Origin of the sequence: Dysgonomonas sp. 216 (genome assembly GCF_010501065.1) — a bacterium.
GTDB lineage: Bacteria > Bacteroidota > Bacteroidia > Bacteroidales > Dysgonomonadaceae > QVMM01.
On record NZ_QVMM01000007.1, the window covers coordinates 160,633 to 209,961 of the forward strand.

Genomic DNA, 49,329 nt, shown 5'->3' on the forward strand with positions numbered 1-49,329 from the left:
CAGTCAAGTTTCACAGCTTTATAGAAGTAGAAAAGCCTACCACTTCCCTCCTTTTGAGAGTCTTTTCAGAAAGAGATGATTTTTAGAAACAGAAAAGTAAAAAAACTGTCAGAACTGTCAGGTTTTGCGAAATAAAGAGCAACATATACCAGCAAGCTTCGGACTATAAAGTTATATATCAATATTAGGAGGCTAAAGTCATGGAATATTTTCTACATAATAACCTTTGTTGTTTGTATCGCCATCAACCAAAGTTTCTATTCCCATATTTTTCGCTTTATGTTCGTTATATAATTCTTCATAATCGCGTGTATAAAGGGCATTAGGTACCACATTCAGGTCGAATGTTATACTATACAAATTATTGGTCTCAAGGTTTGCATAAATGTCGATGTAATGTTTCACATATCCCACATTTTTACGGCTGTCGTATTTCAACTTTAAAAACCCATTAGCACCCGCAGGTAATACCTTAAAAGAAGATTCGTCTATCAATATGCATCCGCACGAGGTATGAATATCCGTGATAAACAGCGGATTGTTCCCCGTATTCTTTATCTCATAAAGTATTTCGAGCGATTGTCCCCTCTGAATAGGATAATAATGCCTGTTAGGATCGTCAATCTCTATTGTTGTTTTTTTATCCCTGATATTGCATGAGCTTAACAACACAACAACAAAGATTCCCAGATAAGCGCATTTAAAAAATCGTGTTTTCATATTCCTCGTTCTTTTTTAAATATTAATACAACCTGATTTCGTCGCAAGCTATTGCATTTTTGCCTTCGTTCCGAGGGCGAAGTATTTTTATCGTTATATTATCGGCATCGAACACATCGACATCGGCCTTAGCACAAACCGTATACATATTATCGTTTACTGCATATCCGTCTTGGATCTGTATCTCTTTATACAGAACATTATTCTTATATATCATTACTTTTTCGGGCGCATATAAGCGATGCTTATTGGAATTCAGAAACCTTATTTCTAATTTTTTTGCCAATTTGAGAGACTGCGACTCAAAAGTTACTTCCAGATCATCGTTGCTAATAATCATCCAACCCTGATGATAATCGTTATCGAAGCCCAAAACCCCATCGTTCAATAACCTTATATTGTCATAACCGTCATCAAGCTTCGACGAAGTTCTTAAAGGAATCCTTGTTAGAAGGTTTGTAAATGAATCGTTGTTTCTGATAGCCGCCCAATTACGCAAATAATCGTTTATAGCGCCATCAGACTCTTTGTAGTTATTCAGGTCTTTGTATTTACTATGCTGAGCCAATCTATTACAGATTAAATCGATATAGGGTTTCACAATCATTACCTTGTTACAAGAATGGGCATAGCCATATATTCCTCCTTTCTGGAAGTAAGCAACTTGCAAACGTGTATAGCTTAATGCCGTACGTAGTTTCTCAAGTTTTGCCTTCTCTTCATTTTCTGCAATACCAATAAACATATCGAGCGAATCGTACATCTCAACAAATTGGCGGATATCAAGATAAGTATCTGAGATTTCCTTAAATCCGCCATACATATTATAGGGTTTACCCCCTGCCTCGAATTTATCTTCGAGCAACAAATAATAGTCTTTCAACATTCTGCCCGACACAGGGTAGGCGCTATCAAAAAACACACTACATAAACTATCGACCGACAAATTGGTGTTCATCATCAATGCCGCCGCCACATAAGACTTCAAGTCATCGAATGGAGAATAGTCGTAACCACTTGCATTAAGAAACACCCCATCAACACCTTCCGATTTATAAAACTCCAGCTGCTTTTTCAAACCTTTTAAAACAGGTATAGGGGTTAAATAATCGTCGAAATTGGCTGCATAATCCCATATATATACTTTGGAAGTACAACGCGACCAGTTTTTCAATATCTTCAGAAACTCCTCAGTGCTTTTCCCATTTTCAAGGGCTACACCTTTAGGCAGGTCTATAGTGCTAATCATTACCCCTGTGTTGCTAGGCCATTTTACATTTGGAGGGTACTTAGTGGTTAAATATGCTGATGTGAAAAACGTATGAAATGGAAATTCCTTTGCCAACCTGATAACTAGGTCGGAAACAGCAGGGGTTGCATTATTGGACGTATTCCCTTTTTGGGCACAAAGTTCGCAATTGCATGCTATTGCATTATCGTTAGGCATAATCATAAAATGCTGCCTGTACGTTTTCGAAAACCCGAAATTATCAACAATGTATTCCTTTATACGCTTAAAAGTAACCTCGTTCGAAAAACAATATTGCGAACTTACAACATTGTTATTCTGCTTGGCATACACAGCATTGTCGTTTTCTTCTTCCTCGTTTTCTAATGCAACATTCAGGTTATGCCCCCATATTCCCCAATCAAGCTCGACGCTGTTAGTACCGTATATTACATTATTCTTCTCTTGCAAGTTGGGCCGAAAATAAGGTTCCCGATATTCGAAGTCGAATTTTACTTGCTGAGTAGAACAATTGATAACAGCCGGAGGCAAATCGTCTCCGACTATTCGTCCGTCACAATTGGCCATTAGTTTAACAATCTGCATCGCTAACCAAAGCATAGTTTTTTTACTGCTTGCATTTAGCTTTACATAATCTTTTTTGTGCTCAACACTATAATCGTATGGCAAGTTCTCATCTACATTTATTTCTATCGACTTATAGCCATCAGAAATTTCAGACCTTTGTACTATATTTTCCCCCTTAGTCCTTGTGTTTAGTTCCCTAAACATATAATCGGCACACTCGATGCTTTGCCTGTTTTCGATGTTCAGGATACAGTACCCATCCGACTTTAAAGCAGAATTGCCTACACCTCCGGAACAGCCTAAAGACACTACACTAAACAGAAACAGTAGCTTAATATAGTTTTTAGAAGTTAACATATAGCTGAAAATGTATATTATATAGGCTTCGGTAACTTTTACCATTATTGTTCTCATCTTTTGTGCTTTCGTAGTTATGGCAAGTGCCCAATATTCCGGCTGTTACTCTATCATTTATCATATAACGTCCTCCGGCACCCAACATAACATTAGTAACCGAAAACCCTCGATATAGATCGTAGTTGATAACATCGACATCGGGAGCCGAACCAAAACTACCCATTGCATAAATAACACCGTTGTCTATTGCTTCAAATCTTGCCTGTCCCAGCAAACTGTAATAATAATTCGATTTGATGAGAAAAGAGTTGAAGCGAACATTCAACCACCACGGATCAAGTTCTTTCGCAATACCTCCCACTATGTTTATCAGGTTATTTTTATCGGTCATACGCCTGTACCCCGCACCAAGTTCAGCCTCCCAACCTGTTCCAATAGATTTATATACCGAACCACTTGCTATAAACGAGGCAAAATATTTGCTGGCCATAGCCACATCTATTCTCGAATATAAACCGTTACTCCAATCACGAGTCCATTCAACTTGCCCTTGCACACCTTTTCCCTCTTGCCTGCCCGCATAGTTGAACCTACCAGTATAAGCGTTTTTCTTCTCCTTCCGGGTATATTCAATAGTTTCGACAGAGGTATGTTCGTAGCTATCGCCAAAATTACTATGCAGATAACTCAAGCCTATCTGATTTTTGTAGGTCTTACTTTTTAAGAATTTAAGATGTCTCGAAAATGCATCTACTTCCAACAAACCAGGTTCGTAAAGCTGTAAATAGGCATATGCTAAATCGTACTGCTTATTTTTTTCATAAGCAATAGCTTTCCAATAATTCAGGGTTCTATTTTTCGGATCATAAAGCAGAGCATTGTCAATAACTGCTAAACCTTCGATCAGTTTCGAATCGTTTATCATCCATTTGGCATAATCTGCACTAACCTGCGAATGTGCATTAATCAAATCTTTATGATAAGGATTTTCCTTAATAGCGGGCGATAATATATCGAGAGCTTCTTCATATTCAGCCTTTAAATTATGAGCCTCAGCCATTTTTATCCGGAAAAAAATATCATCCGGATTTTGAGTTAAGGCCTGTGTTGCATATTTTGTCATATCCTCGGCATTCTTTATATGTGCCGATACATTTATTGCATATCTGAGAGCTTGTTTACTCTGTGGATTTGTTTTCAGCCACCGTTCGGTCAATATTTTAGCCTCTGCAAACGAATAATCTTCGATAAGTGTTTTTGTGCAATTGGCAACCAATTCTTCATAACCACTTACAAAACGCTCTTTGTCTATAGGATCAACATTTTGCAGTACTTTCTCATATTCGGCTAAAGCCTTCTCAAACTTATATTGCTTTAGATATACTTCCGAAGCCTTCATACACCATTCATGCTCATCGGGGTAATAGTATTTAAGCCGATCGGCAATAGACAGGGCGTTGTCAAACATTCCCAACTCGAAATAGCAGTTATATGTCGAAACCAAAGCCGCCTTTATCATTTCTTCCTCCCCAAATTCTATAACAAAATGCCAATGAGGAAGTGCCCGTTCGTAAAGTTCCTCATTCATATTCTGTTTTCCCTGTTCGAACTGGTATAAAGTATACTGATATAAAATATCTGTATCCTTAGGGTACAATTGGTACAACCGTATTATTGTTTGATTGGCTTTCGACTCTGCATTCATACGCTTATATACTTGAAGTTCTTTCATCAGCAAACCTTTATCTTCGCCCTTAGCAGTCTTCACTTTTTTTATAGCATCAAGGGCATCGTCAAACTTTCCACTTGTCGTTGCAGTATTCACTACATAGTTGAATGCTTCTTCATTTCGGGGATTCTGTTCGAAAATAATCGAATACAAAGTATACGGATCGGTAGTACGATAATGACGGGCAGCTATCTCGGTATAGTAATTATATCTTTTCGATAAATAGGCTTTATGTTCGCTTGTCTTCATACTCGATTTAATAAAGTCGAAAACCTCGCCATACCTGTTCATCGCACTCAAAATATCTGCTTTTTTATCTATTAATTTTATACTGTTTGGTATATTAAAAACACCTCGTTCGGCTACAGTCAGGGCTTTTTCGTAATCGCCCAGTTTAAGGCAATTATTTATCAGCTCTAAATAATATGCTTCGTTAAACGGAGCCTCCTCTATCATTCTGGTATTCAGCGTAACGGTTTCGTCTAAACGTCCTTGTTTTTTTTTAGAGTTAGCTTCTTCCTCAACATAATATAAATACGCTTCCTTGATTTTTATATCATTAGGATAAATCTGATTCAGACGCTTTAGTAAGCGAGTTGCTTCCACATGATTTCCCTGTAAACGGTATACTTCTATCTTTTTATTCCATAAATCCTTCCAATAAGGATTCACCTCCAACAATTCGTTTATATAACATATTGCACTGGAATAACGAGCCGATTCTATCTCTACATTTACCAGAATCTGCTTAGCATAAACATTATCTCTGTTATATTCTAAAGCTTTCACTAATTCGAAACGAGCCTTGTCATAATTTTTAATATGAAAATAATACTTACCCAGCAACATTCTGAAATCAGAATCGTTTGGGTACTCCTCTAAAGCCTCGTCCAGTATTTTTTTCCCTTTGCCCCAATTTTCAGTCTGAAAATGGTTGCTGATTGCTTTAGCATAATTATCCCTGTCATCAAGATATATGGGCTCTATTTGGGCTTTACTCTGTATACTACAAATTAGTAAGACCTGAATTAATATTATATGTGTAAATTGTTTCATTTCCAAACTTCAATTAGTAGTGTCGTCTGTTTGTGATGTGTTTTGTTTCTGATCGAATCCTTGTCGTTTCATTGCTCCCCATTCGAAGTTTTGTCTCGACAAAAAGTCTACATATCCTTTTAAACTAAAAAATACAATAAGAGGATGATACAATATGAACTCGACCAATGAAAGTCCGAATAATTTTAGATATTCCCGAAATCGCTTGTATAACTTCTTTACCGTAAGGTCGAAAACGATAGCCAATGTAGATACGGTTACTCCTAACAAATATACATATCCTAATAAAAGCAGTGCTGTTTCGAAATTAACTTGTTTTGTTAAAAGGAAATACATCAATATTAACAAGCCGACTCCCTCTATAACAGGTGCTAAAAACTCGAATAGAAAAATATAAGGCATTGTTAGAAATCCGGTCCTTCCATATTTTCTATTAAAAAGGAATTTACGATGAACTATAAATATCTGCATCAGTCCTCTTGCCCAACGTGTGCGCTGTTTATTCAGTACTGATATACTTGGAGGTCCTTCGGTCCAACAGGTGGTAACAGGTATATAAGCTATTTTATATTCTTTATTGAAATCTCGCATATAAGCAATCATGCGCAGTATCATATCCATATCTTCGGCATGCGAAATAGGATCGTAACCTCCGGCCTCAATCACAACCGATTTGTCGAACAATCCAAGCCCACCCGATACATTAGGAACTGCATTTATTAACGACCATCCCATTTTACTGACAAGATATGCCCGTAAATACTCGGTTTCCTGAAAACACGGAATTATTCTTCGAGGCGGACGCACACGAGTTATAACACCACCTTTGTCCACTTCGCAACTATTTGCCATTCGCATAGTTGCACCTACGGCAATTACCTGAACTGTAGAATTTAATACAGGCTGTATCATTTTTAGCAGAGCATCCCTCGATAAAATGCAATCGACATCGGTACAAACAAAATAAGGATAAATTGAGGCATTAATACCTGCATTCGAAGCATCGGCCTTTGTTCCTCCATTTTCTTTATCTACAACCGTTAAACGGGCATACTTGGGATTGGTCGACTTAAAAATCCGCTTAAATGGCTTGGTTTTAATTTTCTCGATATATGCAAAAGGCGTTTCAACCAGTTCGTATTGCTCAATAAGCAGATCCAGAGTCCGGTCTTTACTGCCATCGTTAACAATAACAACTTCGAATAGCGGATAATCGAGCGTAAGCATCGAGTTTACATTTGCGACAATGGTTTTTTCCTCATTATATGCCGGAGCAATAACCGAAATTCCCGGCGCAAACGGCGAATCTTTTAATAATTTGTCTTCTTTTTTTGTAAATCTCCACTTATATTTTTGAATATTTATGAAACTCATCGAAGTAAGTACAATTGTTCCAATTACAATGAGAGTAACATAAAAGAAGATTTGATAATGATAGAGGTTAAGCAAAAATTCTTTCATAAAGGTTTCGGGTTATAAAGTATTTCTTTAGTCGTTTTGTTTGTAATTTGCCTATCGTATCAATACGACACTTGTTTTATCAGCGGATTACTTACATGTTCAAATATGAGTCGGTTAAAACCTTCTTCTTCCTTCTTTAGCGTTGAGAACAGTTTTTTACCCGATTCTCCATATTCGAATATTGTATTGGCAATAAGCAGCTTGCTTTCGTCATTATGAGCACTATGGTAAGCACTACGAAGAAAATCGAGAGCTTTGCCCGAATTTAAATTCCCAACTGCATTTACTATACAGTCCTGAATATATTGAGGTTGAATAGCATAGTCCTTTATAAGATATTCTTCTGCTTCTTGGTGTTTTAGTTCTCCCAAAGCATCAATACAATGTTTCCAAAAATTAATATCTGTGGAGGTATCTAACAATTGAAGTATAAAAGGACAGCAATCCGTTTGTTTAAAATGCTTTATTTCGTCGATAAGGAAACATTTGAATGCCAAATTATCTGAATTCTTGATCCATTGAGTTAAATTAGGTAATCCTTCGTGCGAACGTCTTTGCAACATCCTGTGTATTTCTATTTTATCCCAATTATTAAATGTTTTATCAAAATCTTCATCCAAAAATTTGAAAGGAGAGTGTTTGCTGAAATACATATACGACGAACGGGCTCGTTTCCGCAAATATTGATTACGGTTATAGGTCAGAGATGTAATAATAGACCCGGGAATCTCAATATCTAAATCGTCGAGTTTACGCAAGGCCTTTTGCCTCAAAGCCAAGCTTCCGTACTTAAGTTTTCGTTCCCAAAAATTGCGCAAATCGAAAAACTCTATTACCATCCTATAATTCTTCAGGTTTACATACCGTTCCGAATCGTGTATCTTCAATATATTGTTTGTTAATATTCGTTTTTCCTTATCTTTTAAGTTATTTACCTTACAGTTAAGCTCTTCGCTTATTTCGTCAATATTATACATCCTTTCGGACACAATAATATTTCTGGCTTTTTCCAGATAGTTATTCCCATGTTTTTTTTGCAAGCGCCTTTTCTGATAGAAGTTCGTCCGAAGCTGAAGCAACTTAAAAACAGCAAATAAATAAATGGGAGTAAATATGGTTATCGCAAGTATTGCCACCCTTATAACAAAAGGGAATCCCAAATAAGAATAATATAGATAGTATAAATAATATTCTAGAAACATAAATAAATGATTTGAGGTATAAATGATTTGAGGTAAAAACGCTTTGATTGTAATATCCTTGATTGTTATTCGGCAAAAACCAAATGTATTTATATCTACATTACAATAACAAAGATATTGATTAACTATTCCTTGGGGTAAACGATATTATTCCTTTTACGAAAACCTTAAAAGCCTTTTTATCGAAACTTAAACCGAAAAACATTTCCTTTAAAAAAGTGTGTTAATTTGGGTTTTCATTTTTCGCCACCTTTTTGTAATCAGCCAATATTTTCGTCGATATTTTCGAATTTCGAAAATCGGACGATTTATAAAAATCATCAAACGTAATAGAAAAGCCCAGAGAAGGTATTACATTTTATTTACTCCATATTAAATTAGCCAACAGAATAAAGAATAAGAGGAAGTTTCGGCAAGGTGTGTTCTTTTATTATTAGAATGTTCTAATTCAAAGTAAATGATTATTTTTGTATTTCAAAAAATGTAACATAAAGTCATGGAGTACAATTTTAAAGAGATCGAAAAGTATTGGCAGAAGTTTTGGGCCGAAAACAACATCTATAAAGTAACTGAAAACAAAGATAAGCCTAAATATTATGTGCTCGATATGTTCCCTTACCCTTCGGGTGCAGGATTGCATGTGGGTCATCCTCTGGGTTATATCGCGTCCGATATATATTCGAGATTTAAACGTTTGAATGGCTTTAACGTGCTTCATCCTATGGGATACGATGCATACGGATTGCCTGCCGAGCAGTATGCGATACAAACAGGTCAGCATCCGGCAATAACAACCGAACAAAATATTAACCGCTACCGTGAGCAGTTAGATAAAATAGGCTTCTCTTTCGATTGGAGCCGCGAAATACGCACATGCGAACCCGAATATTATAAATGGACGCAATGGGCGTTTGTTAAAATGTTTAATTCGTATTATTGTTACGATGAGCAGCAAGCCCGTCCGATTGAAGAACTGATAACGGTTTTCGAAACACAGGGATCAAGCAATATGAATATTGCCTGCGGCGAAGAATTGCTATTCACTGCTAACGAATGGAAAGCTAAAACAGAAAAAGAGCAACAAGAAATACTTTTGAATTACCGCATTGCTTATCTGGGCGAAACAATGGTGAACTGGTGCCCCGGACTGGGAACTGTTCTTGCCAACGATGAGGTAATTAACGGTTTATCGGAACGCGGTGGATTTCCTGTCGAGCAAAAGAAAATGCGCCAATGGTGTTTGCGTGTATCAGCATATGCCCAACGTTTGCTTGACGGTTTAGACACAATAGACTGGAGCGAATCGTTAAAAGAAACTCAAAAGAATTGGATAGGACGATCGGAAGGTGCCGAGATGAAATTTAAGGTTAAAGACTCCGATATTGAGTTGGAAATATTTACCACCCGTGCCGATACTATTTTCGGGGTAACCTTTATGGTGCTTGCTCCCGAAAGCGAGTATGTCGACATGTTGGTAAAACCCGAACATCGCCAGTCTGTAGACAAATATCTGGCAGATACTAAAAAGAGAACCGAGCGCGACCGCATTGCCGACCGTAAGGTATCGGGAGTTGAAACAGGTTCGTTTGCTATAAATCCATTCAACGGAAAAGAAATTCCTATCTGGATTGCCGATTATGTATTGGCAGGATACGGTACAGGAGCAATTATGGCCGTACCGGCACACGATAGCCGCGACTACGCTTTTGCCAAACACTTCGGGTTACCAATTATTCCATTGATAGAGGGTTGCGATGTATCGGAAGAAAGTTTCGACGCAAAAGAAGGTATTGTTACCAACTCGGGCTTTTTAGACGGATTGACAGTGAAAGAAGCTATCGAAAAAACGAAAGAGTATGTTAAAGAAAAAGGTATTGGTCACGTAAAAGTAAATTATCGCTTACGTGATGCAACATTCTCTCGTCAACGTTATTGGGGCGAGCCATTTCCTGTATACTATAAAGACAATATGCCTTATATGTTACCTATGGAATCTTTACCATTGGAATTGCCCGAAGTAGACAGGTTTTTACCTACCGAAACCGGAGAACCTCCATTAGGAAATGCAACCAAATGGGCTTGGAATACTGTTAGTAATAAAGTAGTAGAAACATCGGAAATAGATAATAAAACTATATTCCCGCTTGAGCTGAATACTATGCCGGGTTTTGCCGGTTCTTCGGCATATTACATACGTTATATGGATCCTCATAACGATAAAGCTCTGGCTTCGGAGGAAAAAGACCAGTACTGGCGTAATGTAGATCTTTATATTGGCGGAACAGAACACGCTACAGGGCATTTGATTTACAGCCGCTTCTGGAACAAGTTTTTGTTCGACATCAACGCTTCGTGCGAGGATGAACCTTTTAAGAAACTTATTAATCAGGGAATGATACAAGGACGAAGCAACTTTGTATATCGTATAAACGGGACTAACAAATTTGTATCGCTTAACCTGAAAGATCAGTACGAAACCAGCCAATTGCACGTAGACGTAAACATTGTAGATAATGATGTTCTTGATCTGGATAAATTCCGGGCATGGCGACCTGAATTTGCGTCGGCTGAATTTGTATTGGAAGACGACAAATATATTTGCGGTTGGAGTGTCGAAAAAATGTCGAAATCGTATCATAACGTTGTAAACCCCGATGATATTGCTGATAAATACGGCGCCGACACATTGCGTTTGTACGAAATGTTCCTTGGCCCTTTGGAGCAATCTAAGCCTTGGGATACAAATGGTATTGACGGCGTATTCCGTTTCCTTCGCAAATTCTGGAATTTGTTCTACAACGGAGAAGAGCTGTCGGTATCGGACGAAGCGCCAAGCAAAGACGAATTGAAATCGCTACATAAACTAATTAAAAAGGTAACTAGCGACATTCAGAATTTTTCGTTTAATACGTCGGTTGCTGCATTTATGATATGTACCAACGAGCTAACCTCGTTGAAATGCAATAAACGAGCAATACTTCAAGAGTTTGTTGTAGTGCTTGCTCCTTTTGCGCCTCATATTGCCGAAGAATTATGGCATAAATTGGGTTACAAAACAAGTGTATGCGACGCTCAATGGCCCGTTTACAACGAAGAGTATCTGAAAGAAGATGTTATTAATTACACAATATCTTTCAACGGGAAAGCCCGTTTCAATATAGAGTTCGCTGCTGATGCCACTAACGAAGAAATAGAAAAAGCTGTTCTCGCTCACGAGAATTCGGCTAAATGGATGGAAGGCAAAACACCGAAGAAAGTGATTGTGGTTCCCCGCAAAATAGTGAATGTTGTAATATAAGTAAAAAGTATACTTTAAATAAAAAAGTCTGTAATGCTATAAAAAATTACAGACTTTTTTATTTTAGCTTGAATCATTAAATAGCTGAATTAAACATCACAAATGTAAAACATTTATTCAAATAAAATCGAGAGTCAATTTTTCTAATATCTTTGCATACTAATTAATTGTAAATTAACTGTTAAAACTAAACATATGCCTAAAAGGTATTTAAAAGATTTTTATTGGAAAGACTATCTGAATATAACTATCGGATTGGTGCTTTATGCAATAGGTTTGATTGGTTTTATCAAACCGGGAGGTATTGTAACAGGAGGCCTCACTGGTATTGCTCTTTTAATAGAATATGCTACAGAAAGCAAAATACCACTCCAAAACACTTATTTTGTAGTAAACTGCGTTTTGTTGGTTTTCGCTTTAAAGGTGTTAGGCTTTAAGTTTCTGGTAAAAACAATATACAGTGTTATTGTTCTTACGCTTTTTATAACCATTGCGCGCGCTGTTATAGACAAACCTTTTATAGCTGACGAACCCATTTTGTCGGGCGTTATAGGCGGAATGATGTGTGGCGCAGGGATAGGTCTGGTATTTAGCGCAAACGGAAGCACTGGAGGAACTGATATTATTGTTGCCCTGATAAACAAATACCGCAATCTGGCATTCGGTCGTGGTATGCTTCTATGCGATTTTGTAATAATATGCTGTTCGTACTTTGTGTTTCAGGACTATACCAAAATAGTAGTTGCTTTAATAGTTATGGGAGTGATGACATACACTATTGATATGGTTATAAACGGATCCAGACAATCGGTTCAGTTCCTTATCTTTTCTCAGAAATACGAAATTATAGCCAATGCCATAAACAAAGAACTCAACCGCGGATGCACCGTTCTGGACGGAACCGGATGGTACTCTAAAAACCCAACTAAAGTGATTGTAGTTCTGGCAAAACGCAGCGAAGCTCTGAACATGTTTCGACTAATAAAAAGTATCGACGAAAAAGCATTTATCTCACAAAGTAATGTGCGGGGAGTATATGGCGAAGGCTTCGACAAGATAAGATAGAACTGAGAATAAAAAAACAATCAAATTTTCGTTCAAAACGCTTGTTATAGACCGAAAATTATGTATATTTGCACCGCAATTGCAACATGGTGGTTGTAGCTCAGTTGGTTAGAGCGTCGGATTGTGGTTCCGAAGGTCGCGGGTTCGAGCCCCGTCTTCCACCCAAAAGAGAATACTTAAATGAGTATTCTCTTTTTCATTTAAAGGCTTTTATAAAAAAAACCAGTGAATTTTAAATCCACTGGCTTTTCCTTTATTTAATATCTTTACCTTCTACTCCCATTCGATGGTTGCCGGTGGCTTCGATGAAATATCGTAAACAACACGGTTTACACCTTTTACTTTGTTAATAATCTCATTCGATACTTTAGCCAAAAACTCATACGGCAAATGTGCCCAATCGGCAGTCATAGCATCGGTAGATGTTACGGCACGCAGAGCAATTGTGAATTCGTATGTACGCTCATCGCCCATCACTCCAACCGATTTTACAGGTAATAATATTGCTCCGGCCTGCCATACTTTATCGTATAAGTGATATTCTTTCAACATACTTACGTATATATCATCAGCATTCTGCAATATTTCAATCTTTTCGGCTGTTATATCGCCCAAAACTCTTATTCCTAAACCGGGACCCGGAAACGGATGACGTTTAATTAGATGCTCCATCATACCCATTTCTATGCCTACCCGACGAACCTCGTCTTTAAATAACAAACGAAGAGGTTCAACTAACTTTAAGTGCATTTTTTCGGGTAATCCACCAACATTATGATGCGACTTAATAACAGTTCCCGTAATAGATAAGGACTCGATAATATCGGGGTAAATAGTACCCTGACCAAGCCATTTTATATCTTTCAGTTTATGAGCTTCTTCATCGAAGACCTCTATAAAGCCTTTACCTATAATTTTTCGCTTTTGTTCGGGATCGCTAACACCTGCCAATGCCGTATAAAATTTATCCTTAGCATTAACACCTATTACATTCAGCCCAAGGTGTTCGTAATCTTTAAGCACACGTTCAAATTCATTCTTACGCAACAATCCATGGTCGACAAATATACATGTTAGATTTTTACCTATCGCTTTATTCAATAATACGGCCGTTACTGAAGAATCAACCCCTCCCGATAACGCCAATATTACTTTGTCATTACCTAATTGTTGCTTTAATTCGGCAACAGTTGTTTCAACAAACGATGCCGGCGACCAATTTCTCTTCATCTTACAGATATTAAGGAAATTGCTCAATAATGTTGTACCGTCAGTTGTATGAAATACCTCGGGATGAAATTGAACACCCCAGGTTGGTTCGCCCTGAACTTTATATCCGGCAACCGCAACATCTTCGGTACTTGCTATAATTTCGAATGTAGATGGTAGAACCGTAATAGTATCTCCATGTGACATCCACACCTGAGAACCTTCGGATATTCCGTCAAATAACTCGCTATTTTTAATAGTTTTTAAATGTGCACGTCCGTATTCACGAGAGTCTCCTTTTTCAACTTTTCCTCCCGATGTATTGGCTAGGAATTGAGCGCCATAACAAATTCCCAAAACAGGATATTTACCTCGTATTTCAGTAAGGTCTGCAAAAAAAGCATCCTTATCGTTTACCGAAAACGGGCTTCCTGACAGAATAACGCCTTTTACAGTATCATCTCCTAACGGAAACTTGTTATAAGGAACTATTTCGCAATAGGTGTTAAGTTCCCGCACTCGTCTTCCGATAAGTTGAGTGGTTTGAGAACCAAAGTCCAGAATAATGATTTTTTCGTGCATATAATTTATAGTGTTGTATTTAAAAATACAAAGATAATCAATTTATAGATTCATCATTAATGTTTTAATTTAATTGATAAAAGCCTTAATTAGTAAGACCGGTAAACAATATTAACGAAAAAGCGTTTAACAAATACATAAGCTAAATAATTGAAAATATGACACAACTACTAAAAGAGGCGATAAAAAATCGTCGTTCTTATTATGCACTTAGCAACGAGTCTACCATTTCGGATAAAGATATTGAGAATTTAATCGAGTATGCGATAAAACACATTCCGTCGGCTTTTAATTCTCAAACAACACGTATAGTATTATTGTTAGGCGATAACCATAAGAAATTATGGGACATTGTAAAAAATGTATTGAAGGACAAACAAAACTTTGCAAATACCGAAGCTAAAATAAACACAAGTTTTGCTTCGGGACATGGCACTATCCTATTCTTCGAAGATCAGGATATTGTTAAAGGCCTACAGCAAGCCTTTCCTTCTTATAGCGACAATTTTCCGTTATGGTCGGTACAAACATCGGCTATGCATCAGTTTGCCATATGGACAATGTTGAGGGATGCCGGAATGGGAGCTTCGCTACAGCACTACAATCCACTGATAGACGAGGATGTAAAAAACACATGGAACTTAAATCCCTCATGGCAACTAATAGCACAAATGCCTTTTGGCAAACCACTAAGCGAACCCGACGACAAAGAACATTTGCCCGTTGATGAGCGAATAAAGGTTTTTAAATAACACCAACAAAGGGAGGCTTTATTCGCCTCCCTTTGTCATTATTATCAGTTATAGACCGAAGAATTACTTTCCTATTTTCTTTTCAATATCTTTTGGCAGTGCATTTTTGTTTACAACAAAACTTATAGTTTTCAGCCGCACAAAAGCTTCGGACGCATACCATATGCCTGAATAATTACCGGTATCGCCCCACGAATTTTTAACCATATAATATTTTGCCCCATTCTGATCTTTAGCAATGCCATATATTTGCATTCCATGATCGTCGGTAGTCTCATAATTATCATATCCCGTTTGGCGCATTTCTTGCGTAACAACAGGTTCTTTCACAGGTCCCGATTCTACACGTTCTTTTAGCTTATTTACTTTTTCAGTAGCTCGCAAACCTAACCAATGAGCCTGATCGGTTCCTATATTTTCGGGAGCTTCTTCGTCCGGAACAACGGCTATTCCTTGTCTGCTAAAACCTGTTTCGCTCACATCTGTAGCCCAAGCTACTGTATACCCGTTTTCAATTGCATTATCAATAACCGACATCATTTCATCCAATGGCAGATTATACGATTCGGACCAGCGCCAATTGTCAGGCACTTCTATCGCAAATTTCGCATAGAACGGATAATGCGTGAACGAAGTAAACGAAAGGTAATTATCGGATTTTAAGCCCAACCATTCGGCAAAACTTTGAGGAGTATACGATTTTCCCTCATAAATAAAGCTTTCCGGTATTTTTCCCAGATATGCATCTAATATTCCGTTAAATCCCGCATACCAAGCAGTTGTAAGTCTTTTATTAGTATTTGCAATAACTCCTTTCAGATACCCTGACAACACGGCTTCCAGTTCGTTATGTTTATGAACTGTTTCGCCATAGTTAAGTCCTTTCATTTCGTTATCGGGCAATACCCCATACTCATCTATAGTTTCAATAACATCGGCAAAGGAACCTCCCTGAGCAAAATTAAGAAATCCTCCTAAGCGTACATATTTTTGAGCCTTATCGGCATAATTGCGGCGAACAATATACATCTCCGATAAATCGAATTCGCCCTTGCCTGAACGTAATATTTCAGACTCAAGGAATCCGACAGCCGAGAAACTCCAACACGTTCCACTGCTCGATTGATTTTTTACAGGAGTTATAGGGTTATCTTTTATAACCGTAAATTTATAGCCAACGTTTTCATTTACATCCTCACCTTTACTTACCACCGAAAAGAATAAAGCAGCAGACAAAATTATTATCTTCTTCATTTATAAATTGTTTTATATTTTCTTATAGTACAAAGTTATAAAACCATTTCGAACAAAAAGATATTTTGTATCTTTACTTAGAGAAATATAACTTCAACAAAAAAGGAATCAATTTATTTTTTAACATATTTTACCTTTCAGGAATGCAACATTTAAAATTATAATGCATCTAATCAGTATAACTTAAGTTTTAGCATCCGGAGGGAAAGAACGTTTTTTAATTTAATGAAAAAAATAAAGTTTACAACTTTAGCGTTTCTGGCAATAACAGCATTCGCTTTTTTATTCAGTTCGTGCGAATCAGACGAGAATTACTCTCGTTCGAATTATTGGAATGGAATAGCAACTGTTTATCCGGAGGAAAATGGCAATTTTTATTTAGTATTAGAGAATGCTAAATTAGGAATTAAGGAGTCAGATGTAAAAGATTATAATCCTATAGAAGGACAACGTGCTTTGGTACAGTTTTCTCTTTTGGAAAAAGACACTTCGAAGTATGACTTTTACATCAAGTTAGAAGCCATACAAGATGTTTTATCAAAGAAGATTATAGATTTAACATCTAGCAATGCGGAAGAATTGGGAGTTGATCCAATAAAGGTTTTATCCCTGCCATGGATAAGTGACAACTATTTAAATATCCATTATGGCTATAATGTAGGAGACAAACCTGTGGTTCATTTTATAAATCTTGTGCAAAACAAGCTAGAAGAATCTTCGATTGGCGATGGAGATGAGCCTATAAGATTAGAATTCAGGCATAACGCAAATGGTGATGGGGAGATTTCGGGGACAACCGGATATGTATCATTTGATTTATCGCCATTTCAGGTTGAAGATAAGGATTCGGTAAGTTTAAAAATTAAGGTGAAAGATTTCACAGAAGACAGGACATATAATATAAATTATAAATATAGATAGAATTAAGATTCTCCCAGAGACAAACAAATACAAAAACTAGAAACAAACCGGACAATTATGCTACCAAATATAAATAATATTTGATTATTACTTTTTGATTTTCCGGAAAGCGGGGTTCCTGTGAAGAAACCCCGCTTTTGTTTTATATTCAAAACAAAATGCAACCTCTTATTTCTACATATTTGTTAAGTGAACCTTAGAGTATTTGGTATTAAATAAGACTAAATAATTAGGCAATATGCTGTTTTCATATTTATATTTGTCTGCTGTTCTCCTAATCATATAATACTGTTTATAATTTATGAAGAAGTTAAAAATATTTTTGCTGTCATCAATTGTTCTAATAATAATATTAGTAACAGGAGGCTATTTTTATGTAGAATCAATAATCAGGACAGGATTTGATATTGAGGAAACTGCATATATAAAAATAGATAATCATAAAAACTACAGCGAGATCATCAGACAAATCAGAGATGTTGCAAAGGTTAAGAACATATCGAGTTTCGAGAAGGTGGCTAACTTTCTTGATTACCCTGTAAATATAAAAAGTGGACAATATGCTATTACTCCAGAAATGGATGTTTTAGAGGTTGTACATTTATTAAAAAGCGGAAAACAAACCCCGGTTAAATTAACGTTCAACAATATACGTTTGAAAACAGACTTAGCCGAGCGCATATCCGAACAGCTAATATTCTCTGAAGAAGATTTGCTTTCGGCATTAAACAATCCTTCGATATGCGAGAAATATGGTTTTAATACCGAAACAATAGGTTGTATGTTTATTCCTAATACCTACGAATTTTATTGGAATGTATCTCTTGATAAATTCCTCGATCGTATGTGTTTAGAATATAAAAAGTTTTGGAGTTCCGAACGTTTAGCAAAAGCCGAGAAACTCAACATGACGCCTATAGAGGTAAGCTCGTTGGCTGCTATTGTTGAAGAAGAATGCTACTTTTCGGATGAATATCCTATAGTTGCCGGCTTATACATTAACCGATTAAAAAAAGGTATGAAGCTACAAGCCGATCCTACAGTAAAATATGCTGTTGGAGATTTCACAATAAAGCGTGTATTAAATAAACATTTAGAAGTAAATACTCCCTACAATACTTATATACATTACGGCTTGCCTCCCGGCCCTATCCGTATCCCATCGATTAAAGCAATAGACGGAGTGTTAAATTATAACCTAAACGATTATCTGTATATGTGTGCAAAAGAAGATTTCTCTGGTAGGCACAATTTTGCAAAAACACATGCACAGCACGAACGCAACAGAATTAAATATCAGGCAGAACTAAATCGGCGAAAGATATTTCAATAGGCTTTATCGTCTCCTCTGAATGTATTAAGTATAGTTACAGCAACTATTTTTATATCGAGCAAAAAAGTCCAGTTTTCGATATACCAAACATCGGCATGAAAGCGCGATTCCATTTGTTGTATTGTTTCTGTTTCGCCCCTAAAACCCGAAACTTGTGCCCATCCCGTAATTCCCGGTTTTATAAGATGCCGAAGCATAAATTTGTCGATAAGCTTTTCGTATAGCTGAGTTTGTTGTATCATGTGAGGGCGAGGACCCACAACCGACATATCGCCCAAGAAAACATTTATAAACTGAGGTATTTCGTCTATACTTGTTTTCCGCATAAAAGCCCCAATTCTGGTAACCCGAGGATCGGATTTTGTAGTAGCTTTGGTATGTGCCTCATTGTTTGGACGCATCGACCGAAACTTATAACAATCAAATACCTTCCCTTGCAGGCCTGTTCTTTGTTGCTTAAAAAACACAGGGCCTCTTGATGTTAATTTGATTATTGACCCGAAAACAATATATATTATCGGAAAAATAGTAATAAGTACGATAGATGAAAAAAAGACATCAAAAGCTCTTTTCAGAAGCCTGTTATATTGATGCTGTAACGGTTCTCGGCGAATCGCAATAATCGGGGTCGATTGTAATACACTTAAAACCAATTTCCGCTTCATATATTTATGAAATTCGGGAACAAGGTAAAAACGTATCATTCGGGTTTCCGCAAAATTTATAAGATTTAAGATTTTACTTTCTTTGTTATTAGGCAAAGTACAATACATTTCATCTATTTTATAGCGCGAACAGAATTCTTCAACATCGGCCAATGTTCCTCTATAATTTGGCATGGCATTTTTTTGCTTCAGGTCATCGTCAAAAAAGCCCAAAACCTTAAAGCCATACTCTATTGCAGACAACTCATTGTAAACACTTACGCCATTTCGCCCTCCGCCTATAATTATAACCGATTTGTAATTACCGCCTCTGCTACGATACGATTTGAGTGTAAACCTAAAGGTCATATGCCATAATGTATAAACCAGCGTTAGCGCAACATATATGCTGAGAAAATAACCCCATGAAAGATTCATCAGATTGAATAGCGACAATCCTGCTAATAGAACGATCATAAATACAGAAGTGAAAGAAATTGCATTCTGCACTATTTTATCGAAAAATATAATGTTCGATTCTAATCTTATACTGATAAAACTGGACGTAATAAAATATGACAAGTTGATAAGCAAAAATATTTCACCTACATGAGAAATATAGAAGTCATCGGTAATGTTGTGCTTCAAATACTCATATAGCACAAGGAAGAAGGTATTGACAACTACAATATCCCCCAACTTGATAAACCACTTTATCAGGTGCCCGTAAGCTTCTTTCCTTTGACCTATCTCCATGGCTCCCCTTTAAGGTTACAATCATTAATTTGCATTCTTTAGTTCAACAGATTTTCATCTGTCATTCTAAAGTTCCGCATATTTGTGTTTCTGGTTATACTCTTTTAATAAAAACAATAAAATAATTACCGTAAGCACAACACTCGGTAATATGGTCCACCACGAATCGGCAACCCCTATATTTTCTATTTTCTCATACTCGGGTTTTCCGTGGTACAACCAATATATAACAACAGCCGATGCATTGTTCAGAAAATGAACCAGTATCGGAATCCATATCGTTCGCGACCAAACAAATAAATAGCCCAACAAAGCACCCAGCAATAAGCGTGGAATAAATCCGTAAAATTGCATGTGTATAGCACTAAAAATGAAGGCTGTTATCCAAACTGATATATGATAATTATTGGTTATTTTATTAAATATTTGCTGCATAGCTCCCCTAAAAAACAGTTCTTCAGTCAGCGCCGCCATAACTGCAATAATGATGATATTTATAAAAAGAGTAGACATGGTATCGCCGGCCATCAACCGCTCCATCATAGCTGCGCTACTTTGTTCCATGCCTAACATCCACTTCTCTATGCCACTCATAAACGAGGGTAACTTCATTTGCTCGTTATAGTATGCTGTAAAGCTTATTATTGGTTGAATAATGAAGACTAACCCAATAGATATTAATACATATTTTACATCTACAGGTTTGTTTAGCTTCAAATAATTGGTAGTTTTATTATTAAACAGATAAGCACATAAAAGAGCAGGCATCAAAAAGATAAAAATCGTTGATAAAAACTGAGACAGGCGTAAATAATTAATAGACTCAGCTAAAGCCCCTACATTAGTAACGTCACCGGATTTTAAAGCAGCAACTAAGCCAATTACTCCAACAATCAGAATTGATACAATCAGTCCGAAAAAAGCAAACAAACACAAAAACAATAATTGTGTCCAACTGCTCATTCCCTGAAATGTGTTTCTTAAACTCATAGCAATTTAGTTTGACAGTCTTAATATGGTAATGCCATTACACCGAGACGAGGCGTCGCAATATTTTGCAAGCGAACGAGGCTCAATCACCACTTGTTTTCTCAGGCTCGATGCATGAATAAAAGTCAGAACTCCTTCTTCATTCCGGTAGGCAATTCCCAAATGCGAAAAATCCAAACCCGAAACAGAGGTCGATATTAAAACGATATCCCCATTCCGAATCTTATCATCAACTTCTTCTATCAACTGTTTATTTATAACGTAATATCCTCCTCTTTTATTGAGTTGGGCTTCTATTTTTTTTATTTTTTCCTGCAAAAATTTGTTTCCCGACAATTGTTTATAAGAATCAGGATGTGCTGACATAAAAGTTATCAATTTGTTTTCTAACCTGCCACCCAAGCTTTTACTTATATTATGTAAGACATTTTTTTGCTCCTTCTCATACATCCAATCCGAGGTATAGTGCAAACGTGAAGAATAATCGTCTATTACTCCGTTTCGGTAACGCGATTGCTGTAACAACCTGCAATAATTAGAAAATGATATATCTCCCGATTTTATTGTTTGAGATAAGACTATACAGTTTTCGACAAAAGTCATACAATCAAATTCATGCAAATTAACGGTCAATTGCTCTTTTTTCGAATGATCGAGTGTAGATCCAACATATGGTTTTCCTAAAAAATATTTTGCCGTTTTTACAACCAGAACATCCATTGGCTCGTCCTGATAAACAGCAAAAGAATCGGCATACGCAACAAAAATAGTTGAATCAATCGGCGAATAACTAACTTGTGCCTTCAACTCACTATTGCTAGCGTTCAATGCACAGAAAAAACATAAAAATATAAGAATAATCCTCATTAAATTAGCTCAATCCTTCAATTTGTCCATTAATAATATCAATATGGTTGGCTTGCGGAACTTTAGGTAATCCCGGCATTCGCAACATCGATCCGGCAACAGCCACAATAAATTCAGCTCCATTGTTCAAAATTATATCATTTATTGTAAATACAAAATCTTTTGCAACACCATATGCTTTTGGATCGTCAGAAAAAGAGTATTGGGTTTTAGCAACACATACAGGATACTTACTTAAACCAAGATTATTAATCTGAACTATCGATTTTTTTGCTTTAGCGCTAAATTCAACCGACGAAGCTCCGTAAACATGTTTTGCAATTTTTTCTATTTTATGTTCTATTGAATCATCTTCATCGTATGTAAATTTCACAGGTTGCGATGGTTTATTTTCAATTGTATTAACCACTAGTTCTGCTAAGGCTTTGGCTCCTTCCCCTCCTTCTCCGAAAGCCTCATTTACAGCAAAACCTACATTCTGATTTTCGCAATGCTGGCGAATAAGTTCTATTTCCTGCTCTGTGTCCGATGCATATCTATTAAAAGCTACAATCACACTTTGCCCGAAAGCCTTCATGTTTTCTATATGCTTATCTAAATTAGCAAAGCCCTTTTTCAAGCCCTCAATATTCTCTTTCTTTATGTCTTCAATAGGAACATCACCATGCATTTTCAGTCCTTGTGCAGTAGCCACAATAATTGTAAGCTTTGGATTCAGACCTGCTTTACGGCATTTTATATTGAAAAATTTCTCTGCACCCAAATCAGCGCCAAATCCGGCTTCGGTTACCACATAATCGGCATAACTCATTGCCATTTTTGTAGCAATAATAGAATTACAACCATGTGCGATATTGGCAAATGGACCTCCATGCACAATAGCAGGTGTATTTTCTGTTGTCTGCACCATATTGGGATTAATCGCATTTTTCAATAGTACTGTAATAGCGCCTGCAACGCCCAAGTCTTTTACGGTAAAAGGTTTCTGTTCGAAATCGTAACCAAGTATAATATTTTCGATGCGACGCCTTAAGTCTTCCATATTTTTTGAAAGACATAAGATAGCCATTATCTCCGAAGCAGGAGTTATATCGAAACCCGACTCGGCAGGAATTCCATTTGCCATACCATGCAGACCCGTTACAATATACCGCAGGCTGCGATCATTTACATCAAGAACACGTTTCCAGACAACCTCTCTAAGGGCTTTATCTGTCCCTCTGTTTTGATAAAGGTAATTATCTAATAACGCTGTTATCATATTGTGAGCACAGGTTATTGCATGAAAATCGCCTGTAAAATGAAGATTAATATCTTCCATAGGCAGTACTTGAGCATACCCACCCCCGGCGGCTCCACCTTTCATCCCGAAACAAGGGCCCAACGAAGGTTCCCGAAGTGCAACTACCGATTTTCTTCCGATCTTATTTAATCCTAATGACAAACCTATAGATACCGTTGTTTTTCCTATACCTGCTTTGGTTGGTGTTATAGCTGTAACTAATATAAGATTGCTTTTAGCTATTTTTGATTCGTCGATAAGTTCAAATGGAACTTTCGCCATAAATTTACCATAATGATATAAATCTGACTCCGAAATATCAATTTGTTTAGAAATCGCACTTATTGGATGTAGTTTTATGCTTCTTGCAATCTCAATATCTGTCATCATGCTGTTCAATTATAATTAAAATGTCATTAATGAGCTACAAAAATAAATAAACTTTGGAATGTTTTTGTTATAAGATTGTTTAAATAGTACAATACTAATTTTTATTTTTGTAAGAATATGCGAATAATGAAGTCAAAGCCCTTTTTTCTATTTATTTTTTTTTGCTTTATAGCACATTCTAAGGCTATTTTAATTGCTCAGAATCCAACTGTAGAAGTACGGGCTGTTTGGCTTTCTACCATGTGGGGACTTGATTGGCCTACTCAAAACATTTCGTCCGAAAAGCAAAAAGAAGAATTGTGCTCTATTTTGGATCGATTGAAAGCTTCTAACTTCAACACAGTATTTTTTCAGGCACGCCTCAGAGGAGACACCTTCTATTTTTCGGATATAGAACCGTTTAGTCGTTACGCTAACCAAAATTTCGATCCACTGGCATTCGCTATCGAAGAATGCCACAGAAGAGGATTGGAATGCCATGCATGGTTTGTTACTTATCCCTTAGGAAATAAAAAGCATGTAAGCTCACTCGGTCTAAAATCTGTTGTAAAGAAAAAGCCCGAAATATGTAAATTATATAATGGCGAATGGTACCTCGATCCCGGTAATCCGGAAACCCGGCAATATATACTGTCACTTGTTGATGAGATTGTAAAAAAATACGATATAGATGGTATTCACTTCGACTATATACGCTATCCTGAAAAAGCAAACCGATTTCCCGACAGCGACAATTACAAAAGATATGGAAAAGGCTTAACTATTGAGGATTGGCGACGCAATAATATTTCGATATTGGTTTCGGAGGTATATGATTCTGTAAAGAAAAACAAACCTTGGGTACAAGTAAGCAGTTCTCCAATAGGGTTATATAAAAACCTCGAATCAGGAGGTGGGGTTTGGACGGCATATTCTTCTGTTTTTCAGGATGCAGGCTTTTGGTTGAAGAACGGGAAACACGATGCTATTTATCCAATGATGTACTATAAGGATAATCTGTTTTACCCCTATCTCGAAGATTGGTTAAAAAACAGTAATGGCAGAATTGTAGCTCCCGGGCTGGGAGCATATCGATTACTTCCTGCAGAGCAAAACTGGACGAGTAAAGATATTACCGATCAGATTGACTTTTCGAGAAAAGTTCAATCATCGGGACAGGCATTTTTCCGTACAGCGAATGTTGTCGATAATTTAAAGGGATTGGGAACTTCTTTAAGCGAAAAGTATTATAAGCATCCGGCAAAACTTCCAGCTATGAGGTGGTTGAACAATTCCGCACCAAATTCGCCTGTTAATTTACAGGTATATTCCCCTCAAAAAGGAAAACTGATTCTTAGCTGGTTACCTTCTGATTCTACAATTGAGCAAAACTATACTGTTTATTACTCCGATTCGGAAGATATCGACATAAACGATCCTCGGAATATTCTTGTTACAGGCATAAGAAGCAACCAAATTACACTAAACATACAACATGGCGAGTATGGCCTATATTATACGGTTACAGCTTCCGACCGCTACCATAACGAGAGTGTAATATGCCCTTCGGCGTTTTTTTCCCATGCCGATTATTTAAAATAAATAAAAAACAGGAACCACATAAAGCCGTTCCTGTTCTGATATTTCGTGAAAATTTATTATTTACATTTTCGCTTCTTCTTTGACTTTCAAATCGATAGGATTTTTTACTTTGTCTTTTAGTAAGGCAATATCCAAAACTTCTTTTATATCGGAAACAAAATGGAATTTAAGCCCCTTCAAATACGAATCTTTAATTTCCTTTATATCCTTCTGATTTTCTTTACAAAGAATAATTTCCTTTATTCCGGCACGTTTAGCCGCCAATATCTTTTCGCGGATACCTCCTACTGGTAATACTTTGCCTCGGAGTGTTATTTCGCCGGTCATAGCTAAATTTGCCCTGACTTTACGTTGCGTAAATGCCGAAGCCAATGATGTAATCATCGTTATCCCTGCCGAAGGTCCGTCTTTTGGTATTGCTCCTTCGGGAACATGAAGATGTACATGCCAGTTCTCGAATGCTTTATCTTCGATACCCAGATATTGATTGTGTGAGCGTAAGTATTCGAGTGCCAGCATAGCCGACTCCTTCATAACATCGCCAAGATTACCGGTAAGAGTTAGTTTTCCACCTTTTCCTTTACTCAATGATGTTTCGATGAAAAGAATCTCTCCACCTACCGATGTCCAAGCCAAACCGGTAACAACTCCGGCATATTCGTTACCCTGATATTCGTCGCGCGAGAATTTTTGTTCACCCAGAAACTCCGGTAAATCCTGTATCTCAAGAGACTTGTTATAATTTGCTTTTGTTGCTACTTTTAAAGCCAACTTACGCATAACTTTAGCTAGTTCTTTATCAAGCGAACGCACACCCGACTCGCGGGTATAGCCATCTATTATCTTTTCGATAGTTTTCTTGGGTATCTCTAATGCATCGGGGCTCAATCCGTGATTTTCCAATTGTTTCGGAATCAAATGCCGGCGAGCAATTTCAACTTTTTCCTCAAGAATATAGCCACTAATATCTATTAACTCCATACGATCGAGCAAAGGCTGTGATATTGAAGAAATATTATTAGCTGTAGCAATGAACATGACTTTCGATAAATCGTAATCAATATTCAAATAATTATCATGGAATGTTGAATTCTGCTCGGGATCGAGAACTTCGAGCAATGCCGAAGCCGGATCTCCCCTGAAATCGTTTCCTATTTTATCTATTTCATCCAACACAAAAACAGGGTTCGACGAACCTGCTTTCAGCATATTCTGAATTATACGTCCCGGCATAGCGCCTATATAAGTACGCCTGTGACCACGAATTTCCGACTCATCATGTAATCCTCCGAACGAAACACGTACATACTTACGTCCTAAAGCTTCGGCTACAGATTTCCCCAACGATGTTTTACCAACCCCCGGAGGTCCGTAAAGGCATATAATAGGAGACTTAAGATCTCCTTTCAGTTTTAACACTGCCAAATGCTCTATTATACGCTCTTTTACTTTTTCAAGACCAAAGTGATCTCTGTCAAGAACTTTTTGGGCATGCTTCAAATTGAAGTTATCTTTAGTAAATTCGTTCCAAGGCAAATCAAGCACTGTCTGCAAATAAGAAAACTGTGTCGAATAGTCCGGCGACTGAGGATGCAGCCTCTCCAATTTTTTTATTTCGCGCTCTACAGCCTCGGCAACTTCCTTGCTCCACTTTTTACGTAATGCACGTTCTTTAAACTCATCAATATCTGCTTGCTGCGGATTACCTCCCAATTCGTCCTGAATAGTCCGAAGTTGTTGCTGTAAGAAATATTCTTTTTGCTGCTGATTGAGCTCTTCACGCGTCCTCATTTGAATGTTCATTTTCATTTCCATCATCTGAGTCTCACGGTTGAGTATCATCAACAAACGATACGCACGGTCTTTTTCGTTATCAATATTCAGTAATTCCTGCTTTTCGGCAGCAGCAATAGGCAAATTGGTACAACAATAATTAACAAGTATTGCAGTACTGTTCCGCGATTTTAGCTTCTGCACCAACTCGCGAGGAGGCTCACCAAACATACGCATCATATGCAAAGTAGCATCTCTGATAGAATCGAGTAATATTTCATACTCTTTATCGTCAGCCTCAGCCTTCGTCGAATCTATAATCGAATAAGTTCCTTTTAGATAAGGAGACTGTTGTGTTATAGAGTTTAATCTAAAACGCTTCTTCCCCTGAAAAATGACTGTTACATTTTCATCATCCGAAAGTTCAATAACGCGAATAACCTCGCCTATAACTCCTATATCGTACAAATCGTGAAGATCCGGATCTTCAGTTTCAGGGTTCCGCTGGCAAACCAGACCAATTAAAGCCTTTTTCTTTTTAAGGCTACGGATAGCACGCAGCGATTTTGTTCGCGCAACTGCTATCGGAAGGCTTGTTCCGGGGAAAATAATAGTATTCCTCAATGCCAGAATTGGAATTTCCGTACCCAAATCGCCTTCGTTTATGTTACAATCCTGTTCGTCTAAATCATCGGATATAATAGATATTACAGGCCCCGAATTATCTTCAAACCTTAGGATATCATTTTTTTCTTCTTCAAACATATTTTTTGCTTTTCTATTCTTTGTTGATTATGCAAATATAAATTACTTTGCATAGTTATTGCATGCAAAATTCATGCCATTTATAATAAGTATTGACACATTGTCTCTATCAACACAGTTGAATGCTCAACAAATGTAGCTAAAAGCAATACAAAAACTAAATATGAATGAAATAATAAGGAAAGATTACACGATACGCCCTTGGCAGATGTCAGATATCGAATCGTTAGCACGAAATGCCAATAATATAAACATTTGGAACAATGTCCGCGATTATTTTCCGCATCCATACGATGAAGAAGATGCCAAAAGCTTTATAAAAATGGCCTCGGGAAAGAACCCTATACAAGATTTCAGCATTGAGGTTAATGGCAAGGCAGTTGGTGGCATTGGCTATATACCGGGATTTGATGTTGAAAGAATAAACGCAGAGATAGGATACTGGCTGGGAGAGGAATATTGGAATAAAGGTATCATGGGAAATGCCATAAAAGATATGGTAGACTATATATTCGAGAATACCGATATTATCCGCCTGTTTGCCTCGGTTTTCGATTTCAATTTAGCATCTATGCAAGTTTTACAGAAAAACGGATTCAGGAAACTAACAATATTTAAGAACGCAGCTATAAAAAACAATAAAGTAATAGACTTGTACTATTACGAGCTTTTAAAAAGTAAATAACCTGAGAGTTTTCCAATGTCAAACCCGTATTTCAAATTCAAACAATTTACAGTATTTCACGATCGTTGCGCTATGAAAGTCGGCACCGACGGTGTTCTGTTAGGCTCTTGGGTTAATATGCATGATACAGATAAAATATTGGATGTTGGCACAGGTTCGGGACTTGTTGCTTTAATGCTGGCGCAACGCAACAGGCTCGCATTGATTGATGCCATTGAAATTGATTCAGAAGCAGCACAGCAAGCCCTTGACAACTTCGAAGCTTCATCTTTCTCTAATATCACTAGTTGTATAAACACTCCGTATCAGACATTTGCCAAAGTAACAACAAACAAATACAATCTGATAGTTTCCAATCCTCCATTTTTCAGTAGGTCGCTAAAATCGCCAAACGAAAAGCGAAGTACGGCACGTCATACCGACAGTTTGTTTATCGAAGATTTTATTTGCTTGTCCCAAAAGTTACTAACTGATAACGGGCGAATATCTTTCATATTTCCGTACAGCGAATTAGAGTATCTGGAGGAAATAGCCAAAAAGAATACCCTATCGGTTTCGAGATTAACTAAAGTATATCCTACTCCATCAGGCGAAGCGAAACGTATCTTGATAGAACTATCGGTAAATAATTGCGAAAGGCATACCGACAGTCTGATAATTGAGACAGAGCGTCATGTATATTCTCCCGCATTTGCAGACTTGGTTAAGGATTTTTATCTAAAGATGTAATTTTCAAAGTGTAAATAAAGCTATCTTTGCTTTTGTACAAACGTTTTTGCACAATGAAGGAACTCCGCCGGAATACACAAGCTAAATATTTACTATTTGCTTTTACATGCATTTGCATGTTTTTATCGTCGTGTGGATCTAAGAAAAGTGTTGTATACAACCCGGCGCAAGTAAAACAATTGTCTAATAAAATGGGCATCTCAATCCAAAATAACGATCCTCATATTCCACTTTATGCCGAAGTTTCGATGTGGTTAGGTGTGCCCTACCGCTATGCAGGAACGAACGAAAGGGGCATCGATTGTTCGGGGTTGGTGTATAGAGTGTATCAGAACCTGTATAAGAAAAAAGTTTCTCGCTCGTCTGCCGGATTAGCTAAAGAAACACGATCTGTATCAAAGAATAATTTACTCCCCGGCGATCTTGTATTTTTTGCCACAACATCCAATAAAAAGAAAATATCGCACGTAGGCATCTATCTCAAAGACGGATACTTCGCACACTCCTCAACAAGAAGAGGCGTAATAATAAGCCATCTCGATGAAAACTACTACAAACAGAGGTGGAAAACGGGGGGCAGGCTTAAATAATCATAATTGTTGGGGTTGTTTCATTTATCCCTATAATTATTGTACCTTTGCAGCCTCAAAAATAATTTATGCAAAATATTAGAAACATTGCGATCATTGCGCACGTCGATCACGGCAAAACAACTCTTGTTGATAAGATGCTACTTGCCGGACAACTTTTCAGAGACAACCAAAGTACAGGTGAATTAATACTCGACAATAACGATCTTGAACGCGAACGGGGGATAACAATCCTTTCGAAAAACGTATCGATAAACTATAAGGGTACTAAAATCAACATCATAGACACTCCAGGCCACGCCGACTTTGGAGGCGAAGTGGAACGGGTGCTTAACATGGCAGACGGTTGTTTGCTGTTAGTCGATGCTTTTGAAGGGCCAATGCCCCAAACGCGCTTTGTGTTACAAAAAGCGATACAAATAGGGCTTAAACCTATTGTTGTTATAAATAAGGTAGATAAACCGAACTGTCGCCCTGAAGAGGTACAGGAAATGGTGTTCGACCTCATGTTCAGCCTAGAGGCTACAGAAGAACAATTGGATTTTCCTACAATATACGGATCGGCAAAACAAGGATGGATGTGCGAAGGCGATTGGAAAAGCCCAACGCAAGACATCACTCCACTACTCGATGCTATTGTAAAGTACATACCTGCTCCGCAGATTATGGAAGGAACTCCGCAAATGCTGATAACCTCCCTCGATTTTTCGAAATATGTAGGTCGTATTGCTGTAGGACGCATACACAGAGGCGAATTGAATGAAAACCAAGATGTAATGCTTTGCAAACGCGACGGAGCTCAAGTCAAAACCCGTATAAAAGAACTCAATGTATTCGAAGGGCTTGGTAGGGTAAAAGTTGGCAATGTGAAATGTGGCGATATTTGTGCACTGATAGGCATTGATGGTTTTGAAATTGGTGACACTATAGCCGATTTTGAGAATCCCGAGCCACTACCACCAATTGATATTGACGAGCCAACTATGTCGATGATGTTTACTATTAACGACTCTCCTTTCTTTGGTAAGGACGGAAAGTTTGTTACATCGCGCCATATATACGACCGTTTGGTTAAAGAACTTGATAAAAATCTTGCGTTAAGACTGGAAGAGACAGACTCGGCCGACTCGTGGATTGTATACGGACGGGGAATACTGCACTTATCGGTACTTATAGAGACAATGCGCCGTGAAGGATACGAATTACAGGTAGGGCAACCTAAAGTTATAATAAAAGAGGTTGATGGCGTTAAATGCGAACCTGTCGAAAACCTTACTATAAACTTACCCGAAGAATACGCAAGTAAAATTATAGATATTGTTACCCGCCGAAAAGGCGAATTGATGATGATGGAGACAAAGAACGACCGCGTGTTCCTCGAATTCATTATTCCTTCGCGCGGTATTATCGGGCTTAACAATGCGGCATTGACCCTGTCGGCCGGAGAAGCTGTTATTGCTCACCGTTTCTTAGAGTTTCAACCGTGGAAAGGCGATATAGAAAAACGTCAGAACGGCTCAATAATTTCGAGCGAATCGGGCAATGCATTTGCCTATGCCTTGGATAAGTTACAGGACAGAGGACGCTTTTTTGTAGAACCTCAGACCGATATTTATATGGGGCAAATTGTTGGCGAACATACAAAAGAAGGCGACCTTGTTGTGAACCTGACCAAATCGAAAAAGCTGACAAACGTCAGGGCTTCAGGCACAGACGATAAGGTAAGGCTTGCTCCCGCAATTATATTCAGCCTCGAAGAAGCTCTTGAATATATAAAAGAAGACGAGTATGTTGAAGTAACGCCCAATGCCATAAGGCTACGAAAAATATATCTGGACGAAAACGACCGGAAGCGTATGGCGAAAAAATAATATAAAGAAGGAGATATTTCGAAAAAGGAATATCTCTTTTTTTTTTCAGAACATATATTGAGGTATTTGTAATAAGTTTTATATCCTGATAAGATAGAATAAATAGGTTTTATTATAAAAAAATGTTTTTTAATCTGCGCAATCACTTAATCTTCGATATATTTGTGATTAGTAAAAAAGAACATAAAATGAAAAGGAATATTGTATTATTAATTATCGCCGTATTTGTATCTGTGAATATTTTTGGACAGAGCACTTTATTAAAAAATATAACCTCCGGAAAATACAAACCTTCGGAATCAATAGACCTTATTTCGTCGGCAGATGGAGAATATTACTTTAAAGCTACAGATGCAAATTCGAAAATAGTGAAATACTCGTATAAAACAGGCGAAGAGGTTGAAACGGTATTCGATGCAAAAAAAGCAAGAGAATGCCCTTTCGATAAATTCGAAGGTTTTTTAATGAGCCCCGACGAAAAGCGCCTGTTGATATATATAAATTCCGAACGCATTTACAGGCATTCTTTTAAAGCCGATTACTACTATTATGATATTCGCCGGAATCATGTGCGTAAATTGACGGAGAACAAATCGAAGCAAATGGTTCCTGTTTTTTCAAAAAACGGACGTATGCTTGCTTATGTAGCTGACAATGATATTTGGCTAGCTAAGTTTGACTTTGAAACTGAGTCGCAAATAACAAAAGATGGAGAAGCTCGTAAAATCATTAATGGTGCTACCGATTGGGTATATGAAGAAGAATTTGGTGTTACATATCTGATGGATTTTTCGCACGACAACAGATTGTTAGCGTTTGTACGTTTCGATGAATCTGATGTTTCGGAGTTTTCTTTCCAATTTTTTGAAGGACAATTGTATCCGTCCCTCTTTTCGTTTAAATATCCGAAAGCCGGCGAGAAGAACTCGAAAGTATCGTGTAATGTATTTGATATAGAATCGAAAACCATCCGGAAAGTCGATATACCGGAAGCTGAAACCGAATATATTCCGAAAATAGAATTTGTGGATGATGTTCAACTTGCTGTTGTTACATTAAATCGCGATCAGAACAACTTTAATCTGTACTTCTCAAATACACGTTCTACTGTTTCGAAACTTATACTGAATGAAAAAAATGAAAGATATGTAAACTTTGTATTGTTATCTACCATATTTTTCCTGCCCGATCAGTTCATTTATTTAAGCGAAAAAGACGGATATTCACATATTTACAATTATTCGAATACCGGAGTATTGCGCAAACAACTTACTACAGGTAAATATGATGTCACAGCATTACTTTCGGTTGATCCTGAAAATAAGGTTGTATATTACGAGTCGGCAGAAGAAAGCCCACTAAAAAGGGCTATATACAGGGTAGATATAGAGAAAGGTAATAAAACTAAACTTTCGGCTCAGACCGGAACAAATACAGCACGATTCAGTAACGGTGGAAAATACTTTATAAATCAATGGTCGGATGCGAATACTCCCTCTGTTATCTCAGTTCACGAAGCCAAAGGCAAACAATTAAGAATAATTGACGACAATAAAAACCTGAGAGATGAACTGACAAAACTCAATTTGCCTAAAAAAGAATTTATTACGGTAAAGGCTGCCGATGGAACAGATCTTAATACTTATGTAATTAAGCCTGCAAACTTCGATGCCTCGCGTAAATACCCTTTGGTTATGTTGCAATATAGCGGCCCCGATTCTCAATTAGTTTTAGATCGTTTTTCTGCCGATTGGGAGTTATATCTGGCTTCGCAGGGCTTTGTAGTTGCTTGTGTTGACGGACGAGGAACAGGTGCCCGTGGCGAAGATTTCCGTAAGTGTACTTATATGAATATGGGAATTATTGAGTCGGACGATCAGATTGCTGCAGCAAGGTATTTCGCATCGCTTTCGTATATCGATGCAAACCGTATAGGAATATGGGGCTGGAGTTATGGCGGATACAATGCATTATTATGTATGAGCCGCAGCGATGTGTTTAAGGCCGGAGTTGCTATTGCTCCCGTAACCGATTGGCGTTTTTACGACTCGGTATACACCGAACGTTTTATGCGGACGCCACAACAAAATATGGCAGGTTACGAAAAAGGATCGCCTATTAACTATGCTTCGAGCCTGACAGGTAATCTATTGCTGATACACGGTTCAGCCGATGACAATGTGCATTATCAGAACACAATGGAATATGCTAAAGCGTTGGTAAATGCGAATAAACATTTCGATATGTTTACTTTTACCGATAAAGAACATTCTATTCTTGGTGCACAAAGTAGAGAATACCTTTATACCAAGGTTGTAAACTTCTTTTCGAAGAATATGTAAACTAACTTTATGGCTCACGTAAAAAAGCCCGATTGGTTGAGGGTACGATTAGGAGGAAACGCTAAATTTTCGGAAACAAAGAATATAGTTGAATCTCATTGTTTGCATACCATTTGTGCCAGCGGACGTTGCCCCAATATGGGCGAATGTTGGGAAAAAGGAACAGCTACATTTATGATATCCGGCGATATTTGCACACGTTCCTGTCGTTTTTGCAACACAAAAACGGGAAAACCGATGGCTTTGAATGTAAACGAACCGGAAAATGTTGCCCGTTCAATTGCTTTGATGAAGCTTAAGCATGCAGTAATAACTTCGGTGGACAGAGACGACCTCCCCGATTTAGGTGCAGAGCATTGGGTAAATACGATTAATAAAATAAAAGAAATAAATCCTCTGACTACATTGGAGGTGCTTATTCCCGATTTTCAAGGAAGACCGGAACTTATTGATAAAGTTTGCAATGCATTGCCCGATGTCATTTCGCATAATATGGAGACGGTTAGGCGTTTAACTCCTGATGTTCGGAGTGCGGCGAAATACGATACCAGCCTCTCGGTATTAAAACGTATATCAGAAAATGGATGCAGGGCAAAATCAGGAGTAATGCTCGGCTTAGGAGAAACATTTAACGAAATAATAGAACTTATGCACGATTTGTTATCGGTTAATTGTCGTATTCTTACCATAGGACAATATCTACAGCCTTCGCGCAAGCATTTGCCTGTTTCGGAATACATTGCACCCGAGGTGTTCGACAATTTGAAAGAAGCAGCTTTAAATAAAGGATTCGAGCATGTTGAAAGTGGTCCTTTAGTAAGGTCTTCATATCATGCAGAAAAAATAATGAACGAAAAAGATTGAGAATATTTAAATATTGTTTGCGAGTAAAGTTTCGTTGCTTAGGCTTTCATCTATTAATAGCACAGTGTTTTTCAAATATTCATATTCCAGTTGAAAACATTCGCTAAACTTACTATCGTCACCAAAATCGTCTTCTATCTGTTTTACTGTCCAGAATTTACCTTTTAGCATATTTGCGTCTATTTCGGCCTCGTCCGATATTCTTGAAACAAACAGGAAAATAAGTCTTTTGGTATAGTCGTTCTCGTAAGTGTATTTCAACAGAAATTTAAACGGAAGTTCGCTACCTAAAGTGTTTACAATACTATTTCGTACCGAAAGGTTAATTTCATGATTGAATAACATATATTTTTCGAACGGATGGTCAAGGCTTCCGGGATCAAGAACATCATCCGCCGAGCGGTGTTTTAAGTATATCTTGCCATTGCAAACTAAAGCTACCCGCACCACAGGGTGCAGAAACTTGTTATTCATCTGCATGCTGACAGACCTTGCTATTTTCCCTGTAACTTCGCCTCGTCCGTTTACAATTGGTAGCCATTCTTCCCTCCTTAGCCTGTTTATCATTCTCCTTATTTTGGTATTCTCGTAAATGAGAAGCCCAATTATAAATGCTACAGGAACAAATACATATACAACAGGGTCGGTATCGTTGGTCAATACTTCACTGTCTTTTAAAAACTTATATATTAAAACAATAAATATATGAAGAGTAAAGGCATATTGAACAATTGCAGCCAGTTCGAAAAACTCGTTAAGGTAGGCTTTTTGGAAAGCACTTTGTTTTCGAAAAAAGCGTAAAACAATATATGACTTCGACAGGCGAACTACTAACAGGGTGCAGACTAATATTATTTCGGGGAATATTAAAAATATATTTCTGTTTATCGTTATATACTTCCCAAATATCATTAATACCGCAAGAGTAATAAGTAACGAAGCAAGTGTTATGAGAAATGTAACTCCTGTACGATGAGTTTTAGTTATTATCTTGATTCCCAACTCTGCTACAATAGTTAGCAAAAGCGAAAACGCTAAAGAATTTCCTAAATTCTCAGTAAATAGATACAATACTAGGTAAAGAACTAAAGGAGTTAATCCCCAGCATGGGTTCATCAAATATTCTTTTGGTCCGCGGTTAAGCATAAAGCAACACTTCCTGTTTACAACACATCGTATTTTTACATACGTGTATTAGTTTTTTCTCAAACTCTTATTTAAAATGCAATTATTAAACAAATATATAAAGAATTTGTTTAGTGAAGTTCATTATATCTTTTTAAAATAATTTTGGTTCGTTGTGATTTTTTTATCTTTATACCGACTAGTAGTATGTTAGAACAAATAAAAAGCGACTATATTATGTATTTTTTAGAGACAAAAAATGTTGTAAAAAAATATGCTGAACATTTAGCAATAAATAAAGTAAGTATAAAAGTTCCGCGGGGAAGTGTTTATGGATTATTGGGCCCTAACGGAGCCGGAAAAACCACTTTGATAAGGATTATTAATAGAATAACAGCCCCCGATAGTGGAGAAGTATATCTGAACGGAGAGCTGTCAACTTCTAAAGATATTTATAACATCGGTTATTTGCCTGAAGAGCGCGGTTTATACAAGAAGATGAAGGTTGGCGAACAAATTATGTTTTTGGCTCGATTGAAAGGACTTTCAAAAGAGGAAGCGCAAAAAAGAATGGACAAATGGATGGCTAAGTTCGACATTGTATCGTGGAAAGATAAGAAGGTAGAGGAATTATCGAAGGGCATGCAACAGAAAGTTCAGTTTATAATAACTGTAATACACGAACCGGAGTTATTGATTCTGGATGAGCCTTTCAGTGGTTTTGATCCTGTGAATGCCGATTTATTAAAAAACGAGATTCTCGAATTAAAGGAAAAAGGGAAAACCATAATATTATCTACTCATAACATGGGTTCGGTTGAAGCACTTTGCGATGAAATATCGTTAATAAACAAATCGCAAGTTGTTTTGCAAGGTAATGTATCGGAAATAAGGAACCGGTATAAACAAAATATTTTTGCGATAAAGATTGCAGGAAGTGGTTTTGATTTGCAGTCTACATTGTTCTCGTGTCTTTCGACTGAAGATAAAGATGGTTCCGAACTTGTCAGAATTCAAAAAAATGATGATTCTGTCCTAAACTCTGATATATTGAAAGAAGTTGCTGCAAAATATGAGATTTTGTCGTTTGAGGAAGAATTACCAACAATGAACGACATCTTTATCCGGACTGTAACTAATAATTGATAATCGAAAAATTTATATAGAATGAAAGCTTTAGGACTTATTATACAAAGAGAATACAATACAAGGATAAAGAAAAAATCATTTATTGTAATGACTCTCCTTATCCCTTTTCTTGTTGTGGCAATGTTATTCGTGCCAATGTGGTTATCAACAATTAAAGATTCGGAAGTAAAACGCATTGTAGTTATTGATGATACCGGAATGTATGCTGCACATTTACAATCTTCGGACTATTACAGTTTCGAAATTGTAATGGAAAAAAATGCTGCCGATATGCGGAACGATGTAGGGCAGGAATTATTCGGGATATTACAGATATCGGGCGATCTTAGTAAAGATCCACAGGCTGTAACATTTTATTCGGAGAAACAAGCGCCACACGATTTAATGATGTATGTAAACCGTACTCTTAACGATGTGGCAAAAAACTACAAATTAGAAGCTTTTACAAATAATGCAGGAATTGATGCCGAAACTATAAAATCGATTCGAGGAATTGTTGAGGCTAAAAATATTGTATCAGTAAACACAATACGTTGGGGTAAAGACGGAGAGGAGAAAGAAACATCGGGAGATTTGGCATCGGGCATCGGGATGGCATCTACTATGATTATGTATATGTTTATACTTATATACGGATCTATAGTAATGCAAGGTGTGATTGAGGAAAAAACAAACCGTATAGTTGAAGTTATGGTTTCCTCGGTACGTCCTTTCGATTTAATGATGGGTAAACTTATTGGTATAGGATTAACCGGATTTACACAATTACTCATTTGGGTTGTGATGGGTATTTTATTGTTTAATCTGAAAGACATTTTCTTTCCCGAACTTATACAAAGTGGCGGAGCTTCGGGGTATTTATCGTTACTATCTTCCGTAGAATGGGGAAATATCTTGTTATTCTTTCTTCTGTTTTTTGTTGGCGGATATTTTATTTATGCGTCATTGTTTGCTATGGTTGGTTCTGCTGTCGATAATCCGCAGGATTCGCAACAGTTTGTTATGCCCATAACCCTGATTTTTATTTTTGCGTTATATGCAGGCATTTACAGCGGCCAAAACCCCGATGGCCCCTTGGCTTTTTGGTGTTCGATGATTCCGTTAACGTCGCCAATTGTAATGATGGTACGTGTGCCTATGGGTATACCAATGTGGGAAATCCTTTTATCGTTAGGAATATTACTTGCTTCGGTTATATTAACAGTAAAATTTGCTGCTAAAATATACAGGGTAGGAATACTTATGTACGGGAAAAAGCCCGGATTGAAAGAATTATACAAATGGGCTAAATACAAGTAATTGTTTATGTTATATATTGCACGCTTAAGCATTGAGTCGGGTTGTAGATTTCTGAGAGTTTTTTATTAAAAGCTTTTTTTACTAAATCGGGCAGGATGGTTTTATATATGTAAAAAAACTATTACTTTTGCGTTGCATAATGGCGCGGTAGTTCAATGGATAGAATAGAAGTTTCCTAAACTTTAGATTCGGGTTCGATTCCCGGCCACGCTACTTCAAAGAGCAACTTTTTATAGTTGCTCTTTGTTGTTATAAGAAGTAAGGAAAAACGTCGGGGTATATTTATCTCTTATAAAGAAGCTCAACGCTTATTGCCTTGCGATTAAATCGCAAATTTGCGAGATTATAATTGAATTTTATAAAACGAATATCGTAATTTTACAATCGGTTTTCTTTACAGCAAATGTGTTTAAGGTTATGACGGCAAGAACTCGGAATACTATATCGTTATATAAAAGATTGTTCGGTATTGTTCAGCAAAATACTACTGCTGAAGAATTGGTGCATGTGAGACATATTATAAAAAAGTCGCTTGCAGCAAAGATATACAATGACGGGAAAAGTGAATTCTCAGAAATCAAATTAACAGCCGAAACCATTTTGGTTATAGTTGAAGAACTCAATCTTAAAGGTACTTCTATTTTAGGTTTGTTATTATTTTATCCCACAGCGAAAGGGATTATAACGCGTCAGGAAGTTGATAAACTTTTTGGGGCTGATATTGCAACTATTGTTGACGGGTTGACCGAAGTCAGAAAACTTGAGAGCCGCCATACTGCCCTGAAATCAGAAAACTTTATTAATCTGTTGCTTTCGTTTGCAAAAGATGTAAGAGTAATTCTCATTATGGTCGCCAGCCGTCTGGCGCTTATACGCGAAGCATCGGAAAGGGATGAACAATTCAGATTAAGCCTTTGTGTTGAATTGTCTTATCTATATATACCATTAGCCCATAAAACAGGTCTGTATAAGATAAAGTCAGAAATGGAAGACTTATATCTAAAATATACCGATAGGGATAGTTTTGATTATATATCGAGAAAAATAAACGAGACAAAAGAGTCACGCGATAAATATATTGCCGAATTTATTGCTCCCATTAAAGACAGACTGAAGAAAACAGGTCTGAAGTACGAAATTAAAGGGCGTACAAAGTCTATATTCTCGATAAATAATAAACTAAAAAAGCAGAAGATCGAGTTTGAAGCTATCTACGATCTTTTCGCCATCCGTATCGTTCTGGACTCAACGCCTGAAAGAGAAAAAGCTGAGTGCTGGCAAATTTATTCGGAAGTTACCGACTTGTACCAGCCTAATCCTAAAAGAATGAAAGATTGGCTTTCCGTACCCAAAAGCAACGGGTACGAGTCGTTACATACAACAGTAATGGGGCCCGGATCACGATGGGTAGAAGTTCAGATACGTACACAACGGATGGACGAAATTGCCGAAAGAGGATTGGCTGCACATTGGCGTTATAAAGGAGTAAAAAGCCAGTCGAATCTTGATGACTGGTTGAATACTCTTCGCGAAACGTTGGAAAACAATAATCTGCAGACAGAGGAAAAGCTGCAAGACTTTAAACTGGGTTTGTACGACGAAGAGATTTATGTTTTTACCCCTAAGGGAGAATTGCATAAACTGCCTAAAGGAGCCACTGTTCTCGATTTTGCATTTTCTATACACTCGAAACTTGGTGCTACCTGTGTATCGGGGAAAGTAAACGATCGTAACGAATCGATACGATATAAACTAAAGAGTGGAGATATTGTGGAAGTTTTAACATCGTCTGTTCAATCGCCTAAACGCGATTGGCTGTCGTTTGTTGTTACATCGAAAGCCAGAAATAAAATACGCCAAAGCCTGAAAGAGGAAGCAAACAAGCAGGTGGATATTGCTAAAGAGCTTTTAAAAAGGCGGATGAAGAACCGTAAGATTGACGAAGATGAGGCTATTTTGATGCGACTTATCAAAAAACTTGGTTTTAAAACCGTTACCGATTTTTATGTACATATAGCAGACGAATCGCTGGATGTAAATAACGTTATCGACCAATATTTAGAACTTGAGAAAAAAGAAACTGAAATACATGATAAGCATGAAACCGTAAGTGCCGATAATTTTGTAATTCAAAACAATCAGGATGAATACGACAATCGGGCGACCGATGAACTTATAATAGATCAGAATCTTACCGGTGTTGATTATAAACTTGCGAAATGTTGCAACCCTATATACGGGGACGAAATATTCGGGTTTGTTTCTACACAAGGAATAAAAATACACCGTAAAAGCTGCCCTAATGCACACGATATGTTCAGCCGTTTCGGGTATCGTATCATACCTGCACGCTGGACAGGAAAACAAGGATCTCAATATCCTGTGAATTTACGGATTATAGGAAACGATGATATCAGTATTGTTACAAACTTATCGTCTATTATATCTAAAGAAAACGGGGTAAGCTTACGTTCTATTAATATTGATTCTAACGACGGGCTGTTTCATGGTAACGTTACGGTAATGCTTACCGATACTAATGTATTGAATGGGTTGATGAAAAAACTTAGAACAGTAAAAGGAGTTAAGCAGGTGTTAAGGGTAAATTAAGGACGATGCGGAGCAAAAAAAATCCTTCGGATTATTCGAAGGATTCGTTTTGTATCATCAAACAAGAACATTTAAAAATTATCGTCGTTTTTATTCATTGCTTTTTTGAGCGATTCAGTCAAATCGTCAATGATTTTTAGCTGCAGATTATAAAACTCTGTTCGTTTCGATAGTTCTGCTTTGGTTCTTCCTTTTTCATATTCGGAAGCTTTTCTTACTGTTCGTTTAATATCGGGACGTTGGCTTTTTATTTCCTCATATTCTTCTTGCTTTTTTTCAAGTTCCTTTATTTTATCATAGCTTTCCGATATAGGTTTCGATTCGGATGTACTCGACAATTCAGAGTTTGAGTAATAATCCATTGTTTTACTTACAGTCACGATGTTTATCTGATTTACTTTGTACCTATATCTTCCGTCTTTACACTCTATTATCATAGTATAATCGAGCATGAATTCAGTCTGAACATCACCTTTCCTGTTTTTACCCGGAATATCGGATGACCATTTGAATATTAATTTATCGCCTTTTTCGTCTTCAAACTGAAGCGCAGCCTTGTAATCGTAAAAGGTTTTTGCGGCCCATTCTTTAGCGTTGTCATACAACTGGTTAGATGTAAGCCCTCCAGCTATTACTACTTCCGAAAACTCAACATCTCCTTCGCTGTTTACGGGTGGTTCTTTCACTTGTGCAAATGCAATTAACGAAAATAACAATAGTGGTAATACTAATACTCTTTTCATAGTTCGAATAGTGATATAATGACAAAAAATATTTAAACACAACTAGTATCTAAACGTTACTTTGTAAGTATTTATTATATTTGAAATAAAAATGCTTCGCGATTTTGCTGCCATCGACTTTGAGACTGCCAACGAACAACTATCCAGTGTTTGTAGTATAGGAATTGTTGTGGTGCGTAATGGAGCTATATTCGAGCGTTTTTATAGCTTAATCCGTCCCGAACCTGAGTATTATTCGTATGGTAATAGCTGCATACACGGACTGACTTTAGAGGATACTGCAAAAGCAAGAGTTTTCCCCGAAGTGTGGACTGATATAGAGCCCATTATCGGAGCATTACCGCTGGTGGCTCACAACAAAGGCTTTGACGAGGCTTGCCTAAAGGCAGTATTCAAAACTTACAGAATGGATTACCCCGATTATCTGTTTTATTGTACTCTTGCCGAGTCGCGCCGACAATTGCGGCATTTACCCAACCATCAGTTACATACTGTTGCAAAAGATTGTGGTTACGACTTAGCCAACCATCACAATGCATTAGCCGATGCCGAAGCTTGCGCCGAAATAGCGATGCAATTGTTGTAGGCTTTAAAACTTCTTTTTTAACACGGCATTTGTTATTAACAATGTTGAAATTAATCGCCCGTCTGCTTCGGAAAAAACATCTACTTTCCATACATGTGTCGAACGCCCTTTGTGCACTATTTTACCCTTGGCTCTCACCGTATCTCCCATTTTAGCCGACGAAATATGATTGGCACTAACCTGTATACCAAAACTCGATTCGCCTTCTGCACATATGGCATTAGAACCAACACCTGCAACCGATTCGGCCAGAACAATGGTTGCCCCGCCATGCAAAACATTCCGCGTTTGCGAATTATGCATCCCTACGGGCATAATGGCTTCGAGAGTTGTTTCGTCGTCGGTTTCAATAAATTCTATTTTTAAAGTAGTTATCAGAGTGTCTTCTATACGTTCCCTTATGTGGTTTGCTATTAGTCTCATAATTTATCTATTCTTTAAAATCGGTATTCAAAATTAATAAAACGAAAAATATTAATGCTTACTTACTAAAACAATGATGTCATTATTTTGTTAATTTAATAAATAGATGTATTTTCAAAATTTGGGAATCTTTTGTATAGATCCATTCTTTAAAATGTTTGGTTCGTGAATATTTTCACAAATATATTGTTACAGCCGGCTTTAGCTACTCCGAGTGGCTTTAGTATCTTGCTTGCTGCTACGCCTGTTTTACTGCTTATTGTACTACTGGGCGTATTAAAGTTGCATGGCGATAAAAGCGCGCTCATAACTTTATTAGCAACAGTTTTTATCGCTATTTTTGCATTTGATTTATCTGCTGCCGACACGGGAGTCGCTTTTTTATACGGGGTGGTTAAAGCCATCTTCCCGATATTGATAATCATACTAATGGCTATTTTCAGCTATAATGTGTTGGTGTCTACCAAGAACATGGAGATTATAAAAGAGCAATTTTCGTCGATATCGAGCGATAAAAGTATGCAAGTATTATTATTGGCATGGGGATTTGGCGGATTGCTTGAAGGTATGGCAGGATTTGGAACTGCTGTAGCCATCCCTGCCGCTATACTTATAAGCCTTGGTTTTAAACCCGTTTTTTCGGCTGTAGCTTGCCTGATAGCAAATAGTGTTTCAACAGCATTTGGAGCAATAGGCACTCCTGTTAAGGCACTTGCAATAGAATCGGGCTTTAACGATCTGCACGAACTAAGTGCAAATATTGTTTCGCAATTGTCGCCTTTAATGTTTATCGTACCCTTTATACTGGTAGTGATGACTAATCCGAAGTTAAAGGCATTGCCAAAAAATTTCATTATAAGCATTATTGTCGGAAGTGTTTCGTTGGGCTCTCAATACATGGCGGCTCTGCGTATAGGGCCCGAAACTCCGGCTATTATAGGAAGTTTGGCATCGATTGTTACAATAATTATTTTTGGAAAATTAACCGAGCATAAACATGATGAGAATGAGGAACAAGAGCAAGCTAAATCTGCTGTTGTAAAAAATAAATATACACTGAAACAGTCTTTTGCTGCGTGGAGTGTATACGCTTTCATTTTATTGCTGGTTATAATAACCAGCCCCCTATTTCCTTCTTTCCGCGAAGCTTTGCAACATATAGCAACAACAAATATCCCGTTCGAGATTAATGGCATTCAAAAAATACACCACATTTCGTGGCTTACGGATTCGGGTACATTATTGTTTCTGGGCTCTGTGATTGGAGGTTTAATTCAGGGTGCAAAAATCAGGGAATTATTATCTTTGCTATGGCGGACACTCGTGCTGATGAAGAAAACTATAATAACAGTATCGTGTCTTATCGGGCTATCGACGATAATGGACTTTTCCGGTATGATAACAGTGTTGGGCGTCGCCTTAGCTTTAGCTACAGGCTCGTTATATCCGTTTTTCGCACCTACTATAGGTTGCCTTGGAACATTTCTCACGGGTAGCGATACGTCGTCAAACATACTGTTCGGCAAATTGCAAACAACAGTAGCCGATCAGATAGGTGCCAAGCCCGGTTGGTTAGCGGCGGCTAATACCGTTGGAGCAACAGGTGGTAAAATAATATCGCCTCAGAGTATTGCAATTGCAACTTCGGCGATAGGGCAACAGGGCAAAGAGGGCGAAATATTGAAAAAAGCCTTACCGTATGCGATAGGCTACATTATTATTGCCGGATTTATGGCTTATTATTTTGCATAGGACAATATATACCTTTATCTAAAAACCTTTTGAAGGTGGGAATGTTATAATACTTTAAAACCTTCAACTAAAAAACATATAGCTAATGAAAGTAGGACTGTTTATACCATGCTATGTGAACGCAATATATCCCGAGGTAGGAGTTGCGACATATAAGTTACTAACTCATTTGGGAGTAGACCTTGATTATCCCATCGATCAGACTTGTTGCGGACAACCAATGGCAAATGCGGGTTTCGAAGACGAAGCTTTACCATTGGCAAAACAGTTTGAGAAGCAATTCGAAAAATACGATTATATAGTTGCTCCATCGGGAAGCTGTGTTGCATTTGTCAAGGAAAATTATCCGCGTATAATGGAAAAAGAAGGACATTTGTGCCGAACAAGTGGTATAATATACGATGTATGCGAATTTATTCATGATATATTGAAAGTCGACAAACTTCCGGGTAAGTTTCCTCACAAAGTGAGTGTACATAACAGTTGTCATGGACTTCGTGAATTGCATCTTTCTTCGCCCAGCGAACTCAATATTCCCCGTTATTCCAAGATAAAAGATTTGCTGTCGAAAGTAGAGGGAATCGAGATTCTTGAGCCACAAAAGGTTGACGAATGTTGTGGTTTTGGAGGAATGTTTGCCATAGAGGAACAGAGCGTATCGGTTTGTATGGGGCAGGACAAAATAAAAAATCATATGGCTACCGGTGCCGAATATATAACCGGTGCCGACAGTTCGTGTCTGATGCATATGCAGGGTATTATAAAAAGAGAACAGCACCCTATCAAAGTAATTCATGTTATCGAAATTTTATCAGCAGGCTTATGAGTACAAAACATACAAAAGCAGCCGATCGCTTTCTTGAGAATAAGGAACAGGCTGCATGGCATAACGAAACATTGTGGCTTGTACGGGAGAAAAGAGACAGGCTTGCGATGCAGATACCGGAATGGGAAGAGTTGCGCGAGTTGGCAAGTAAAATAAAACTGCATACCATTACACATCTCGATCGTTATCTTGAAGAGTTTACCCGTAATGCGGAAGAGAATGGAATTATTGTGCATTGGGCAAAAGATGCGGAAGAACATAACGAGATTGTACACGGAATATTATTGGATCATAATGCCAAAAAGCTGGTGAAAAGCAAATCGATGCTGACGGAAGAATGTCATTTGAATAATTTTCTGATAGATAAAGGATTTGATGTTGTTGAAAGCGATTTAGGCGAACGCATATTGCAATTGCTGAACGAGCCGCCCAGCCATATTGTAATGCCTGCAATTCATTTGAAGCGTGAAGAAGTGGGTAAGCTTTTCGAAGAAAAAATGGACACCGAGAAAGGAAACAGTGACCCTACTTACCTTACTCATGCCGCACGTAAACATTTGAGGAATGAGTTTCTTACGGCCGATGTTGCTATGACAGGGGCAAACTTTGGAGTAGCCGAAACAGGCGATGTAGTAGTTTGTACTAACGAAGGCAATGCCGATATGGGAACATCGTTGCCTAAAGTGCATATAGTATCAATGGGGATGGAGAAAATTATTCCCAACCTTAAATCGCTTGCGGTTTATACGCGGCTTTTAGCTCGTTCGGCAACGGGGCAGCCTGTTACCACTTATACATCTCACTACCGCAAGCCCCGCGAAGGTTCCGAAATGCACATCATTATAGTTGATAACGGACGGAGCGAGATTATCAGTAACGACGAACATATAATGGCGTTAAAATGTATCCGCTGTGGTGCATGCATGAATACTTGTCCTGTATATCGTAGAAGCGGCGGGTATTCCTACACTTACTTCATTCCCGGACCAATTGGCATAAACCTTGGAATGCTTAAATCGCCCGAAAAGTATTCTGATAACGTTTCGGCATGCTCGTTATGCTATTCCTGTAACAATGTTTGCCCTGTTAAGATCGATCTGGCGGATCAGATATATCGCTGGCGGCAAGACCTTGATTCGTTAGGAAAAGCCGATGCGATGAAAAAAATCATGTCGGGCGGAATGAAATTTATGTTCACACATCCCGGTTTATTCCGCTTTGGGCTAGGTATATCTCCTGTAGTAAACCATCTTCCCCGTTTTATGAAATATAACGGGCTAAATGATTGGGGAAAAGGTCGGGAATTGCCTGAATTTGCAAATGAATCGTTCTCAAGCATGTGGAAAAAGGGTAAAGTACAGAAGTCAACCTCTAAAAAAGACGAAAATGAGCAGTAAACAAGATATTTTGAGCAATGTGAAGCGGCATATTAAAACAACATACGATATGCCCGATATAGAAATAGATGCTATAAAGTTTCAGGATAAAACAGCAAAGTTTATCGAGGTAAGTAAACAAGTGGGAGGTGAAGCCCGTTTACTGCAAGCCGGAGAGAACATAAACGACGTAATTGAAAAGCTATACCCCGATGCAAAGGTTATTGCTTCTAATCTTCCTGAAATAAAAATAAAAACTATAAATCCCGATAATGTTGATGATCCTCATTATCTGAACGGAGTAGATTTAGGCATAGTGAGAGGTGAAATAGGTGTAGCCGAAAACGGGTGTGTATGGATTCCTCAGAATGTAAGGCAGAAAGTTGTTTACTTTATTTCGGAATATCTGGTTATAATACTCGACAGAAAAAACATTGTAAATAACATGCACGAAGCTTATCAGAACATCGGGTTTAGCGATAAAGGTTTCGGAGTTTTCATCTCAGGACCTTCAAAAACAGCCGATATAGAACAGGCTCTGGTTGTTGGCGCACATGGCGCAAAAGGTGTTACAGTTATTTTGGTGTAGCAAATTTCCATAACACAGAAATAAAAAGACTATTTTATCTTTTATTTCTGTGTATTCATCAAGAATATTATTCCAATTTGGCTAAATTGATAAGGTTCATCTTTTTTAACAAAAAAATCTTTTAACTGATTTATTCCTTCATTTTTTACGGTAATCCTTTAAACTATAATAAAATATGTAGTATATAGAAACAAAAAAGCACCTACAAATTCATGTAAGTGCTTCATTTTCTGTGGTCCCACCTGGGCTTGAACCAGGGACCCCCTGATTATGAGTTTTCAAAATTGTATTTATTACTATCTCATTTTTTATCATTTAAGTATTAGTAAGCAGTGAGTTATATCGGATTTTGAAATTCGTTAATTATTTCTTTTTATCCTTTTATGGGTATTTTTATTATAGTTAACTGGCGAAAAAATTGGCGAAAAAATTGGGCTTATTTCTTGTCAATTTTAATCCTTTTTTCTTCATAATCAAAATTCGTTATGGAAGATTAATTATTCTCAAATATAAGGATAAATATCAGTATCATCCATACATGGAATAAATTTAGATCATTCACTTATTACTTTTTTTATTGTAACATTAGGATATATGAATATTCAAAATAAAATACATATGAGTGTACTCTTAGATACAAGAGATGCTAGAAAGGACGGAACATTTCCGGTAAAACTCATGATATATTATGATAAAGGTAAATTTAAACGGTATTCTTTAAAAAATAGAATATATCTGTCAAAGGAAAATTGGATCAAGCTCAATAGTCCCCGATTAAAGTTGGATAGTTTGATAAAGATTAAAACTGAGATAGATAAAGAATTGGGTATTGCATCCGGAATTATAAAAAAATTAGGAAATGAATTTACTTTGGATTTATTCAATGCATTATATTACGATAAACCTACCACTCAAAAGCCCGAGAAGGATCTGATATATAATATATACCAAAAATATATTGATGAATTAAGAAAGGAAAAAAGGATTGGAAGTGCATTGGCTTATGAAACGGCAATGAAATCTATGAAGAAATTTTCGCCAAATTTACCATTAAATAAAATTACTCCTGCTTTCTTAAAAGAGTATGAAGATTGGATGATTAGTAAAAATAAGTCAATAACAACTGTCGGTATATACTTGCGTTCATTTAGAGCAATAATTAATATTGCTAAGACTGATGGTTTCATCACAGAAAAACAATATCCGTTTGGTCCGAAGAAAAAAAAGAAATATGAGATTCCTGAAGGTAGGAATATAAAGAAAGCTTTGCCAACTGATAACATAAAACTTATTATAGGTGCAGTTATGCAATCTCCGGAGGCTGAATTTTCCCGTGATATCTGGCTCTTTAGTATGTATTGCTATGGAATGAATATGGCAGACGTATTTTCATTAAAATATGAAAATATCAATGATGGCTTCATATTCTTTACTCGAAAAAAGACAGATAATACTACAAAGAAAAAAGCTCCTATTGTTGTATATATTACCGAACCTATACAATCAGTATTAGATAAATGGGGCAATAAAGACAAAAACCCGCGTAATTATATATTTAATGTTTTCACTCACGGAATGACCCACTTGGAACAACATCATGCAAAGAAGACAAAGACAAGGCAAATCAATGGTTATATGAAAAGATTATCCATTCGTCTTGGTATTGATTCTAAATTAACTACGTACGTTGCCAGGCATTCTTATGCAACTATTTCTAAGAACAACGGAGTAAATATTGCTGAGATATCTGAAAATTTAGGTCATTCTAGTTTAGAAACCACTAAGAATTATCTGGACTCATTTCCGCTTGAGCATAAAAAAGAAAAAGCTAATGAGTTTTTGAGAAATTTTGATGAATAACCTATGAAATAATATGACATTTATTGACAAATAATGTGTATAATATAATTGAAAAGTAGTCCACTAAAATAATTGAAAAGTATACCACCAGTTAGGTAAAATGTGTG

The 49,329-nt window shown here is 37.2% G+C and carries 36 protein-coding genes and 2 tRNA genes; 23 read left to right on the top strand and 15 right to left on the bottom strand.

The features are described from left to right. Window positions 1-198: 198 nt before the first annotated feature. The 5 genes from D0T53_RS06050 to D0T53_RS06070 are packed head-to-tail and all read right to left on the bottom strand — an operon-like array spanning window position 199 to window position 8,341. Window positions 199-720, bottom strand: a complete 522-nt coding sequence (locus D0T53_RS06050; RefSeq protein WP_163266093.1) for a DUF1573 domain-containing protein — start codon at window positions 718-720, stop codon at window positions 199-201. 22 nt (window positions 721-742) lie between these two features. After that, window positions 743-2,950, bottom strand: coding sequence for a DUF4838 domain-containing protein (locus D0T53_RS06055; RefSeq protein ID WP_163266095.1), 2,208 nt, complete (start codon window positions 2,948-2,950; stop codon window positions 743-745). Beyond that, the gene (locus tag D0T53_RS06060) at window positions 2,880-5,678 is read right to left on the bottom strand and encodes a tetratricopeptide repeat protein (protein ID WP_163266097.1); all 2,799 of its coding nucleotides are present in this window, start codon (window positions 5,676-5,678) and stop codon (window positions 2,880-2,882) included. The genes D0T53_RS06055 and D0T53_RS06060 overlap by 71 nt, the downstream gene beginning before the upstream one ends. Window positions 5,679-5,687: 9 nt before the next feature. Beyond that, window positions 5,688-7,139 (bottom strand): glycosyltransferase, encoded by a 1,452-nt coding sequence (locus D0T53_RS06065; RefSeq protein ID WP_163266099.1) that lies wholly within the window; start codon window positions 7,137-7,139, stop codon window positions 5,688-5,690. 59 nt (window positions 7,140-7,198) lie between these two features. After that, window positions 7,199-8,341 carry a HEAT repeat domain-containing protein gene (locus tag D0T53_RS06070; protein WP_221411504.1) on the bottom strand — a complete coding sequence of 381 codons (1,143 nt, stop codon included), beginning with the start codon at window positions 8,339-8,341 and terminating at the stop codon, window positions 7,199-7,201. Window positions 8,342-8,837: 496 nt separating this feature from the next. On the opposite strand from D0T53_RS06070, the gene leuS reads away from it, so the two are divergent. The 3 genes from leuS to D0T53_RS06085 all read left to right on the top strand — a co-directional run bounded on the left by leuS (window position 8,838) and on the right by D0T53_RS06085 (window position 12,868). Further along, a complete protein-coding gene (gene leuS / locus D0T53_RS06075) occupies window positions 8,838-11,639 on the top strand; it encodes a leucine--tRNA ligase (RefSeq protein WP_163266102.1) in 2,802 nt (933 codons plus the stop codon). Window positions 11,640-11,834: 195 nt separating this feature from the next. Continuing rightward, window positions 11,835-12,704 carry a YitT family protein gene (locus D0T53_RS06080; protein WP_163266104.1) on the top strand — a complete coding sequence of 290 codons (870 nt, stop codon included), beginning with the start codon at window positions 11,835-11,837 and terminating at the stop codon, window positions 12,702-12,704. Between the two features lie 88 nt (window positions 12,705-12,792). Then, window positions 12,793-12,868, top strand: a tRNA-His gene (locus D0T53_RS06085). A gap of 109 nt (window positions 12,869-12,977) precedes the next feature. On the opposite strand, the gene guaA is transcribed toward D0T53_RS06085, so the two are convergent. Beyond that, complete coding sequence (guaA, locus tag D0T53_RS06090; protein ID WP_163266106.1) at window positions 12,978-14,495, bottom strand: glutamine-hydrolyzing GMP synthase; 1,518 nt, start codon at window positions 14,493-14,495, stop codon at window positions 12,978-12,980. A 158-nt stretch (window positions 14,496-14,653) separates the two neighbouring features. On the opposite strand from guaA, the gene D0T53_RS06095 reads away from it, so the two are divergent. Continuing rightward, entirely contained in the window at window positions 14,654-15,247 is a 594-nt protein-coding gene (locus tag D0T53_RS06095; protein WP_163266108.1) for a nitroreductase family protein, read from the top strand. Window positions 15,248-15,310: 63 nt separating this feature from the next. Here the strand turns inward: D0T53_RS06095 and D0T53_RS06100 are convergent, their stop codons facing one another. Next, complete coding sequence (locus D0T53_RS06100) at window positions 15,311-16,501, bottom strand: aminopeptidase C (RefSeq protein WP_163266110.1); 1,191 nt, start codon at window positions 16,499-16,501, stop codon at window positions 15,311-15,313. A 225-nt stretch (window positions 16,502-16,726) separates the two neighbouring features. Here D0T53_RS06100 and D0T53_RS06105 point away from each other — a divergent pair, with 225 nt between their 5' ends. Both D0T53_RS06105 and mltG read left to right on the top strand, forming a co-directional pair. Next, on the top strand, window positions 16,727-17,422 hold the full coding sequence (locus D0T53_RS06105) for a NigD-like protein (RefSeq protein WP_163266112.1): 696 nt from the start codon (window positions 16,727-16,729) through the stop codon (window positions 17,420-17,422). A gap of 301 nt (window positions 17,423-17,723) precedes the next feature. Next, window positions 17,724-18,755, top strand: coding sequence for an endolytic transglycosylase MltG (mltG, locus tag D0T53_RS06110; RefSeq protein ID WP_163266114.1), 1,032 nt, complete (start codon window positions 17,724-17,726; stop codon window positions 18,753-18,755). Here mltG and D0T53_RS06115 read toward each other — a convergent pair. The 4 genes from D0T53_RS06115 to D0T53_RS06130 all read right to left on the bottom strand — a co-directional run bounded on the left by D0T53_RS06115 (window position 18,749) and on the right by D0T53_RS06130 (window position 23,684). Next, the gene (locus D0T53_RS06115) at window positions 18,749-20,155 is read right to left on the bottom strand and encodes an undecaprenyl-phosphate glucose phosphotransferase (protein ID WP_163266116.1); all 1,407 of its coding nucleotides are present in this window, start codon (window positions 20,153-20,155) and stop codon (window positions 18,749-18,751) included. The two genes, mltG and D0T53_RS06115, sit on opposite strands and share 7 nt — an antisense overlap. Before the next feature lie 66 nt (window positions 20,156-20,221). Then, window positions 20,222-21,145: a CPBP family intramembrane glutamic endopeptidase gene (locus D0T53_RS06120; RefSeq protein ID WP_163266118.1), complete on the bottom strand. Its 924-nt coding sequence runs from the start codon at window positions 21,143-21,145 to the stop codon at window positions 20,222-20,224. A gap of 6 nt (window positions 21,146-21,151) precedes the next feature. Next, window positions 21,152-21,973, bottom strand: coding sequence for an N-acetylmuramoyl-L-alanine amidase-like domain-containing protein (locus D0T53_RS06125; protein WP_221411505.1), 822 nt, complete (start codon window positions 21,971-21,973; stop codon window positions 21,152-21,154). Window positions 21,974-22,016: 43 nt separating this feature from the next. Then, the gene (locus D0T53_RS06130) at window positions 22,017-23,684 is read right to left on the bottom strand and encodes a formate--tetrahydrofolate ligase (protein WP_163266122.1); all 1,668 of its coding nucleotides are present in this window, start codon (window positions 23,682-23,684) and stop codon (window positions 22,017-22,019) included. A gap of 126 nt (window positions 23,685-23,810) precedes the next feature. Here D0T53_RS06130 and D0T53_RS06135 point away from each other — a divergent pair, with 126 nt between their 5' ends. Beyond that, complete coding sequence (locus tag D0T53_RS06135; protein ID WP_163266124.1) at window positions 23,811-25,265, top strand: glycoside hydrolase family 10 protein; 1,455 nt, start codon at window positions 23,811-23,813, stop codon at window positions 25,263-25,265. Window positions 25,266-25,325: 60 nt separating this feature from the next. On the opposite strand, the gene lon is transcribed toward D0T53_RS06135, so the two are convergent. Next, window positions 25,326-27,803, bottom strand: a complete 2,478-nt coding sequence (gene lon / locus D0T53_RS06140) for an endopeptidase La (RefSeq protein WP_163266126.1) — start codon at window positions 27,801-27,803, stop codon at window positions 25,326-25,328. 163 nt (window positions 27,804-27,966) lie between these two features. On the opposite strand from lon, the gene D0T53_RS06145 reads away from it, so the two are divergent. The 6 genes from D0T53_RS06145 to lipA all read left to right on the top strand — a co-directional run bounded on the left by D0T53_RS06145 (window position 27,967) and on the right by lipA (window position 34,884). Then, a complete protein-coding gene (locus D0T53_RS06145) occupies window positions 27,967-28,488 on the top strand; it encodes a GNAT family N-acetyltransferase (RefSeq protein ID WP_163266128.1) in 522 nt (173 codons plus the stop codon). A gap of 15 nt (window positions 28,489-28,503) precedes the next feature. Continuing rightward, window positions 28,504-29,217, top strand: a complete 714-nt coding sequence (locus D0T53_RS06150) for a tRNA1(Val) (adenine(37)-N6)-methyltransferase (protein WP_163266130.1) — start codon at window positions 28,504-28,506, stop codon at window positions 29,215-29,217. Between the two features lie 53 nt (window positions 29,218-29,270). Then, on the top strand, window positions 29,271-29,807 hold the full coding sequence (locus D0T53_RS06155) for a C40 family peptidase (RefSeq protein WP_163266132.1): 537 nt from the start codon (window positions 29,271-29,273) through the stop codon (window positions 29,805-29,807). Between the two features lie 68 nt (window positions 29,808-29,875). After that, the gene (typA, locus tag D0T53_RS06160) at window positions 29,876-31,678 is read left to right on the top strand and encodes a translational GTPase TypA (RefSeq protein WP_163266134.1); all 1,803 of its coding nucleotides are present in this window, start codon (window positions 29,876-29,878) and stop codon (window positions 31,676-31,678) included. Window positions 31,679-31,866: 188 nt separating this feature from the next. Beyond that, entirely contained in the window at window positions 31,867-34,020 is a 2,154-nt protein-coding gene (locus tag D0T53_RS06165; protein WP_163266136.1) for a S9 family peptidase, read from the top strand. A gap of 9 nt (window positions 34,021-34,029) precedes the next feature. Beyond that, the gene (gene lipA, locus D0T53_RS06170) at window positions 34,030-34,884 is read left to right on the top strand and encodes a lipoyl synthase (RefSeq protein ID WP_163266138.1); all 855 of its coding nucleotides are present in this window, start codon (window positions 34,030-34,032) and stop codon (window positions 34,882-34,884) included. Between the two features lie 6 nt (window positions 34,885-34,890). Here lipA and D0T53_RS06175 read toward each other — a convergent pair whose 3' ends face one another. Then, on the bottom strand, window positions 34,891-36,030 hold the full coding sequence (locus tag D0T53_RS06175) for a hypothetical protein (RefSeq protein ID WP_163266140.1): 1,140 nt from the start codon (window positions 36,028-36,030) through the stop codon (window positions 34,891-34,893). A 216-nt stretch (window positions 36,031-36,246) separates the two neighbouring features. On the opposite strand from D0T53_RS06175, the gene D0T53_RS06180 reads away from it, so the two are divergent. From D0T53_RS06180 to D0T53_RS06195, 4 genes are all read left to right on the top strand, one after another. Further along, window positions 36,247-37,155 (top strand): ABC transporter ATP-binding protein, encoded by a 909-nt coding sequence (locus D0T53_RS06180; RefSeq protein ID WP_163266174.1) that lies wholly within the window; start codon window positions 36,247-36,249, stop codon window positions 37,153-37,155. Window positions 37,156-37,176: 21 nt separating this feature from the next. After that, window positions 37,177-38,457 (top strand): ABC transporter permease, encoded by a 1,281-nt coding sequence (locus D0T53_RS06185; protein ID WP_163266142.1) that lies wholly within the window; start codon window positions 37,177-37,179, stop codon window positions 38,455-38,457. A gap of 141 nt (window positions 38,458-38,598) precedes the next feature. Further along, window positions 38,599-38,670: transfer RNA gene (locus tag D0T53_RS06190), tRNA-Arg, on the top strand. 204 nt (window positions 38,671-38,874) lie between these two features. Then, entirely contained in the window at window positions 38,875-41,067 is a 2,193-nt protein-coding gene (locus D0T53_RS06195) for a bifunctional (p)ppGpp synthetase/guanosine-3',5'-bis(diphosphate) 3'-pyrophosphohydrolase (protein ID WP_163266144.1), read from the top strand. A gap of 71 nt (window positions 41,068-41,138) precedes the next feature. Here D0T53_RS06195 and D0T53_RS06200 read toward each other — a convergent pair whose 3' ends face one another. Beyond that, a complete protein-coding gene (locus tag D0T53_RS06200) occupies window positions 41,139-41,810 on the bottom strand; it encodes a DUF4468 domain-containing protein (RefSeq protein WP_163266146.1) in 672 nt (223 codons plus the stop codon). Window positions 41,811-41,901: 91 nt separating this feature from the next. Here D0T53_RS06200 and D0T53_RS06205 point away from each other — a divergent pair, with 91 nt between their 5' ends. Then, window positions 41,902-42,396: a 3'-5' exonuclease gene (locus D0T53_RS06205; RefSeq protein WP_163266148.1), complete on the top strand. Its 495-nt coding sequence runs from the start codon at window positions 41,902-41,904 to the stop codon at window positions 42,394-42,396. A 3-nt stretch (window positions 42,397-42,399) separates the two neighbouring features. Here the strand turns inward: D0T53_RS06205 and D0T53_RS06210 are convergent, their stop codons facing one another. Beyond that, window positions 42,400-42,819, bottom strand: a complete 420-nt coding sequence (locus D0T53_RS06210) for a PaaI family thioesterase (RefSeq protein ID WP_163266150.1) — start codon at window positions 42,817-42,819, stop codon at window positions 42,400-42,402. 165 nt (window positions 42,820-42,984) lie between these two features. On the opposite strand from D0T53_RS06210, the gene D0T53_RS06215 reads away from it, so the two are divergent. The 5 genes from D0T53_RS06215 to D0T53_RS06235 all read left to right on the top strand — a co-directional run bounded on the left by D0T53_RS06215 (window position 42,985) and on the right by D0T53_RS06235 (window position 49,222). Beyond that, a complete protein-coding gene (locus tag D0T53_RS06215) occupies window positions 42,985-44,571 on the top strand; it encodes an L-lactate permease (protein ID WP_370457793.1) in 1,587 nt (528 codons plus the stop codon). Window positions 44,572-44,656: 85 nt separating this feature from the next. After that, window positions 44,657-45,397, top strand: coding sequence for a (Fe-S)-binding protein (locus D0T53_RS06220; RefSeq protein WP_163266152.1), 741 nt, complete (start codon window positions 44,657-44,659; stop codon window positions 45,395-45,397). Further along, a complete protein-coding gene (locus D0T53_RS06225; protein ID WP_163266154.1) occupies window positions 45,394-46,794 on the top strand; it encodes a lactate utilization protein B in 1,401 nt (466 codons plus the stop codon). Before D0T53_RS06220 ends, D0T53_RS06225 begins: the two co-directional genes overlap by 4 nt. After that, window positions 46,784-47,362 (top strand): LUD domain-containing protein, encoded by a 579-nt coding sequence (locus D0T53_RS06230; RefSeq protein WP_163266156.1) that lies wholly within the window; start codon window positions 46,784-46,786, stop codon window positions 47,360-47,362. Before D0T53_RS06225 ends, D0T53_RS06230 begins: the two co-directional genes overlap by 11 nt. Before the next feature lie 618 nt (window positions 47,363-47,980). Then, complete coding sequence (locus tag D0T53_RS06235; RefSeq protein WP_163266158.1) at window positions 47,981-49,222, top strand: site-specific integrase; 1,242 nt, start codon at window positions 47,981-47,983, stop codon at window positions 49,220-49,222. Window positions 49,223-49,329 lie beyond the last annotated feature (107 nt).

Excerpts from the sequence above, each read along its gene's own strand:
- D0T53_RS06050 (WP_163266093.1), bottom strand. The coding sequence starts at position 720 with ATGAAAACACGATTTTTTAAATGCGCTTATCTGGGAATCTTTGTTGTT.
- D0T53_RS06055 (WP_163266095.1), bottom strand. The coding sequence starts at position 2,950 with ATGAGAACAATAATGGTAAAAGTTACCGAAGCCTATATAATATACATT.
- D0T53_RS06060 (WP_163266097.1), bottom strand. The coding sequence starts at position 5,678 with ATGAAACAATTTACACATATAATATTAATTCAGGTCTTACTAATTTGT.
- D0T53_RS06065 (WP_163266099.1), bottom strand. The coding sequence starts at position 7,139 with ATGAAAGAATTTTTGCTTAACCTCTATCATTATCAAATCTTCTTTTAT.
- D0T53_RS06070 (WP_221411504.1), bottom strand. The coding sequence starts at position 8,341 with ATGTTTCTAGAATATTATTTATACTATCTATATTATTCTTATTTGGGA.
- leuS (WP_163266102.1), top strand. The coding sequence starts at position 8,838 with ATGGAGTACAATTTTAAAGAGATCGAAAAGTATTGGCAGAAGTTTTGG.
- D0T53_RS06080 (WP_163266104.1), top strand. The coding sequence starts at position 11,835 with ATGCCTAAAAGGTATTTAAAAGATTTTTATTGGAAAGACTATCTGAAT.
- guaA (WP_163266106.1), bottom strand. The coding sequence starts at position 14,495 with ATGCACGAAAAAATCATTATTCTGGACTTTGGTTCTCAAACCACTCAA.
- D0T53_RS06095 (WP_163266108.1), top strand. The coding sequence starts at position 14,654 with ATGACACAACTACTAAAAGAGGCGATAAAAAATCGTCGTTCTTATTAT.
- D0T53_RS06100 (WP_163266110.1), bottom strand. The coding sequence starts at position 16,501 with ATGAAGAAGATAATAATTTTGTCTGCTGCTTTATTCTTTTCGGTGGTA.
- D0T53_RS06105 (WP_163266112.1), top strand. The coding sequence starts at position 16,727 with ATGAAAAAAATAAAGTTTACAACTTTAGCGTTTCTGGCAATAACAGCA.
- mltG (WP_163266114.1), top strand. The coding sequence starts at position 17,724 with ATGAAGAAGTTAAAAATATTTTTGCTGTCATCAATTGTTCTAATAATA.
- D0T53_RS06115 (WP_163266116.1), bottom strand. The coding sequence starts at position 20,155 with ATGGAGATAGGTCAAAGGAAAGAAGCTTACGGGCACCTGATAAAGTGG.
- D0T53_RS06120 (WP_163266118.1), bottom strand. The coding sequence starts at position 21,145 with ATGAGTTTAAGAAACACATTTCAGGGAATGAGCAGTTGGACACAATTA.
- D0T53_RS06130 (WP_163266122.1), bottom strand. The coding sequence starts at position 23,684 with ATGATGACAGATATTGAGATTGCAAGAAGCATAAAACTACATCCAATA.
- D0T53_RS06135 (WP_163266124.1), top strand. The coding sequence starts at position 23,811 with ATGAAGTCAAAGCCCTTTTTTCTATTTATTTTTTTTTGCTTTATAGCA.
- lon (WP_163266126.1), bottom strand. The coding sequence starts at position 27,803 with ATGTTTGAAGAAGAAAAAAATGATATCCTAAGGTTTGAAGATAATTCG.
- D0T53_RS06145 (WP_163266128.1), top strand. The coding sequence starts at position 27,967 with ATGAATGAAATAATAAGGAAAGATTACACGATACGCCCTTGGCAGATG.
- D0T53_RS06150 (WP_163266130.1), top strand. The coding sequence starts at position 28,504 with ATGTCAAACCCGTATTTCAAATTCAAACAATTTACAGTATTTCACGAT.
- D0T53_RS06155 (WP_163266132.1), top strand. The coding sequence starts at position 29,271 with ATGAAGGAACTCCGCCGGAATACACAAGCTAAATATTTACTATTTGCT.
- typA (WP_163266134.1), top strand. The coding sequence starts at position 29,876 with ATGCAAAATATTAGAAACATTGCGATCATTGCGCACGTCGATCACGGC.
- D0T53_RS06165 (WP_163266136.1), top strand. The coding sequence starts at position 31,867 with ATGAAAAGGAATATTGTATTATTAATTATCGCCGTATTTGTATCTGTG.
- lipA (WP_163266138.1), top strand. The coding sequence starts at position 34,030 with ATGGCTCACGTAAAAAAGCCCGATTGGTTGAGGGTACGATTAGGAGGA.
- D0T53_RS06175 (WP_163266140.1), bottom strand. The coding sequence starts at position 36,030 with ATGCTTAACCGCGGACCAAAAGAATATTTGATGAACCCATGCTGGGGA.
- D0T53_RS06180 (WP_163266174.1), top strand. The coding sequence starts at position 36,247 with ATGTATTTTTTAGAGACAAAAAATGTTGTAAAAAAATATGCTGAACAT.
- D0T53_RS06185 (WP_163266142.1), top strand. The coding sequence starts at position 37,177 with ATGAAAGCTTTAGGACTTATTATACAAAGAGAATACAATACAAGGATA.
- D0T53_RS06195 (WP_163266144.1), top strand. The coding sequence starts at position 38,875 with ATGACGGCAAGAACTCGGAATACTATATCGTTATATAAAAGATTGTTC.
- D0T53_RS06200 (WP_163266146.1), bottom strand. The coding sequence starts at position 41,810 with ATGAAAAGAGTATTAGTATTACCACTATTGTTATTTTCGTTAATTGCA.
- D0T53_RS06205 (WP_163266148.1), top strand. The coding sequence starts at position 41,902 with ATGCTTCGCGATTTTGCTGCCATCGACTTTGAGACTGCCAACGAACAA.
- D0T53_RS06210 (WP_163266150.1), bottom strand. The coding sequence starts at position 42,819 with ATGAGACTAATAGCAAACCACATAAGGGAACGTATAGAAGACACTCTG.
- D0T53_RS06220 (WP_163266152.1), top strand. The coding sequence starts at position 44,657 with ATGAAAGTAGGACTGTTTATACCATGCTATGTGAACGCAATATATCCC.
- D0T53_RS06225 (WP_163266154.1), top strand. The coding sequence starts at position 45,394 with ATGAGTACAAAACATACAAAAGCAGCCGATCGCTTTCTTGAGAATAAG.
- D0T53_RS06230 (WP_163266156.1), top strand. The coding sequence starts at position 46,784 with ATGAGCAGTAAACAAGATATTTTGAGCAATGTGAAGCGGCATATTAAA.
- D0T53_RS06235 (WP_163266158.1), top strand. The coding sequence starts at position 47,981 with ATGAGTGTACTCTTAGATACAAGAGATGCTAGAAAGGACGGAACATTT.